At 70.2% G+C, this 57,671-nt stretch carries 49 protein-coding genes and 1 pseudogene (1 of these 50 running past the window's edge); 22 read left to right on the top strand and 28 right to left on the bottom strand.

Features of this window, described 5'->3' with window-relative positions:
• Window positions 1-311 carry the beginning of a sensor histidine kinase gene (locus ACTWQO_RS16665; protein WP_443238094.1) on the bottom strand. Its footprint begins 859 nt before the window's first position, so the window shows 311 of its 1,170 coding nt (coding positions 1-311); the start codon lies at window positions 309-311; its stop codon lies off the left edge, out of view.
• Between the two features lie 236 nt (window positions 312-547).
• On the opposite strand from ACTWQO_RS16665, the pseudogene ACTWQO_RS16660 reads away from it, so the two are divergent.
• Both ACTWQO_RS16660 and ACTWQO_RS16655 read left to right on the top strand, forming a co-directional pair.
• Window positions 548-1,444: pseudogene (locus ACTWQO_RS16660) on the top strand (AfsR/SARP family transcriptional regulator).
• A complete protein-coding gene (locus ACTWQO_RS16655) occupies window positions 1,441-2,280 on the top strand; it encodes a thioesterase II family protein (protein ID WP_443238093.1) in 840 nt (279 codons plus the stop codon). Before ACTWQO_RS16660 ends, ACTWQO_RS16655 begins: the two are co-directional and overlap by 4 nt.
• Here ACTWQO_RS16655 and ACTWQO_RS16650 read toward each other — a convergent pair.
• The gene (locus ACTWQO_RS16650; RefSeq protein WP_443238092.1) at window positions 2,189-2,797 is read right to left on the bottom strand and encodes an MFS transporter; all 609 of its coding nucleotides are present in this window, start codon (window positions 2,795-2,797) and stop codon (window positions 2,189-2,191) included. The genes ACTWQO_RS16655 and ACTWQO_RS16650 overlap by 92 nt on opposite strands.
• Window positions 2,790-4,046, bottom strand: a complete 1,257-nt coding sequence (locus ACTWQO_RS16645; RefSeq protein WP_443238091.1) for an FAD-dependent oxidoreductase — start codon at window positions 4,044-4,046, stop codon at window positions 2,790-2,792. Before ACTWQO_RS16645 ends, ACTWQO_RS16650 begins: the two co-directional genes overlap by 8 nt.
• A 121-nt stretch (window positions 4,047-4,167) precedes the next feature.
• Here ACTWQO_RS16645 and ACTWQO_RS16640 point away from each other — a divergent pair, with 121 nt between their 5' ends.
• The 12 genes from ACTWQO_RS16640 to ACTWQO_RS16585 all read left to right on the top strand — a co-directional run bounded on the left by ACTWQO_RS16640 (window position 4,168) and on the right by ACTWQO_RS16585 (window position 18,419).
• On the top strand, window positions 4,168-6,063 hold the full coding sequence (locus tag ACTWQO_RS16640) for an HAD-IIIC family phosphatase (protein WP_443238090.1): 1,896 nt from the start codon (window positions 4,168-4,170) through the stop codon (window positions 6,061-6,063).
• A complete protein-coding gene (locus ACTWQO_RS16635) occupies window positions 6,060-7,889 on the top strand; it encodes a fatty acyl-AMP ligase (RefSeq protein WP_443238089.1) in 1,830 nt (609 codons plus the stop codon). Before ACTWQO_RS16640 ends, ACTWQO_RS16635 begins: the two co-directional genes overlap by 4 nt.
• Entirely contained in the window at window positions 7,886-9,634 is a 1,749-nt protein-coding gene (locus ACTWQO_RS16630; RefSeq protein WP_443238088.1) for an acyl-CoA dehydrogenase family protein, read from the top strand. The genes ACTWQO_RS16635 and ACTWQO_RS16630 overlap by 4 nt, the downstream gene beginning before the upstream one ends.
• A gap of 188 nt (window positions 9,635-9,822) precedes the next feature.
• Window positions 9,823-11,394, top strand: a complete 1,572-nt coding sequence (locus ACTWQO_RS16625; RefSeq protein ID WP_443238087.1) for an acyl-CoA dehydrogenase — start codon at window positions 9,823-9,825, stop codon at window positions 11,392-11,394.
• A gap of 28 nt (window positions 11,395-11,422) precedes the next feature.
• Window positions 11,423-11,689, top strand: coding sequence for an acyl carrier protein (locus ACTWQO_RS16620; RefSeq protein ID WP_443238086.1), 267 nt, complete (start codon window positions 11,423-11,425; stop codon window positions 11,687-11,689).
• Window positions 11,686-13,380 carry a type I polyketide synthase gene (locus ACTWQO_RS16615; RefSeq protein WP_443238085.1) on the top strand — a complete coding sequence of 565 codons (1,695 nt, stop codon included), beginning with the start codon at window positions 11,686-11,688 and terminating at the stop codon, window positions 13,378-13,380. The genes ACTWQO_RS16620 and ACTWQO_RS16615 overlap by 4 nt, the downstream gene beginning before the upstream one ends.
• Window positions 13,381-13,392: 12 nt before the next feature.
• Window positions 13,393-14,559 carry an acyltransferase domain-containing protein gene (locus ACTWQO_RS16610; protein WP_443238207.1) on the top strand — a complete coding sequence of 389 codons (1,167 nt, stop codon included), beginning with the start codon at window positions 13,393-13,395 and terminating at the stop codon, window positions 14,557-14,559.
• A complete protein-coding gene (locus tag ACTWQO_RS16605; protein WP_443238084.1) occupies window positions 14,556-15,596 on the top strand; it encodes a 3-oxoacyl-ACP synthase III family protein in 1,041 nt (346 codons plus the stop codon). Before ACTWQO_RS16610 ends, ACTWQO_RS16605 begins: the two co-directional genes overlap by 4 nt.
• Before the next feature lie 25 nt (window positions 15,597-15,621).
• Complete coding sequence (locus ACTWQO_RS16600; RefSeq protein ID WP_443238083.1) at window positions 15,622-15,885, top strand: phosphopantetheine-binding protein; 264 nt, start codon at window positions 15,622-15,624, stop codon at window positions 15,883-15,885.
• Window positions 15,882-16,724, top strand: coding sequence for a 2-oxo acid dehydrogenase subunit E2 (locus ACTWQO_RS16595; RefSeq protein ID WP_443238082.1), 843 nt, complete (start codon window positions 15,882-15,884; stop codon window positions 16,722-16,724). Before ACTWQO_RS16600 ends, ACTWQO_RS16595 begins: the two co-directional genes overlap by 4 nt.
• Window positions 16,699-17,364 (top strand): 4'-phosphopantetheinyl transferase family protein, encoded by a 666-nt coding sequence (locus ACTWQO_RS16590; RefSeq protein WP_443238081.1) that lies wholly within the window; start codon window positions 16,699-16,701, stop codon window positions 17,362-17,364. Before ACTWQO_RS16595 ends, ACTWQO_RS16590 begins: the two co-directional genes overlap by 26 nt.
• Window positions 17,361-18,419 carry an alpha/beta hydrolase gene (locus tag ACTWQO_RS16585; protein ID WP_443238080.1) on the top strand — a complete coding sequence of 353 codons (1,059 nt, stop codon included), beginning with the start codon at window positions 17,361-17,363 and terminating at the stop codon, window positions 18,417-18,419. The genes ACTWQO_RS16590 and ACTWQO_RS16585 overlap by 4 nt, the downstream gene beginning before the upstream one ends.
• On the opposite strand, the gene ACTWQO_RS16580 is transcribed toward ACTWQO_RS16585, so the two are convergent.
• From ACTWQO_RS16580 to ACTWQO_RS16525, 12 genes are all read right to left on the bottom strand, one after another.
• Window positions 18,310-19,149 (bottom strand): AfsR/SARP family transcriptional regulator, encoded by an 840-nt coding sequence (locus tag ACTWQO_RS16580; protein ID WP_443238079.1) that lies wholly within the window; start codon window positions 19,147-19,149, stop codon window positions 18,310-18,312. The genes ACTWQO_RS16585 and ACTWQO_RS16580 overlap by 110 nt on opposite strands.
• Before the next feature lie 169 nt (window positions 19,150-19,318).
• Complete coding sequence (locus ACTWQO_RS16575) at window positions 19,319-22,174, bottom strand: DEAD/DEAH box helicase (protein WP_443238078.1); 2,856 nt, start codon at window positions 22,172-22,174, stop codon at window positions 19,319-19,321.
• A gap of 101 nt (window positions 22,175-22,275) precedes the next feature.
• Window positions 22,276-23,226, bottom strand: a complete 951-nt coding sequence (gene tatC / locus ACTWQO_RS16570) for a twin-arginine translocase subunit TatC (RefSeq protein ID WP_443238077.1) — start codon at window positions 23,224-23,226, stop codon at window positions 22,276-22,278.
• 47 nt (window positions 23,227-23,273) lie between these two features.
• A complete protein-coding gene (tatA, locus tag ACTWQO_RS16565; RefSeq protein ID WP_362943823.1) occupies window positions 23,274-23,564 on the bottom strand; it encodes a Sec-independent protein translocase subunit TatA in 291 nt (96 codons plus the stop codon).
• A 262-nt stretch (window positions 23,565-23,826) separates the two neighbouring features.
• Window positions 23,827-24,021 carry a hypothetical protein gene (locus tag ACTWQO_RS16560; RefSeq protein ID WP_301978529.1) on the bottom strand — a complete coding sequence of 65 codons (195 nt, stop codon included), beginning with the start codon at window positions 24,019-24,021 and terminating at the stop codon, window positions 23,827-23,829.
• A gap of 10 nt (window positions 24,022-24,031) precedes the next feature.
• Window positions 24,032-24,322, bottom strand: coding sequence for a hypothetical protein (locus tag ACTWQO_RS16555; protein WP_443238076.1), 291 nt, complete (start codon window positions 24,320-24,322; stop codon window positions 24,032-24,034).
• A gap of 52 nt (window positions 24,323-24,374) precedes the next feature.
• Window positions 24,375-25,415, bottom strand: coding sequence for a helix-turn-helix transcriptional regulator (locus ACTWQO_RS16550; RefSeq protein WP_443238075.1), 1,041 nt, complete (start codon window positions 25,413-25,415; stop codon window positions 24,375-24,377).
• A 19-nt stretch (window positions 25,416-25,434) separates the two neighbouring features.
• On the bottom strand, window positions 25,435-26,388 hold the full coding sequence (locus ACTWQO_RS16545) for a helix-turn-helix transcriptional regulator (RefSeq protein WP_443238074.1): 954 nt from the start codon (window positions 26,386-26,388) through the stop codon (window positions 25,435-25,437).
• A 129-nt stretch (window positions 26,389-26,517) separates the two neighbouring features.
• The gene (locus tag ACTWQO_RS16540) at window positions 26,518-26,889 is read right to left on the bottom strand and encodes an FKBP-type peptidyl-prolyl cis-trans isomerase (protein WP_030053355.1); all 372 of its coding nucleotides are present in this window, start codon (window positions 26,887-26,889) and stop codon (window positions 26,518-26,520) included.
• 61 nt (window positions 26,890-26,950) lie between these two features.
• Window positions 26,951-27,955 (bottom strand): FKBP-type peptidyl-prolyl cis-trans isomerase, encoded by a 1,005-nt coding sequence (locus ACTWQO_RS16535; protein WP_443238073.1) that lies wholly within the window; start codon window positions 27,953-27,955, stop codon window positions 26,951-26,953.
• A 128-nt stretch (window positions 27,956-28,083) separates the two neighbouring features.
• Entirely contained in the window at window positions 28,084-29,445 is a 1,362-nt protein-coding gene (gene pafA, locus ACTWQO_RS16530) for a Pup--protein ligase (RefSeq protein ID WP_028801611.1), read from the bottom strand.
• A 9-nt stretch (window positions 29,446-29,454) separates the two neighbouring features.
• A complete protein-coding gene (locus ACTWQO_RS16525) occupies window positions 29,455-30,714 on the bottom strand; it encodes an MFS transporter (protein ID WP_443238072.1) in 1,260 nt (419 codons plus the stop codon).
• Window positions 30,715-30,822: 108 nt separating this feature from the next.
• Between ACTWQO_RS16525 and ACTWQO_RS16520 the strand changes: the two genes are divergently transcribed.
• Window positions 30,823-31,842: a LacI family DNA-binding transcriptional regulator gene (locus tag ACTWQO_RS16520; RefSeq protein WP_443238071.1), complete on the top strand. Its 1,020-nt coding sequence runs from the start codon at window positions 30,823-30,825 to the stop codon at window positions 31,840-31,842.
• Between the two features lie 81 nt (window positions 31,843-31,923).
• On the opposite strand, the gene prcA is transcribed toward ACTWQO_RS16520, so the two are convergent.
• The 6 genes from prcA to arc all read right to left on the bottom strand — a co-directional run bounded on the left by prcA (window position 31,924) and on the right by arc (window position 37,898).
• Window positions 31,924-32,670 carry a proteasome subunit alpha gene (prcA, locus tag ACTWQO_RS16515; RefSeq protein WP_443238070.1) on the bottom strand — a complete coding sequence of 249 codons (747 nt, stop codon included), beginning with the start codon at window positions 32,668-32,670 and terminating at the stop codon, window positions 31,924-31,926.
• 59 nt (window positions 32,671-32,729) lie between these two features.
• On the bottom strand, window positions 32,730-33,575 hold the full coding sequence (prcB, locus tag ACTWQO_RS16510) for a proteasome subunit beta (protein ID WP_443238069.1): 846 nt from the start codon (window positions 33,573-33,575) through the stop codon (window positions 32,730-32,732).
• A complete protein-coding gene (locus ACTWQO_RS16505) occupies window positions 33,527-33,703 on the bottom strand; it encodes an endonuclease domain-containing protein (RefSeq protein ID WP_266836051.1) in 177 nt (58 codons plus the stop codon). The genes prcB and ACTWQO_RS16505 overlap by 49 nt, the downstream gene beginning before the upstream one ends.
• Window positions 33,704-34,011: 308 nt before the next feature.
• A complete protein-coding gene (locus ACTWQO_RS16500; RefSeq protein WP_301978539.1) occupies window positions 34,012-34,230 on the bottom strand; it encodes a ubiquitin-like protein Pup in 219 nt (72 codons plus the stop codon).
• Window positions 34,231-34,385: 155 nt separating this feature from the next.
• The gene (gene dop / locus ACTWQO_RS16495; RefSeq protein WP_443238068.1) at window positions 34,386-35,897 is read right to left on the bottom strand and encodes a depupylase/deamidase Dop; all 1,512 of its coding nucleotides are present in this window, start codon (window positions 35,895-35,897) and stop codon (window positions 34,386-34,388) included.
• A 234-nt stretch (window positions 35,898-36,131) separates the two neighbouring features.
• Window positions 36,132-37,898, bottom strand: coding sequence for a proteasome ATPase (gene arc, locus ACTWQO_RS16490; RefSeq protein ID WP_443238067.1), 1,767 nt, complete (start codon window positions 37,896-37,898; stop codon window positions 36,132-36,134).
• Between the two features lie 503 nt (window positions 37,899-38,401).
• On the opposite strand from arc, the gene ACTWQO_RS16485 reads away from it, so the two are divergent.
• Window positions 38,402-38,707 (top strand): ferredoxin, encoded by a 306-nt coding sequence (locus ACTWQO_RS16485; protein WP_443238066.1) that lies wholly within the window; start codon window positions 38,402-38,404, stop codon window positions 38,705-38,707.
• A gap of 53 nt (window positions 38,708-38,760) precedes the next feature.
• Here the strand turns inward: ACTWQO_RS16485 and ACTWQO_RS16480 are convergent, their stop codons facing one another.
• The 3 genes from ACTWQO_RS16480 to ACTWQO_RS16470 form a co-directional block, all read right to left on the bottom strand.
• Window positions 38,761-39,339 (bottom strand): hypothetical protein, encoded by a 579-nt coding sequence (locus ACTWQO_RS16480; protein ID WP_443238065.1) that lies wholly within the window; start codon window positions 39,337-39,339, stop codon window positions 38,761-38,763.
• A gap of 232 nt (window positions 39,340-39,571) precedes the next feature.
• Window positions 39,572-40,474, bottom strand: a complete 903-nt coding sequence (locus ACTWQO_RS16475; protein ID WP_443238064.1) for a tRNA (adenine-N1)-methyltransferase — start codon at window positions 40,472-40,474, stop codon at window positions 39,572-39,574.
• A gap of 38 nt (window positions 40,475-40,512) precedes the next feature.
• Window positions 40,513-42,027 carry a site-2 protease family protein gene (locus ACTWQO_RS16470; RefSeq protein ID WP_443238063.1) on the bottom strand — a complete coding sequence of 505 codons (1,515 nt, stop codon included), beginning with the start codon at window positions 42,025-42,027 and terminating at the stop codon, window positions 40,513-40,515.
• A gap of 174 nt (window positions 42,028-42,201) precedes the next feature.
• Between ACTWQO_RS16470 and ACTWQO_RS16465 the strand changes: the two genes are divergently transcribed.
• Window positions 42,202-43,242: a RecB family exonuclease gene (locus ACTWQO_RS16465; RefSeq protein ID WP_443238062.1), complete on the top strand. Its 1,041-nt coding sequence runs from the start codon at window positions 42,202-42,204 to the stop codon at window positions 43,240-43,242.
• 14 nt (window positions 43,243-43,256) lie between these two features.
• Window positions 43,257-43,928, top strand: coding sequence for a response regulator (locus tag ACTWQO_RS16460; protein WP_129796974.1), 672 nt, complete (start codon window positions 43,257-43,259; stop codon window positions 43,926-43,928).
• Window positions 43,929-43,997: 69 nt separating this feature from the next.
• Here ACTWQO_RS16460 and ACTWQO_RS16455 read toward each other — a convergent pair whose 3' ends face one another.
• The 4 genes from ACTWQO_RS16455 to metH form a co-directional block, all read right to left on the bottom strand.
• The gene (locus ACTWQO_RS16455; protein ID WP_443238061.1) at window positions 43,998-45,578 is read right to left on the bottom strand and encodes an ABC transporter substrate-binding protein; all 1,581 of its coding nucleotides are present in this window, start codon (window positions 45,576-45,578) and stop codon (window positions 43,998-44,000) included.
• Window positions 45,579-45,645: 67 nt separating this feature from the next.
• Window positions 45,646-47,253, bottom strand: coding sequence for an ABC transporter substrate-binding protein (locus ACTWQO_RS16450; RefSeq protein ID WP_443238060.1), 1,608 nt, complete (start codon window positions 47,251-47,253; stop codon window positions 45,646-45,648).
• A 422-nt stretch (window positions 47,254-47,675) separates the two neighbouring features.
• Window positions 47,676-48,377, bottom strand: a complete 702-nt coding sequence (locus ACTWQO_RS16445) for an HAD family hydrolase (protein ID WP_443238059.1) — start codon at window positions 48,375-48,377, stop codon at window positions 47,676-47,678.
• A 152-nt stretch (window positions 48,378-48,529) separates the two neighbouring features.
• Entirely contained in the window at window positions 48,530-52,042 is a 3,513-nt protein-coding gene (gene metH, locus ACTWQO_RS16440; protein WP_443238058.1) for a methionine synthase, read from the bottom strand.
• 307 nt (window positions 52,043-52,349) lie between these two features.
• Here metH and ACTWQO_RS16435 point away from each other — a divergent pair, with 307 nt between their 5' ends.
• The 4 genes from ACTWQO_RS16435 to ACTWQO_RS16420 all read left to right on the top strand — a co-directional run bounded on the left by ACTWQO_RS16435 (window position 52,350) and on the right by ACTWQO_RS16420 (window position 57,483).
• On the top strand, window positions 52,350-53,114 hold the full coding sequence (locus ACTWQO_RS16435; RefSeq protein ID WP_443238057.1) for an IclR family transcriptional regulator: 765 nt from the start codon (window positions 52,350-52,352) through the stop codon (window positions 53,112-53,114).
• A gap of 307 nt (window positions 53,115-53,421) precedes the next feature.
• The gene (locus ACTWQO_RS16430; protein ID WP_362943765.1) at window positions 53,422-54,216 is read left to right on the top strand and encodes an MIP/aquaporin family protein; all 795 of its coding nucleotides are present in this window, start codon (window positions 53,422-53,424) and stop codon (window positions 54,214-54,216) included.
• Window positions 54,217-54,278: 62 nt separating this feature from the next.
• Entirely contained in the window at window positions 54,279-55,820 is a 1,542-nt protein-coding gene (gene glpK, locus ACTWQO_RS16425) for a glycerol kinase GlpK (protein WP_443238056.1), read from the top strand.
• 46 nt (window positions 55,821-55,866) lie between these two features.
• On the top strand, window positions 55,867-57,483 hold the full coding sequence (locus tag ACTWQO_RS16420) for an FAD-dependent oxidoreductase (RefSeq protein WP_443238055.1): 1,617 nt from the start codon (window positions 55,867-55,869) through the stop codon (window positions 57,481-57,483).
• Window positions 57,484-57,671: the final 188 nt, after the last annotated feature.

Raw genomic sequence — 57,671 nt, 5'->3', positions numbered from 1 at the left:
GGTCCTGGCGCGACGACGGGCAGGAAAGCGAGGACGCCTTGCACGGTGAGGATCAGCCCCAGCCGGTGCCCGCGGATCCGGCGCCGTCCGGGCAGGCTGAGCAGCAGGAACAGGACGTACGTCCCGATGAGTGCGGCCACTGAGAGCGCGGCAGCGGCCGGGCCCGGGTCCTCGGCGGCGATGGCACACATGCCCAGGGGCAGGAACACGACAGGAACGATCAGGACGGCGCGCGTGGCGTGCTCCGGCGCGGTCGGTGTGGCGGTCGAGCGCTCGGACAGGCCAAGCGCCCGTTCGGCCGGTGCGGGCATCGGACTCCCCCCAGAGTCTCCCCAACTCAGGTCCAGACGGGCGGATGGTAGGCGAGGCGGAGCCCCGGCCGACAGTGCGCATCTGTAACCCCGCCGTATTACCTCATATCACCCATGTGGGGGCGTGACGGATTCACATCGCCTTCGTGCCGAGGTCACTGGTGCCCGGCGCACACCTGCTGCCACCGTCGAAAGGGCATTCCAAGCGGGGTGCGGTACCACTGGGGGGCAACGTGATGGACATCGCCTTACTCGGACCACTCGGCGCTCGGATCGGGCAGGCGTCGGTCGTCCCGAGCGCCGCAAAACCACGCAAGGTCCTGGCGCTGCTCGGCCTCGACTGCGGGCGCCCGGTGTGCGTGTCGACACTGGTGGACGAGCTGTGGGAGGACCGACCACCACGTTCGGCCGAGGCCACGCTCCACACGTACGTGAAACAGCTCCGCCGGCTCATAGCTCACGCCCTCGACCATGACGCGCCCCACAGGGGCGCGGGGAACTGCGCGACCAGCCACGACGGCGCTGCAGACGACGGACGACAGAACGCGGCACGTCTCGCCGAGCGCCGAGGTCCCAGGGACGTGCTGCGGCGCGTCCCAGGCGGCTATCTCCTCGACGTCCCCGCCGAATCGACCGACGCCGCCCGCTTCGAACGCCTCGCCATGGCAGGCCGGCGGGCCATCGAGCAGGGCGTGGACGACGAAGGCTGCGCGCTGCTCGTGCGGGCGCTCAGGCTCTGGCGAGGACCCGTACTCGCCGACGTGGAGCCGGGGTTCGTGCTGCGGGCAGAGACGCTGCGGCTGGAGGAGCTGCGGATGGCGGCCCTGGAGGAGCGCTTCGACGCGGAGCTGCGGCTCGGTCGGCACCGGGTCGTACTCGGTGAACTCGCCTCGCTCGCCTCCCGTTTCCCGCTGCACGAGGCCCTGCACGCCCAGCTGATCCTCGCCCTGCACCGCAGCGGCCGCTCCTGGCAGGCCCTGTAGACGTTCCGCGCGCTGCGCCGCACCCTCGCCGACGAGCTGGGGCTCGAACCGTCGTCCCGGCTGCGTGAGTTGCACGGGGCCGTGCTGCGCGGGGATCCAGCCCTGGACGGCGAGGGGACCTGGTTACCGCGACCGCTGGCGGCCCGGTGACGGAGTACCTGTCGCGTCCACCGCGTGCCGGCGCCGTCGGCCGGCTGCTCTGCTTCCCGTACGCGGGCGGGGGCGCCTCCGCCTACGCCCGCTGGGAGCGGGGGCTGGCCCGGCGGGGCGCCGCGGTGGACGTCCTGCCGGTACGGCTGCCCGGCCGTGAGGGCCGGATCACCGAACCCCGCCACTCCGAACTGGCCCCGCTCATCGCCGAGTTGGACGCCGAGCTCAGCCCCGTGCTGGACGCGGACGGACCGCCGGTGCTGCTGTACGGGCACAGCATGGGCGCGCTGCTCGCGTACGAGGTCGTAAGGCGTCGTCAGTCGCGCGGTGCCCGGCTGCCGAGTGCCGCGCTGCTCGCCGCGTACCGTGCCCCGCACCTGCCCCCGCCGCGTATCGGCGGCCCGGACGCGTCCGACGAGGACCTGACCCGGGAGCTGGCCGCGCTGGGCGGGCTGCCGCCGGTGCTGCTCGGGCATCCGGAGTGGCTGCTGGCGCTGCTGCCGGTGGTGCGGGACGACCTCCGGCTGTGCGCCGACGCGGAGAGGACGGCGGATCCCGTGGACGTCCCGCTGCATCTGTTCGCCGGGGAGACGGACGAGTTGGTGCCGCGTGGGGACGTCCGAGAGTGGCGGATGTGCGCGGCCCGCGGCTGGGAGCTGTGGACGGTGCCGGGCGGTCACTTCTTCCTCCGCACGCACGAGCCCGCACTGCTCGACGTGGTGGCGGGCCTGGTACGCCGGTACCTCACGCCGCCGCGTCCCGCACCGGCTGAGCCACCGCATCCCGTACGGCGGCCGGAGCCCGACCCCGCCGCCTCCGCCCCCGAAGGACCCTGATCGCCGTGACCCCACCGGCCGCGGCCAGCGGCACGTCGGCCCAGAGCGTCCAACGCCAGTGGGACGTAGGCACGTGGGCCCCCGCGACCAGCCCCGCCGTGACCCCGGCGAGCAGCACGGCACCCCACACCACCAGCAGCCGGTTCGTGTGCACCGGCACCACGAGCAGCGCGGCGGCGGTCAGCGCGGCCGCCCCCGCACCCTGCGCCGCCCGCAGCGCGAGGAAGGCCCCGGCATCCGGTACGAGCGTGCAGGCGACGGAGGCCTGCGCGAACATCCACAGCCCGATGAGCAGCATGATGAGCGGACCGGTGCGCCGGCCGAGCCGCCGGGCGGGCAGCACGAGCGCGCCGAGCCCGACGGCGTAGGCGATGACGGCCCAGGGCAGCCAGGTCGCCGACAGCCCGTTCGCGGCCTGCAGCTCGGCCCCGAGCGGGGCGACGACCGCACCGGCACCGGCGATGACGAACTGATGCAGGGCGAGGGCGGCGAGGAGCGGACGGGATGCGTCAGCCATGGACATCCTGCTGCACCTTGGCCACCCGCTCCCCCGGCTTCTGCAGCTGGAAGTACGCGCCCGCGAGAACCTTGTGGGTGAGGCGTTCGCTGTGGTCGACGGCTCGGTAGAGGGCGCGGCGCCAGGCACCGCCGAGTCGGCCGCCGAGGGAGAACAGGCGTTCCTGGCGCAGCTGGAGCGCGCGGGAGCGGGCGACGGAGGCCTCGCGGGCGCGCTGGAAGCGGTCGGTCGCGTCGCTGAGCGCGGCCGGGCCCTCGGGGAGCGCGTCCTCCAGGAGCGGCGCCAGCGTCACCGCGTCGATGATGGCGTGGTTGACGCCCTGGCCGAGGATCGGCGTGAGGGTGTGCGCCGCGTCGCCGATGAGGACGAGGCCGGGGGCCGACCAACGCGGCACCACGGTCGTGAAGATGTCGAGCATGGATGTGTCCGACCAACCACGGATGTGCTTGCGAACGGTGTCCGACAGTTCGGGTGCGAGCAGATCGAGCCGCTGGTGCAGCAGTGGCAGCCCGTGCTTACGGATCTCCTTCAGGCCACCCTTGGGAATGTTGAACCCGACGCGAACACTGTCGGGCCGGGTCGGGATGAACAGCCCGTGCTGGTCGCCCCGGATGCGCACCCGGTACGTACGGTCGTCCCAACTGTCGTACGGAAACGGCAGCTTGAGCCAGACGACGTCCCGGTCGAGCGGCATCACCCGCGCTTCCAGCCCCGACATCTCCCGCACCTTGCTGAACCGCCCGTCCGCGCCGACGGTGAGCGTCGCGTGAACGGTCGTGGCACCGTCGGGCGTGCGGGCCCGTACGCCGGTGACCTTGCCCCCGCCGTCCCGCAGCAGTTCCGTCGCTGTCGCCCCCTGGATCAGCGTGAACGAGGGGTGCTCGGCGCCGGCTTCGGCGAGCGTCGACAACAGGATGTGCTGGGGTAGCTCGACCGGGAAGGGGTGCGGGTACGGGAAGCGGTCGAAGTCGGCGTGGAGCACGGTGTGCCCGGAGTCCTCGATCTCGAACCGGTGCATCTGGACGTACGCTCCGTCGAGCCGGTCGAGGATGCCCAGCTCGTCCAGGAGCCAGACCGAGTCGGGTGACACGGACTCCCCGCGGAACGAGCGGTTGAAGTGCTTCGACGCCTCCAGCACGACGACGTCGACCCCGCGCCGCGCGAGTTCCACGGCAAGGGTGAGCCCGGCGGGCCCGCCACCCACCACACAGACCTGGGTACGCAGTTCACGCCCTGTTTCGTCGTCCATCGTCCCGCCTTCCCTGGGCCGTACGGTCGAGGCCCACCCTCGGCAGCCGCCCTTGCGCCCGCCTTGCGTGTTCGCCGCCCGCACAAGGGACCGTTAAGGCGGGGCTCGCAGGCTCCCTGGCATGACCACCGAGACGACGGCGGCGGCCGGTCCACTCGACCGGCTGCGCTTGATGCACTCCGACGGCAGCCTGGCGGCGCGCCGGCACGATCTGCCCGCGCTGCTCGACCGGCTGGCCACCGGCGACGACCCGGCGGCGCTGCGGACGGCGGGACGGCTCATCGGATCCGTCCGCGACCAGCTCGCCGGGACCGGGATCGAGACGCTCACCGTGTCGATCGACGGCAGCGGCACGCTGGACGGCCTGGTGCCTTCGCTGACCGCCGAACTGGCCCGGCACCGCCTGCTGCTCAGCCCGCTCACCGGTGACCACGGCGCCTGGGAACGGGCCCTGCTGGACGTGGACAGCCCCGTGTACGCGCCCGGCACCGCCCTCGCCCTGTGTGTGCTCGACTCCTCGGTGGTCTTCGACTCACTGCCGACGCCCTGGACGGCGAAGGACGCCATGGCAGCGGCGCGGGACTTCCTCGCGCGCCTCGACCACCTCACCGCCCACCACGCCCGTCACGGCCAGGGCACCCTCGTGCTCAACACACTCCCGCTCCTGCGCGAGCACACGCACCAGCTGGTCGACCACCGGTCGCGTGTCGAACTGGGCGCGGCATGGCGGGAGTTGAACGCGGGGGTCCTCCGGCTCGCGACCGCCCACCCCCGCACCCACACCATCGACCTGGAGCCCCTGGCGAACGCGAGCGGCCCGGTCCGCGACACCCGTCTCGCCGGATACGCCCGCGCCCGCCTCGGCGCCGACCTGCTCGCCGGATACGCCCGCGAGGTCGCCCATCTGGCCCGCACCCTGCGCGGCCGCACCAAGAAGGTCCTGGTCCTGGACGCCGACAACACCCTGTGGGACGGCGTCCTCGGCGACGCGGGCCCCGAGGGAATCGCCGCCGCGTCCACGCTCCGCGGCGAGGCCTTCGGCCGGTTCCAGCGGGTGATACGGCAGCTCGGCGCCCAGGGCGTGCTGCTCGCCGTCTGCTCCAAGAACGACCAGGAGCCCCTCGCCCATGTCCTGCGCACCCACCCCGACATGGCCCTGTCCGAGGACGACTTCACCGTCGTACGAGGGGACTGGGGCCCCAAGGACGAGGGGTTGCGGGCGATCGCCGGGCGGCTCGGGCTCGGGGTGGACAGTCTCGTCTTCGCGGACGACTCCCCGTTCGAGCGGGCGCAGGTCGCCGCCGCGCTGCCGGACGTGGCGGTCGTACCGCTGGACGACGAACCGGCCCTGCACGCCGAACGCCTCCTCGCCGACGGCTGGTTCGACGTGCCGGAGCTGACGGACACCGACCGGCAGCGCGGCGCCCAGTACCGCGGCGAGGGCGAGCGGCGGGAGCTGCTGGAGAGCGCCGAGTCGTACGAGGACTTCCTCGCGCGCCTCGAAGTGGCCGTCGACGTGGCGCCGCTGCGACCGCACGAGGTGGCCCGGGTCGCCCAACTCACCCAGCGCACCAACCAGTTCAACCTGACGACCCGGCGCATGACGGCGGACGAGGTGACCGAGGCGGCCGAGTCGGGGCTGGTCCTCACCGTCTCCGCCCGTGACCGGTTCGGCGACAACGGCCTGGTCGGGGCGGTGTTCGTGTCGTACGAGGGCGACGGCTGGCGTATCGACAACGCGCTGCTCAGCTGCCGGGTCTTCGGTCGCCGTATCGAACATGCGCTGGTGGGCGGGGTGTTGGTGCTGGCGGCCCGGGAGGCCGGGGTGGCCGCGGTGCACGGGCGGTTCCGGCCCGCCGCGAAGAACCACCGTTTCGCGGACTTCTATCGCTCGCTCGGCTTCGAACCGTACGGCCCGCCACAGGCCGACGGGACGGCCGGCTACCGGCACGCACTGCGGGACCTGCCCGCTGTGCCATGTCACATCACACTCACCGTGACAGGGGGACGGCCGTGACCAGCACACCGCTCCGCTTCGCGCCGGCGCAGGCGGACACGTTCACCCGCGTCGTCCTGGAGCGCGCCGCCGCGCACCCGGAGCGCACCGCGTTCATCTACCTCCCGGACCGCTCGGACGCCACCGACCCCGAGCACCTGACCTACGGCGACCTGGACATACAGGCGCGCAGCGTGGCGGCCTGGCTGCGGGAGCGGCGCGCGACCGGCCGCCCGGTGCTGCTGCTGCATCCGCCGGGCCCGGAGTTCCTGACGGCGTTCGCGGGCTGTCTGTACGCCGGAGCCGTCGCCGTACCGGCCCCGCTCCCCACGGACCAGGGCGAGCAACTCGCCCGCGTGGGCGGCATATTGCGCGACTCGGAAGCCGTGGCCGTACTCACCACGTCCACGTACGCGCCCCTCCTCCAGGCCTGGCTGGACTCCCTCGAACTGCCCCACGTCCACACCCTGGCCACCGACGCGGCAGGCCTCACCCACGCCCCCGACCCGGAGCAGTGGCGCCCGGCGACCGTCCGCCCGGACGATCTCGCCTTCCTCCAGTACACCTCCGGCTCGACCAGCGACCCCAAGGGCGTCATGGTCACCCATGCCAACCTGCTCGCCAACGAGGCGGCGATCCACCGCTGGAGCGGCACCAGGGAGCACATGGTCGTCGGCGGCTGGCTGCCGCACTATCACGACCTCGGGCTGATCGGTCATCTCCTCCAGCCGCTGTACGCGGGCGGCGTCGCGGTCCAGATGTCGCCGCTGTCGTTCCTGAAGCGGCCCCGGCGCTGGCTGGAGATGATCGGCACGTACCAGGTCGAGGGATCGGGCGCGCCCGACTTCGCGTTCGAGCTGTGCACCCGCCGTATCACCGACGAGCAGCTGGAACAGCTCGACCTGTCCAGCTGGCGGGTCGCCCCGAACGGCGCCGAGCCGGTACGCGCCGAAACTCTGCGGGCCTTCGCCGAGCGATTCGCCCCGGCCGGCTTCCGCGCCGAGGCGTTCACCCCGTGCTACGGCCTCGCGGAGACGACGCTGCTCGTCACGGGCGCCGACGCGGCTGCCGAACCGACCGTTCTGACCGTCGACGCCGCCGCCCTCGAACAGGGCGTCCTGGCCGAGGGCACCGACCGCACCCTGGTCTCCAGCGGCACCGTCCGCGACTGCGAGGTGCGGATCTGCGACCCGGAGACGGGTGGCGAGCTGTGGGACGGGCGGGTCGGCGAGGTGTGGGTGCGCGGGCCGAGCGTGACGGCGGGCTACTACGGCAACCAGGCGGCCACCGCTGAGTGCTTCCGCCCGGACGGCTGGGTGCGCACGGGCGACCTGGGCGTCCTGGACGGCGGCGAGTTGTACGTCACCGGCCGGATCAAGGAGGTCGTGGTCCTCGCCGGCCGCAACCTCTACCCGCACGACGTCGAGCGCGCCGCCAGGTCGGCCGATCCGTCGCTGGCAAGGGGAGCGGGCGCCGCCTTCGGCGTAACGGCGGACGGCCGAGAACACTTGGTCCTGATCCTGGAGGTGCGCCTGCAGAGGTCCAGTACAGCAGCGCCCCATAGAGGCGCGGGGAACTGCGCGACCAGCCCCAACGAACCCGCAGACGACCGACGACCCAACCCGGCACTGAACCGCGTGGCGACCGCCGTCCAGCACACCCTCGGCCGGGAGTTCGCGCTCCCCGTCGGCAGCGTCCTGCTCGTCCGCCCCGGCTCGGTTCGCCGCACGACCAGCGGAAAGGTCCGCCGCCGGGTGATGCGGGAGCTGTTCCTCAAGGGCGAGGTGACGCCGCTGTACGAGGTGCTGGACCCGGCGGTCCGGGCCATGCGGGAGGGCACGTCATGACGGAGCACTCCCCCTACCGTCTCGCCGAGGAGCTGGAGCACGCCCTCGGCGACCCCACCGACCCGCGCACCACGTTCTCGTACGCCACCTGCCTTGACCTCGACGCCCGCGAGGAGTTCCCGGACCGGATCTGCCGCGACCTCGACGCCTGGGGCCTGCCCGACTACTACGTGCCGGTCCGCCACGGCGGCCGGCTGCGGGACTACGAGCACGCCCTCCAGCTCGTCCGGACGGTCGCCCGGCGCGATCTGACGGTGGCCGTCGCGCACGGCAAGACGTATCTGGGCGCGGTGTGCGTATGGGTCGCGGGCAGTGACGAGCAGGCGGCGCGGCTCGGCGCGGACGTGCGTGCCGGGGTGCCGGTCTCGCTCGCGCTCACCGAACGGGCGCACGGCAGCGACCTGTTGGCGGGTGAGGTGACCGCGCACCGCACCGACGGCGGCTGGCGGCTGCACGGCGAGAAGTGGCTGATCAACAACGCCACCCGCGGCACGCTCCTCTCCGTCCTGGCCCGCACGGACCCGGGGGGCGGCCCCCGCGGCTTCAGCGTCCTGCTCACCGACAAACGCGAGCTGGCACCGGCCACCCATCGCTCCCTGCCCAAGGTGCCCACGCACGGCATCCGCGGCGCCGACATCTCCGGGATCGTCCTGGACGGCGCCCAGGTCGGCCCGCACGCCCTGGTGGGAGCCGAGGGCACCGGCATCGAGACGGTCCTCAAGGCCCTCCAGCTCACCCGCACCATGTGCGCCTCCCTCTCCCTCGGCGCCGCCGACCACGGCCTGCACATCGCCCTCGGCTTCGCCCGCGAACGCCGCCTGTACGGCCGTAGCCTCGCCGAACTCCCGCAGGCACGGCACGTGTTGGCGTCCGCGGCGGCAGACGTGCTCGCCCACGAGGCGCTCGCGCTCGTCGCGTCCCGCATGGTGCACACCGCCACGGACGAGCTGTCGCTGATCGCGGCGGTGACGAAGTACCTGCTGCCGACCGGCACAGAAGACGTGCTCTCCGCACTCGGCGGGGTGCTCGGGGCGCGGGCGTTCCTGGTGTCGGGACAGGGCGTCGGGCCGTACGGCATGTTCCAGAAGGTGGAGCGCGACCACCGGATCGTCGGCCTCTTCGACGGCAACACGCTGGTCAATCTGACCTCGCTGGTGCAGCAGTTCCGTTCGCTGCTACGGCATTGGAGGCGCGGCACGGCCGATCCGGGCCCGGCGCTGGCGGCCTGCGAACTGGCTGCGCTGCTCCCCGAGTTCGAGCCGGGGCGGCTGTCGCTCAAGGCACGCAGCGGCAGTTCGCTGCTGGCCGCGCTGCCCGGGCTGGTCGAGGAACTGCGGGAGCAGGCCACGCAGCACCCCGCCCTGAAATGTGCGCTGGACGCGGCGCTGCGGCTGCTGGAGGTCACCGGTCGGCTGCACGAGCGGATGGCCGACTTCACCGACGTGGTCGCCGATGTCCCGGAGGACGCCTTCGACCTGGCCCGCCGCTACTGCCTGTGCGTCACGGCCGCCGCCTGCCTCGGACTGTGGGTGTGCAACACGCGCGGCGCCGCCGACGAGGCGGGGCTGTGGCGGGACGCGGTGTGGCTGCGGGCCGTGCTGGACCGGCTGCTCGTACGGCTGGGTGAGGAGCCGGCGGACGCCGGTGACGCGTATGACGAGCTGCTGGACGAGGCGTTCTCCGCGCATGAGCGGGGCCGCCTGTTCTCGCTGCTGCGGCTCGACCTGATGCGGAGGGCCGCGTAGTGCGTGACCTGAGAGGCCCTGGCGAATTCGGCAACGGTTCTGCAGCGCCGAGCAGGGGCGCGGGGAACTGCGCGACCAGCCACAACGGTCCCGCAGACGCTCAACGGCCTATCGCACAGCGGACCTCCGAGCTCAAGCGGGCCTTCGGAGATCCCTACGACCCGGACAACCCGCTCGGCCAACGGCAGTTGTCCACATCCGACGAACGCGGCGAGCTGAGCGCACACGGCGAGGCGCTGCTCGACGGCTTCGGGCTCGGCGCCGAGTACGTACCCGTGGAGCTGGGCGGACGGCTGGCCCGACTGGACGGCCTGGTCCGGGTGCTGCGCGAGGTGTTCCGCCGGGATGTGGGCCTGGGCCTCGGGCATGGAGTCACGTCGTTCATGGCGGCGGTGAACGTCTGGGCGGCGGGCTCGCCCGAGCAGCGCGACCGGCTCGCGCGACTGCTGCTGGACGGCGGCAAGGTGTCCGTCGCCTACCACGAGCTGGCGCACGGCAACGACTTCCTGCGCATGGACTTCACCGCACGTCCGGGGCGCGGCGGTTACCGCCTGTTCGGGGCGAAGGAGGTCATCAACAATGCGGACCGGGCGCGGGCCTGGGTGCTGTTCGCCCGCACCGACCCGGCACCCGGCAGCCGCAGCCACTCGGTGCTGCTCGCGGACCCCGACGAGTTGCCGACGGACCGCTGGCAGCCGCTGCCCCGCTACCGCACGGCCGGCGTGCGCGGCTGCCGGATCTCCGGGCTCGTCTTCCGGGACTGCCCGGTGCCCGCGTCGGCCCTGGTCGGCGAGGAGGGGCGGGGCGGCGAGGTCGCGCTGCGGTCGTTCCAGGTGACGCGGAGCGCGCTGCCGGGGATGGCGATCGGGACGGCGGACAGCTGTTTGCGGACGGTGCTGCGGTTCGCGCTCGGACGGCGCCTGTACCGCCGTAACGTCGTCCAACTCCCGCACGCCGCCGCCGTATTGACGAACGCGTTCGCCGATCTGCTGCTGTGCGACAGCCTGTCGCTGGCTGCCGCACGCGCCGTGCACCTGCTGCCCGAGCAGGCCAGTGTCACCTCGGCGGCCGTGAAGTACCTGGTGCCGAAACTGCTCACGGACAGTGTGCGCGAGCTGTCGGTGGTGCTCGGCGCCCGGTTCTACGTCCGCGAGGGCGAGCACGCCGCCTTCGGCCGGCATGTACGGGATCTGCCGGTGCTGTCGCTCGGCCACGCGGGACCGACGGCGTGTCTGGCGACGCTGGTGCCGCAGCTGCGGAGGCTGGCGACCGCACCCCAACTCTCCTGCCCTGGTGGCCTGTTCATGGTCGAGGACGACGACGTCCCGGCCGGTATCCCCTTCGACCGGCTCACGCTCACCGCGACCGGTGACCCGCTCACCGCACTGCTCATGGACACGGACGCACCGGTCCAGGATCTGCTGCGGGACCTGGCCACGGAGTTGGCCGACGTCCGCCGCGCCTGCCGTGCCCTGCCACCGGCCGACCGCACCCCGCTCGCCTCCCCGGCCGCGTTCGCCCTGGCCGCACGGTATGCCGAACTGCTTGGCGCGGCTGCCGCCGTCGGTGTCTGGCGGAACGCCCGCGGCGGGTTCCTCGCGGACCCGGTGTGGCTGGGCGCGGCCCTGCACCGCTCGGCGCGCCGCCTGGGCCTGCGCGAGGGCGGGATTCCCGCGGTGTACGCGCAGCCGCTCCGGGCCGAACTGCTCCGCAGATACGAGGAGTCGCGGCCGTTCGATCTCTACGACGCCCACGCGTGACCCTGCTGCTCTCACTCTGGAGAACCCCATGTCCTTGCCCACCGTCCCCACGGAGCAGTCCCTGATCGACTGGCTCACCACCCGGGTCGGCGCCTATCTGCGGCGCGACCCGGCCGAGATCGACTCGACGGTGCCGCTCGCCGAGTACGGCCTGGACTCGGTGGCCGCGCTCAGTCTCTGCGGTGATGTGGAGGACCACTTCGGCATCCCCGTGGACCCCACGGCCGCCTGGGACTTCCCGACCGTGCGGGCGCTCGCCGGCCATCTCTGGAAAGAGCTGGAGAACGCCGGATGAGCGCGGTTGCCGTAACCGGTCTCGACTGCCGTTTCCCGGGTGCCGAGGATCCGTACCGGTTCTGGGAGTTGCTGATGCGGGGCGGCGACGGCATCAGCCGGGTGCCGCGCGAGCGCTGGGACCCCGGGGTGACGGGCGGCCCCGGCGAGGGCGGCTTCCTCGCGGACGCGGACGCCTTCGACAACGCCTTCTTCACCATCACGCCGCGCGAGGCCGCGTCCATGGATCCGCAGCAGCGGCTGATGCTGCAGTGCGCGTGGCGGGCCTTCGAGGACGCGGGCATCGCACCGCACCGGCTCGCGGGGACGGCGACGGGCGTGTTCGTCGGGGTGATGGGCAGCGAGTGGGCACAGTTGACGCTGACCGACCTGCCGGGGATCACCCCGCAGATCGGTTCCGGAAACGGCTACTGCATGATCGCCAACCGGGTCTCGTACCACCTGGACCTCAAGGGCCCGTGCCTGGCCGTCGACACGGCGTGCTCGTCGTCGCTGGTCGCGGTGCATCTGGCGGTGAACGCCCTGCTCTCCGGCGAGTGCGACCAGGCCCTCGCGGGCGGCGTCAACATCGCACTGACGCCCGCGCTCGGCCTGTTCTACGAGCGGGCGGGGCTCGCGGCACCGGACGGTCGCTGCAAGCCGTTCAGCGCGGGGGCGAACGGCATCGGGCGCGGGGAAGGCGTCGGAGCGGTCGTGCTGCGGCGGCTGGAGGACGCGCTGGCGGACGGCGATCACGTGTACGCGGTGATCCGCGGGACGGCCGTCAACCAGGACGGGCGGAGCAACGGGCTGACCGCGCCGAGCCGTTGGTCGCAGCAGGAGGTGATGGCGGCGGCGTACCGCAGGGCGGGCGTGGAACCGGGCGACGTGGTCTTCACCGAGGGGCACGGCACCGGCACCGCCCTCGGCGACATGATCGAGGCGAAGGCCCTCGCAGCCTGGCACGCAGGCCGCGCCCGCCCGATGGCCCTCGGCTCCGTCAAGGGCAACCTCGGCCACACGGAGGGCGCCGCCGGGATCGCCGGCCTCATCAAGGTCGCCCTCGCCCTGCACCACCGCACGGTCCCGGTCAGCCGCTTCGCCGCCCACGAGAACCCCGGACTCCGCCTGGCGGAGAAGGGCCTCAGGCTCCTGAAGTCACCGCTGCGACTGTCCGGTCCGGCCCTGGCGGGCCTGAGCAGTTTCGGCATGGGCGGCACGAACGCACACGCCGTCCTGGAGTCGGCGCCCTCCGTCCGTACGACGGCTTCGGCCCCGCCCGCGCTGGGCGCCCACGTCTTCACCCTCACGGCTCCGGACGCGCCCGCGCTGCGCCGCAACCTCGCCGCCCAGGCCGAGGCGATCGGCCGGCGCCAGTCACCGGTCGGGCCGTTGTGCCGGGCCTCGTATCGGGTCAAGTCGGGGCATGCGGTGCGGGCGGCGGTCGTGGTGGGGGCGGAGGAGGGCAGTTCGCGGCTGGCTGAGGCGCTGCGCGACGAACGGCCCACCGCTGCTCAGCAAGGTCCGCTCATCGCCGCCCTGTTCACCGGTCAGGGTGCCCAGTTCCCCACCATGGGCGCCCAGCTCTATCGCTCGTCCTCGCTCTACCGCCGTCACCTGGACGCGGCCGACGCGGAGCTGCTGCAGTACACCGAGACGTCCGTACGCGACCTGCTGCTGCACGGCGACTCGGCCGTGCACCGTACGCGCTAGGCGCAGCCCGCCCTGTTCGCCGTCGGTTACGCGCTGGGCGCCGCGCTCGCGGATGTCGGCGTGCGCCCCACCCTGCTGCTCGGGCACAGCGTGGGTGAGTTCGCGGCGGCGGTGCAGGCCGAGGCGCTGTCGCTGCCGGACGCGGCCCGGCTGATCGCCGCTCGGGGCGCGCTGATGGAGCAACTCCCCGACGGCGGCGGCATGCTGGCCGTCCATGCGCCCGCGGACCGGCTGCACGAGCTGGTCGAGCGAGAGCCCATGGTCGGCTTCGCCGCCTTCAACGGTCCCCGGTCGACGGTCCTTTCCGGCGACCTCGCCGCCCTGGACCGCATCGCGTCCGCCCTCGACGGCGTCCGGGTGCGTCGGCTGGAGGTCTCGCACGCCTTCCACTCACCGCTCATGCGGCCGGTCCTCGAACCGTTCCACCGCATCGCCGAGGAGACGGCCGGCGGCGTCCCGCGCACCCCGTTCTACTCGACCGTCCGCGGCAAGGTCCTGGAGTCCGAGCCGCTGGACGCCGCGTACTGGACGGAACACATCAGCGCCCCGGTCCTGTTCGCGGACGCCGCAGCTCAGCTCCTCGACGAGCGCCCCACCCACGTCGTCGAACTCGGCCCCCGCCCGGTCCTGACCGCCCTGGCCCGCCATCTCACGACCGACCATCCCCCGGTCCCGCTGCACCCGCTGCCGGGCGAGGGCGCGACCGGGACGGAGCTGGCGGCGACGGTCGCCGCCCTGTACCGGGCGGGCCTGGACGTGGACTGGCCCGCGCAGGACGAGGGACCGACGCGTCGGCTGCTCCCGTACACCTTCGCCACGGACGGACGCTTCTGGCGCGGCGGCCTGCCGACCCCGCGTCCGCCCGTAATCGAGGCGGAACCGGAGGAGGTCTCACGCACCGACTCGATCGAGATCCACGTCCTCGAAGCCGTCGCCGAACTCGGCGGCTACGACGTCTCCGCGCTCTCCCCGCACTCGCGACCCCAGGAGGACCTCGGCCTGGACTCGGTCACGTTGATCGAGTTGAAGGCGCGCGTCGAGGCCCGGCTGCCGGCGCTGGGGCCGCTGCCGGTGGAGGAGCTGCTCGGCCATCTGTCCACCCTCGGCGACCTGATCGCGTACGTCACCGCGCGCGCCGCACAAGGTGGCGTCGCCTCATCGACGGAGCCTGCCCCATGACCGTGCCCGCACCCCCCACCGGCCCCACCGTCCATGTAGCCGCCGCCGGTTCCGCGTTGCCCGGCACCCCCGTCGACAACGCCTCGCTGGCCGCGTCGCTGGGCGTCAACGAGGAGTGGATCGACCACTTCATCGGCACCCGCACCCGGCACTTCGCCCGCGATCTGAGCACCGGGGAGGTCCGCTGGGCCCTGGCCGACCTGTGCGCGGAGGCCGCCTCGCAGGCGATCGAGTGCGCCGGCACCGACCCGGCCGACATCGAGTTCATCGTGCTGGGCACGGCGACCCCGGACCATCTGATGCCGGCCACCGTCAACGAGGTGGCCGACCGCCTCGGCCTGGACCAACTCCCCACCTATCAGCTCCAGTCGGGCTGCGCGGGCGCCGTTCAGGCCCTCGCGCTCGCCCACACCTTCATCAGCAGCGGCACCCACCGCACCGGCCTCGCCATCGGCGGCGACGTCTGCACCAAACATCTCGACCTGCGCCGCGACCTCGCCTCCGCGGCCCCCGGCGACCTGGTCAACTGCGTGCTGTTCGGCGACGGCGCGGGCGCCGCCGTCATCGGCGCCGACCCCGGTGAACGGCCGGTCGCCCTGCGCCGCACCCTCAACCGCTGTACCGGGCTCGGCCGCAGCCCCGGCCAGATCATCGACTGGTTCGGGCTCGCCGACCGGCACGACCAACGCCAGGCGCTCACCGAGGACTACAAGGCGATCGAGGGCTCGGTGCCCGGCATGGCCGCGGAGATCCTCTGGGAACTCCTGGACGACCTGGGCTGGTCGGCCGAGGACCTGGACTTCCTCCTCCCACCGCAGCTGTCGGGCCGTATGACCCGGCTGATCACCGAGCAGTTGGGACTCCCCGCCGCGCGTGAGATCTCCTGCGTCGCGGACACCGGCAACAACGGCAACGCACTGCCTTTCCTCCAGCTTCAGCAGCTGATGAAGGAGATCGCGGGCGGCCAGAAGGCCCTCGCCGTCGCGGTCGAGTCAAGCAAGTGGATCAAGGCGGGGTTCGCCCTGGAAGGACTGTAGAGCCATGGAAGGACTGACTGCAGAGATGCCCACAGAGACCCGCCCGCTGCCCCTGGCCGAGTTCGCGCGCCTGGTGCGCGACGAGACCGGCCTCCCCCTCGGCACCACGCCCGCCGAGGAAACGGCCCTGCTCGACGCCGACTTCGACGAACTGCCCGAGTGGGACTCCATGTACCTGCTGAAGCTGGTGACCGCCCTGGAGCACACCCTCGGCCGCCCCGTCCCGGTCGGCCGCCTCCTCGAAGCCCGCAGCCTCCGTCAGATCCACGAGCTGGTGATCACACCATGACTACGGCCCATGCGGTACGCGACCGCCGCCACACCCTCTACTTCCTGGAGTACGCCGCCCGCCAGCGCCCGGTGTTCCTGGACACCGACGTCGACATGGGCGCCGTCCACGCCCACCGCGCCGCCGCCGAACGCCGCTACTCGACGGTGACGTACGTCCTGTACGCGGCGGGCCGTGTCCTGCACCGCCACCCCGAGGCCAACGCCGTCCTGGCGCCGCGCCGCCTGCGCGCCCCGCGCATCGTGCGCTTTCCGTCGGTCACCGGCAAGCTCGCGCTCGACGCCAAGTCGGCCGGAGGGGAGCGCGTCGTACTGTCCGCGCTGATCCCCGGCCTGGAGACGGCGACACTGGACTCGATCCAGGACCAGGTCGACCGCTACCGCTCGCCCGACGTCGCCACCCTCCCGGAGTTCGGTGGCGTACGGGCCCTCGTACGCCTCCCGGTCTGGCTGGGCCGCGCCGCCTTCGCGCACGCCCTGCGCAGCGCCCGGCGACGTCCTTCGGTCCTCGGCACGGTCTCCGTGAGTTCCCTCGGCCACCGCCCGGTGGACGGCTTCCATTCCACGGGCGGTACGGCGGTGACCCTCACCTGCGGCCGCACGACCCCCCGTCCGGTGGTCCGCGAGGACGGCACCATCGAGGCCGCGCCTGTCATGCGCCTCGGTCTCGCCTTCGACCACCGCGTCCTCGACGGCGCCGCCGCGGCGGACGTCCTCGGGGAGCTGACGGACGCGCTGGAGCACGGCAGTTGGGAGGCCACGTCCGATGCACCCCCGCGCCTTGCGCCCGTCGCCGAGTTGCGCTCCCCCTCCCGTGCCCCTGACCGCCCGGCCGGCTGAGGCCGCCGGGCTGCTCGCGCGGGGGGCGGTCGTGGCGTACGGCTCCGTGTCGGACTGGGCCGACCGGGCGCCGTCGCTACGGGGCGCGGACGCGGCCAGGCTCCGCGGGTCGGCGCATCCCGAGGTCCGGGCGCGCTTCCTGGCGGCACGGGCCCTGCTCCACCACATCATCGGGACCACGGACCTCGCCTACGACGCGGGGGGCCGCCCCAGCCTGTGCGGACCCGCGTCCCGTTACGCCGTCAGCCTCAGCCACACCGACGGCCTGGTCCTCGTGGGCCTGTGCGAGCGCACCGCCGCCCGCCTCACCATCGGCGTCGACCTGGAACGCACCGACCGGCACCTGGACGGCCCCCGCTTCCCGAGCCACATGTGCACCCCGCGCGAGCTGGCCCGCCTCGCCCGCACGCCGGCCGCCGACCGCAACGCGCTGCTGGTGCGCTGGTGGACGTCGAAGGAGGCGTACAGCAAGGCGATCGGCCGCGGACTGGCCCTGGACTTCAGGACGTTCGGCACCCGGCCCCCGCCGGGCTGGACCCTGCGCACCCACACCCTGCGCACCCACAGCCTGACCACCTCGGAGACCACCTACACGGCGGCCGTCGCGATCGGCCCCGAATCCCCGAAGGACACCCCATGAGCCTGGACCCGAACCCCGTCACCCTCCCCGGCCCGCTGGCCGAACTCAAGGAGTATGCCCGTCTGCACGCCCGCAACCAGGGCCTGTCCGCCCGTGACACCGCCCGCGTCCTGGACCGCATCGGCAACGACACCCCGGATTCCCCCGACTCCTGGACCCACGTCTGGGCCACCCGCGCCGACGAACTCGCCGCCCGCGGCCGTCTGCTGGACGCCTGCCGCCACTACACGCTGGCCCGCTTCCCGTACCCGTACGACGAACCCCGCCGCCGGGCCCAGCAGGCGGCCGTGGCGACCTTCGACCGCTGGCGGGGCACCCAGTCCGGCATCGAACGCCTCGAACTACCGCATCCGGACGGCCCGTTGACCTGCTGGGCGACCGGACTCGACCGGGACCGCCCCCTGCTGGTCGTCATGGGCGGCATCATCAGCGTCAAGGAGCAGTGGGCGCCCCTGCTGCCCCGGCTCAGCCGCATGGGTTTCGCGGCGGTCGTGGCGGAGCTGCCCGGCGTGGGCGAGAACTCCCAGCGCTACACGCCGGATTCCTGGCGCCTGCTCCCGCACCTCCTCGACACCCTGGCCCCCCGCGCCCGCACGGACGCCACCTCTCTGCTCTTCCTCAGCTTCAGCGGCCATCTCGCCCTGCGCGCAGCCGCCGCCGACGCCCGCATCCGGCGCATCCTGACGGTCGGCGCCCCGGTCTCGGCGTTCTTCACCGACGCGGACTGGTGGCAGCGCCTGCCCCGGCTGACCCGGGACACGCTGCGCCGCCTGACGGCCACCGCCGACGACACCGAACTGCGCGCCGTACTGAAAGACTTCGCCCTCACCCCGACCGTCCTGCAGGACATCGACGCCTCCGTGCGCTACGTCGCCAGCACCCGGGACGAGATCATCCCGCCCGCCGATCCCGCGCTTCTGCGCTCCGCGCTCGCCGACGTCCGGGTCAAGCAGATCGACGACGTGCACGGATCACCCGGTCATCCGGGGGCGGTACGACGCTGGCTCGCCTGGAATCTGCGGGGAAAGCCGTCCGCTGCCGCCCCGGCCGGCTGACCGGCGCCGGCCCGCCGACGACCCGCGAGTGCACGCGAGCGAGGGCGGGCCCCGGCGGCACGCCCAACTCGTCATGGAGCGACCGCCGTACGGTCCGATAGGCCCGCAGCGCGTCCGCGGTCCGCCCCGCCCGCCGCAGCGCCTCCATCAGATGACAGTGCAACTGCTCGCGCAGCGGATGCGCATGAGCCAGCTCCGTCAGCTCACCGGTCAGCTCCTCGTGCCGCCCGAGCCGCAGATCGGCCTCGATACGCAACTCCAGGGCCTCCAGCCGCAGTTCCTCCAGCCGGGCGGCAGCGGCGGCCAGCGCGGGCCCGTGCTCCACTCCCGCCACGGCGGGCCCCTGCCACAAGCCCAGCGCCTCACCGAGGATCCGCGAAACGGCCGCGAAGTCGCCGCAGCGCGCGGCGCCCCGCCCGTCCCGGTGCAACTCCTCGAACCGCTGCAGATCGAACTCACCGGGCCGAACCCGCAGCAGATAGCCGGGAGCCCGCGTCACCAGCGGCGCGTCCCCGCCCTCCGCGATCGCCTTACGCAGATGCGAGACATACACCTGCAGGGTCGTCGCCGCGGTACGCGGCGGCCCCTGCGGCCACAACTCGTCGAACAACGCGGACGCCGACACCACACTCCCCGCCCTGAGCAGCAGCACCGCAAGCACGGCCCGCTGCTTGGCCGCCGAGGGCGTACGAGGTTCGAGCCGAACAGGACCGAGAACACGGAAGCGCATAACGACAGCAGCCCCTCTCCACTCCGGGAGAGCAGCGTCCCGCAGAGGCCGGGAAACCCCACGGGAGATCCACTGGAGCGGCGCTGAAAGCGCCCCGAAGGGGCGCGGGGAACTGCGCGACCAGCCCCCACCGGCCGGCTGTGAGCAACCCTCCGCAAGCCCTACGGCGCTACCCAACCGACGAGTACGCCACAACCCCCCGCAACAACCCATCAACCGCTTTACGCGCATTCTTGGCCACCGTCGAGCCCTCCACAGGAGACGACGCTGCCGAGATCTGCCCCAGCACATCAATCACCTGCTTGCACCACCGCACAAAGTCACCCGCCGGCATCTCCGCCTCACGCAACACCTCATCGAGGCCCTTCCCGGACGCCCACATATACGCGGCCCAGGCAAAGCCGAGATCCGGCTCACGCTGACCGACACCCTCGGACTGGGTGATCCGGAACTCCTCCTCCAGCCCGTCCAGCCGCCCCCAGATCCGCACCATCTCACCGAGCGCGGCCTTCGCCTTCCCGGACGGCAGCTTGGGCGCCATCGCATCGTCCCCGACCCGCGCCTCGTACACCAACGCCGAGACGCAACCGGCGAGTTCGGCGGGACCGAGGCCCTCCCACACCCCGGCGCGCAGGCATTCACTCGCGAGCAGATCCAGCTCGCCGTACAGCCGGGCGAGCCGCTTGCCGTGCTCGGTGACCTCGTCACCGCGCAGATAGTCCAGCTCGGTCAGCAGCGCGACGATCCGGTCAAACGTACGGGCGATCGTGTTCGTGCGGCCTTCGATACGCCGCTCCAGCTGTGAGGTGTCCCGCATCAGCCGGTGATACCGCTCGGCCCAACGCGCGTGATCCTCACGGTCGTTGCACCCATGGCACGGATGCGCCCGGATCGCCGTCCGCAGCCGGGCGATCTCCCGGTCGTCGGCGGCCTGCGACCGCTTCTTGCGGTGCCGCTCCGGCGGAATGTGCCCGGCCTTGGTCCGCAGCGCGGAGGCGAGGTCGCGACGCGACTGCGGTGAGCGCGGATTGAAGGACTTCGGGATCCGCATCCGCTCCAACGCCTCGACGGGCACCGGGAAGTCCATCGACGCCAGCCTCTTGACCTGCCGCTCGGCGGTCAGCACCAGCGGGCGCGGCCCGTCGTGGTGCTCGAAGCCGCGGTGGCCGTTCGACCGCCCGGCCGGCAGTCCCGGATCCAGCACCAGTGCGAGTCCCGCGTACTTGCCGGTCGGCACGTGGATGACGTCGCCCGGCTTGAGCTTCTCCAGTGCGACGGCGGCCTCGGCGCGCCGCTCCGCCGCGCCCTGCTTGGCCAGTTCGGTCTCCCGGTCCTTCAGCTCACGTCGCAGGCGCGCATACTCCTCGAAGTCCCCGAGGTGGCAGGTCATGGAATCCTTGTAGCCCGCGAGCCCCTCCTCGTTGCGCTGCACCTGCCGCGAGATCCCCACGACCGACTTGTCGGCCTGGAACTGCGCGAAGGACGTCTCCAGCAGCTCCCGCGAGCGGTGCCGCCCGAACTGCTCGACGAGGTTGACCGCCATGTTGTACGACGGCTTGAAGCTGGACCGCAGCGGATACGTGCGCGTGCCGGCCAGTCCCGCCAGGTGGTCCGGGCTCATCCCGCGCTGCCACAGCACCACGGCATGTCCTTCGACATCGATGCCGCGGCGCCCGGCACGACCGGTCAACTGGGTGTACTCACCGGGGGTGATGTCGGCGTGCTGCTCGCCGTTCCACTTGACGAGCTTCTCCAGCACCACGGACCGGGCGGGCATGTTGATGCCCAGCGCCAGCGTCTCGGTGGCGAACACGGCCTTGACGAGGCCGCGCACGAACAGCTCCTCGACGACCTCCTTGAACGTCGGCAGCATGCCCGCGTGGTGGGCCGCGATCCCGCGCTCCAGCCCCTCCAGCCACTCGTAGTACCCGAGCACATGCAGGTCTTCGGTGGGAATGGAGGCCGTGCGCTCCTCGACCAGGGAGCGGACCCGCTCCCGTGCCTCGTCGTCGTTGAGCCGCAGCCCGGCGTACAGGCACTGCTGAACGGCGGACTCGCAGGCGGCGCGGCTGAAGATGAAGGTGATGGCGGGCAGCAGCCCCTCGGCGTCGAGCCGCTCGATGACCTCGGGCCGTCCGGGCGTCCACACCCGCGACCTGGATCTGCGCTCCCGCTCCCGATCGGCCTCCCGCATGGCCCGCCCGCGTCTGCGGTCCTGGAACGACGGCTTCGTCGCCTCCATGCGCGCGAGCCGGGTGAGGTCCGGGTTGACGGCCTTCTTGTGGCCTTCGCCCTCCTCGAACAGGTCGTACATCCGGCGTCCGGCGAGCACATGCTGGAACAGCGGCACGGGCCGGTGCTCGGAGACGATCACCTCGGTGTCACCGCGGACGGTGTCGAGCCAGTCGCCGAACTCCTCGGCGTTCGACACGGTGGCCGACAGCGACACCAGGGTCACCGACTCGGGAAGGTGAATGATCACCTCTTCCCACACGGCGCCCCGGAACCGGTCGGAGAGGTAGTGCACCTCGTCCATGACCACATATCCGAGTCCGAGGAGGGTCTGCGATCCGGCGTACAGCATGTTCCGCAGCACCTCGGTGGTCATCACGACCACCGGTGCGTCGGAGTTGACGCTGTTGTCACCGGTGAGGAGTCCGACCATGCCCGTGCCGTAACGGCGGCACAGGTCGGCGTACTTCTGGTTCGACAGCGCCTTGATCGGGGTCGTGTAGAAGCACTTCTTGCCCTGCATCAGCGCGAGGTGGACGGCGAACTCGCCCACGATCGTCTTGCCGGAGCCGGTGGGCGCGGCCACCAGCACGCCCTTCCCCGTTTCGAGCGCCTCGCAGGCCTCGATCTGGAAGGGGTCGAGGCCGAAGTCGTACATCTCGCGGAAGGAGGCGAGCGCGGTGGCCTGCTCGACAGCGCGCTTGCGCGCTGCCGCATACCGCTCGGCCGGTGAGAGGTCCTCTGTCATCGTGCTTTCGAGCGTACCGGGCCCCACTGACAACAGGACGATCAATATCCGGATCTGCGGAGTCCTGCCCTCGGGGCCTGCCGCAAACGCCGAGCGCCCCCACCACGCGTAGTGCTGGGGGCGCCCTGTGTGTTCGTGGAGTCGGCTTACGTCACGTCGTCGTATCCGTTGACCCGGTCCGTGCTGCCCGCCTGCTCAGGCAGCGCCCGGCTGGCGGAGACCGTCTCGACGTCGCCGATGTCCTCGGGGGTGAGGTCCAGGTCGGAGGCCTCGTCGTCGTCGGGGCCCAGGGCCTCGCGGCGACGCCGACGCTTGTCGTTGATCAGCGAGAAGGCGGTCGCGGCGAAGTACAGGATCCAGATCGGTCCGGCGAGCGCGAGCATCGTCAGCGGGTCGGTGCTGGGCGTCGCGAGCGCCGCGAAGACCGTGATGCCCATGATCATCGCTCGCCACCAGCCGAGCATCCGCTTGCCGGTGATCGCCCCGGTGAGGTTCAGGAAGATCAGCAGCAGGGGCAGCTCGAAGGAGAGGCCGAAGACGATCACCATGCGGGTGACCAGATCGAGCAGGTCGTCCAGTGGCAGGAGGTTGTCGGTGCTCTCCGGGGTGAACTGGAGCAGCACCTCCGCCGTGGTGGGCAGCACCGAGTAGGCGAAGTAGGCGCCGAAGAGGAAGAGCGGGGCGCCCATGCCGACGAACGCGTAGGCGTACTTCTTCTCGTGCCGGTGCAGACCCGGCGCGACGAAGGCCCACAGCTGGTACAGCCAGATCGGCGAGGCCACGACGACACCGGCCATCAGCGACACCTTCAGCGCGAGCGTGAAGGGGGTGAGCAGACCGTTGATGGTGATCTGCGCGCACGGCTCGCTGGACTTGGTGTTCGCCAGTTGCTCGAACGTCTTGCCACAGCCGACCGAGTCGAGGATCGGCTTGGTGAGGACGTTGATGATGTCGTTGTAGAAGAAGGCAGCGACGACCGTGACGGCGACGATGGCCAACAGCGCCTTCGCGAGCCGGTTGCGAAGCTCACGAAGGTGCTCCGCGAGGGGCATCCGCCCCTCGGGATCCCTCTCCTGCTTGCGGGCAGACTTCAGCAACCCACATTCCCATCTCGTGCAGCGGGCCGGTGGTCACCGGCCCTGCGTCAGCGCTTGGTCGTGTCCGTCGGCTCGGTGACCGGGCGCGAGCTGGTCACATCGCCGGGGGCGGCCTGGATGGTGCGCTGAGCGGGGGGCTGCTCGTCGGTCTGCGGCGGGGCTGCCGGGGCGGAGGCGTTGTCCTGGCCCTCGGTCTTCATCGCCTTGGCCTCGCTCTTGAGGATGCGCGCGGACTTGCCGAGCGAGCGCGCCATGTCCGGAAGCTTCTTCGCGCCGAACAGCAGGATGATGACGACGAGGATGAGAATGATCTCGGGGGCTCCGAGCCTTCCGAACATAAGTCTTTACCTTCTCACCGAGGCGGCTGGGATGGGGTGCTGTCCGACCGGTCGAACACTCATCCGATCGATCGTGTGTGACAGCGATCGTAACGCTCAGGGGTAAACGGGGGGCAATCCCTGTGCGTACTCCCGGTCAGCGACCCGAGCCTCGTTTTCCGAGCCGCGACCAGCAGCGTACCTGGCGGAACCACCAAGGTGACAGGGCGAAGCAGCCCAAAGCGCATCAGACGCAGGACTCACAGGACATCCTCAGCCGGACTCACAGCGAGTCCACAGTGCGCGCCGCGCTCAAAGACGCACGCTCCAGGTCCTCCGCGGCCCGGTTGATACGAGCCGCCGAGTCCGAAACCTGCCTGCCCAGGCGCTGTGCCTCCAGGAAGACCCGTACCGCGAGCACACCGAGGACGGCGAGACCGGCAAAACCCACAGCAACCGCGAACATCGGCCAGAACATGACGCCGAGCCTAGAGGGTCGAGTGCAGCCGCAGTGTGCTGACCCCGCCACCGGTGAGCAGCTCGACGATGCGCTCCCCCGCCGGCTTGCGCACGGACGCGCCGCAGTCGGGGCAGGTGAAGGAGTAGAAGGTGGTGCGGCTGCTTGCGCCGATGGCCAGGCGCAGGGCGCTCGCGGTGAGTTCGAAACGGCCCCGGCAGTCCGGGCAGCCGGCCCTGAACACCACGGGAGTCACGCTTCTCATGCCGGCGAACGCCGACGCCACCGACATTCCCGGCACCCCGGACGCCGACTCGCTCAAAGCACCTGCTCCTCTTCTCCTGGTCGTTCGCCTCCGGCGCGCCCCGTGCGGCTCACTCCGGCCTGTCGTACGGCCCGCCCAGCACCCCGTGCTGCCCCGGCGTCTGCGCCTCGATCCCGTCGTACGCCGCCAGCGCCTCACGGGCCGCGTGCCGGGCGCTGTCGGCCAGCTCGCGCGGTGACACGATCCGGCCCTCGCGCCCGAGCCGGAGCGCCAGGCGGCGCAGCGACGCCGGGTCGGGGGTGCGCAGAGTGATACGCAGCCCGCCGTCGGGAAGCTCATCCGCGCTGTCGTGCGGGTAGTACTCGGCGACCCAGCGCCCGCCCGGGCCGACCTCGACGACGACCTCCGGGTCCTCGGCGGCGGGCTGCACCAGCCCCTCCGACAGGTCCCGCAGCTCCACCTCGGGGGGCGCGGACGGCTCGTCCAGGATCCTGATCTCGGCGACCCGGTCGAGACGGAAGGTGCGGCGCGCCTCGGAGCGGCGGCACCAGGCCTCCACATAGGTGTGGCCGACGCTGACGAGGCGGATGGGGTCGATCTCGCGCTTGGTGACCTCGTCCCGGGCGGGTGAGTAGTAGCGGATCCACAGGCGGCGGCGCTCGGAGATCGCCCGGTCGACGTCCGCGAAGACGCCGCCCTCCGATTCGAAGGTCACCGACAGCCGGGCGCTGGCGCCGGCCGCCTCACCGGCCGCGGCCTCCACCTTGGCGGTGGCCCGCAGCAGCGCCTGCCGGTCGCTCTCCCGCAGACCGGGCAGCGTGGCGACGGCACGGGCCGCCACCAGCAGCGCGGTCGCCTCGTCGGCGGCGAGCCTGAGCGGCTCCGCCGTCTCCGCCCCGAGGGCGGCAGGGTTGTGCCACCAGATCCGCTCGCCGTCGGTGTCGATGTCGAGCAGATCACCGCCGCGGAAGCTGGTGCCGCACATGGGCAGCACATCGAGGTCGGAGACCAGCTCGTCCTCGGTGATCCCGAAAGCACGGGCGACGTCCTCGAGCCGGGCGCCGGGGCGCTCCCTCAGATACGTCACCAGGGAGAGCATCCGGCGGGTCTGGTCGATGGCGTTCACAGGTCTGATCGGTTTGCCGGCCACTGTCTTTCTCCGCTCCCCCTCAGCCCTTGGCCACGGCACGCAGCCGGTCCACCACGTCGGCGCGCAGCTCGGCCGGCTCCAGGACCACCACGTCCGGCCCGAACTCCACCAGCCACGCGTCCAGGCCGTGCCCGTACGGGATCTCCAACTCGTCCCAGCCGTCGCCCAGTTCCCGCACCGACGTGGCCTTCGCCCGCAACGGGAACCCCGCGTCCGTGCGCAGCCGGATCAGCGCGGTGCGGTCGGCGGTCTCCCCCGCCCAGCTCGCGACGGTCTCCCGGACGGTGACGACATCGGGGACCTCCACGGTGAACCGGCCGCTGCGGGTGCGCACCCGGCCGGTGATCCGGGACAGCCGGAACACCCGCTCGGCACCGCGGTCACGGTCCCAGCCCGCCAGATACCAGTGGCCGCGCCAGCACTCCAGCGCCCACGGCTCCACATGCCGGGGTTCGGGATGCGCGGCGGTGGCCTTGCGGTAGTCGAATGCGACCGGCCGGCGGTCGCGGCAGGCCAGCATCAACGGCTCGAACGCCGCCTCGTGCACCGGAATCCGCGGCTCCAGCGCACTGTGCGTCTCGTACGGGTCGATGTCCTCGAGCAGCCCGGCCGCGCGCAGCTTCTGCAGCGCGCCGCTGGCCGCGCCCGCTAGCCGCGCCTGCTGCCACACCTTGGCGGCCAGCCCCAGAGCGGCGGCCTCCTCGGCGTCGAGAGTGACGGGCGGAAGGCGGTTGCTGTCGCGGCGGGCCAGATAGCCGACCTCACCGTCGAGATTCTCCACCGTCTCGATGACCAGGCCGAGTTCGCGCAGATCATCCTTGTCCCGCTCGAACATCCGGTTGAAGGAATCGTCCGACCCGGCTTCGAGATAGGCCTCGATGGACTCACGCAGCTCGCGCTTGCTGAGCGGCCGCCGCGTCCCCAGCAGACACAGCGCCAGGTTCATCAGCCGCTCGGCCTTGGCAATGGCCATCGACGCCCTTCGCCTCCCTATGGTGCTTACGAACGACGACCGTACCGCCCAGCGGTGGCGCGGCAAAAGCCGAGGGCCCATGCCCGCGCAGGCATGGACCCCAGGTGATCGGGTGTGGTCGTACGTCGATCAGACCCCGAGGAGGTCGACCACGAAGATCAGCGTCTCACCGGGCTTGATCGCCGGGGTGGGGCTCTGGTTGCCGTAGGCGAGGTGGGCCGGGATGGTCAGCTGACGCCGGCCGCCGACCTTCATGCCCTGCACGCCCTGGTCCCAGCCCTTGATGACCCGGCCGCCGCCCAGCGGGAAACGGAAGGGCGTGCCACGGTTCCAGCTGGCGTCGAACTCCTCGCCGGTGCTGAAGGCGACACCCACGTAGTGGACGGTGACGGTCTGACCCGCCTGCGCCACTGCGCCGTCGCCCTCCCAGATGTCCTTGATCTCCAGGTCCGCCGGGGGCTCGCCGCCCGGGAAGTCGATCTCGGGCTTGTCGATGCTCACGTCTCTAGCTCCTGCTTGTCTGCGGAAAGGCGAACGGTCACAGTCTTACATCTCGGCAACGTCACATCTTCGCCAGGATGTCGACCGAGAAGACCAGCGTGGCGCCCTTCTCGATACCGCTGCCGGCCGGCGGGTTGTCGCCGTACCCCAGGTCCGGCGGGATGACGATCAGTACCCGGCTGCCGACCTTCTTGCCCGTCAGGCCCTGCGCCCAGCCCTTGACGACCTGCTGCAGCGAGAACGACGTGAGCGACTTGCGGCTGTACGTCGAGTCGAACTCCTTGCCGCCGTCCCACACCACGCCCTTGTACTGCACCAGCACGGTGTCCTGGGCGGCGACCTCGGCGCCGTCGCCCTCGATGACGTAGTTCGCCACCAGCTTCTTCGGCGCATCGGACTTGGGCACCTGAATGGAGGGCGCCTTGCCGTCCGTGTTGGCGCCCACCTTGGGCAGGTCGATGTTGTCCTGCGCGACCGTGCCGCCCTTGGCGGAGCTCTTCCCGTTGAACGTGGCCTGCACATCGACGACGAACACCAGCGTGTCGGTGCCCTTGATGCCCGCCTGCGCGTTGCCCTGCTTGCCGTACCCCCACGTCGGGGGAACCGCCATCTGCACGCGGCTCCCGGCCTTCTTGCCGGCCAGCGCATACCGCCAGCCGTCGATGATGCTGTTCGGGGCGAGTTGAATGAGCAGCGGCGTCTTGCGGTCGTAGGAGTTGTCGAAGACCTTCGCCGTGTCCCAGACCTGACCCAGGTAGTGGGCCTGGACGTAGTCGTTCTCCGCGACGGTCTGGCCGCTGCCCGCGATGAGCGTCTTCACCGCGAGGTCCTTCGACGGGTCCCCGCTGCCCTTGGCGACGGTCGGCTTCTCGCCGAACTTCGTGCCCGCCGTGATCGCCGGCAGCGGACCGTCGACAAGCTTCGGTGGCGGCGCCTGGGACGGCGCCGAGGCCGACGGTGACGCGCTGTCCGAGCCCTGGGCCGAGTCGGCCCCGTCGTCGTCGCCGCATCCGGCGAGCGTGACCAGTCCAGCGGGAACAGCGATGAGGAGTGAGCGTCGGCGCACGGTGGGGGCCTCGTAATCGGTCGATCTTGTTGATGGCGTGCGCGCAACTCTACGGCGTGAGAAGGGCGCCGTACGCAAAACGTACGGCGCCCGCGTTGCGTTCCGGCGATCAAGCCGAAACGCGATGCTCACATTCCAGCGATGAGCTTCTCCACCCGGTCGTCCACGGAACGGAACGGGTCCTTGCACAACACCGTGCGCTGTGCCTGGTCATTGAGCTTCAGGTGTACCCAGTCCACCGTGAAGTCACGGCGCTGTTCCTGAGCCCTGCGGATGAAGTCACCGCGCAGCCGCGCCCGAGTGGTCTGCGGCGGAACCGACTTGCCCTCGAAGATCTTCAAGTCATTGCAGATCCGGGCGGCTTGACCCTTTTTCTCCAGCAGGTAGTAAAGACCCCGCCTGCGATGGATGTCGTGGTAGGCGAGGTCTATCTGCGCCACGCGCGGATGCGACATGGTCATGTTGTGCTTGGCGCGGTACCGCTCGATGAGCTTGTACTTCATCACCCAGTCGATCTCGGTCCCGATCCGGTCGAGGTCCTCGGCCTCGATCGCGTCCAGGGTGCGGCCCCACAGCTCCAGGACCTGCTCCACGGTGCCGGTACGGATCCCCCGGCGCTCGCAGAAGTCCACGGCCTTCTCGTAGTACTCGCGCTGCACTTCCAGCGCCGAGGCCTCACGCCCGCTGGCCAGACGCACTTTGCGCCGGCCCGTGATGTCATGGCTGACCTCGCGGATCGCCCGGATCGGGTTCTCCAGGGTCAGGTCCCGCATCACCGTGCCCGCCTCGATCATGCGCAGCACCAGGTCGGTCGCGCCGACCTTCAGCAGCATGGTCGTCTCGGACATGTTCGAGTCGCCCACGATGACATGCAGGCGGCGGTAGCGCTCGGCGTCCGCGTGCGGTTCGTCGCGGGTGTTGATGATGGGCCGGGAACGCGTCGTCGCCGAGGACACGCCCTCCCAGATGTGCTCGGCCCGCTGGCTGACGCAGTACACGGCGCCACGCGGGGTCTGCAACACCTTGCCCGCACCGCACAGCAGCTGGCGGGTGACAAGGAACGGAATGAGAATGTCCGCGAGCCGGGAGAACTCCCCGTGCCGCGCCACCAGATAGTTCTCGTGGCAGCCGTAGGAGTTGCCTGCCGAGTCGGTGTTGTTCTTGAAGAGGTAGACGTCGCCCGCGATTCCTTCCTCGTGCAGGCGTCGTTCGGCGTCCACCAGGAGTCCTTCGAGAATGCGCTCGCCGGCCTTGTCGTGGGTGACCAGCTCGGTCACGTTGTCACATTCGGGTGTCGCGTATTCCGGATGTGAGCCCACGTCGAGATAGAGGCGGGCGCCGTTTCGCAGAAAGACATTGCTGCTGCGGCCCCATGACACGACACGGCGGAAGAGGTACCGCGCCACCTCGTCGGGAGACAGGCGCCGCTGTCCCCTGAACGTACACGTGACGCCGTACTCGTTCTCCAGCCCGAAAATGCGGCGGTCCATGAGTGAACATTACGCCCGATCCCCTGAGCTGAAACGGGGTTCGACCGCACGGTTGCGATCATTTTCCGATGCGGCCGCCACCACGGCCCGCCCACCGGGCGCCGCCAGCACCCGCACCGTGACCAGCACAACCAGCAGCGACACCCCACCCGCGGCACCCGGCACGGCAAAGCCCCACAGCGCCCCACCGCCCTCGACGACCGGACCCGTGAGGCCCGTTCCGACCGACGCCCCCACCGTGAACGTCGTCACCAGCCACGAGAACGCCTCCGTGACCGTCCCCCTCGGCGCATGCCGGTCCACGAGCACGAACGCACACGCGATGCACGGCGCGAGGAACACCCCGGACAGCACGCTGAGCAACGTCATGGCGACCGCGCCCGGCATGAACATCAGCGGCAGATAACACACCGCCAGAAGAGCCACCAGCCCACACAGTCGCCGCGCCGGTTCACCGGTCCACTGCCGCGCCCCGTACGCGGTGCCGCCGACCAGCGCACCCAGCCCCAGCCCCGCCATCAGCCAGCCGTACACCGCGTCACCGCCGTTGTCGTCCGCGTACGACACGGCCGCCACCGTGATGGAACCCAGCGCGATACCGACGAACAGAAACGCACCCAGCAGCGCCAGCAGTCCGGGCGAACGCAACGCACCCAGCCAGTGCGCCTCACGCGGCGCCGAACGCCACGCACGCGAAGGCGGCGACACGACCACGGACAGCGCTCCGAGGACCCCGATGACGTTCACCACCAGCAGCGCTGTCTGCGCCGACCACAGCGCCACACACACGGTCACCAGCAACGGGCCCACGGTGAACATGACTTCCTGCGCGACCGCGTCCATGGCGTACGCCGTGTGCACCTGGCCCTCCTTACGGAGGACACTCGGCCACAGCGCCCGCAGACCGCCCTCCAGAGGCGGCGTGAAGAGCCCGGCAGCCGCCACGGCCGCATAGGCGAGCGGCAGCGGGTCGGTGCCCGTGAACGCGAACACCGCCATCGCCAGCGCCGACAGCACCGCGGCCGGCAGCTGTATGCGCGGCTGCCCGTACAGGTCCACCAGCCGCCCCAGCACCGGCTGCCCCACCGCGTTCGCGACCCCGTACACGGCCGCCAGCGCCCCCGCGAGGCTGTACGTGCCGCCCTCCGCGCGCACGAACAGCACGATCGCGATCGCGCAGGTCGCGTTCGGCAGCCGGCCCACGAGCGTGCCGACGAGCAGCCGGGTGGCATGCCTCGCCCTGAGGATCTCCAGGTATCCCACGGCCATGTCCCGCCCTTCCGCTCGCCGAACCCATTGAAGTGTTACGTATAACGCCCCCAGTCATACGTACCATGTGCGCTGTCCACCAGTCCAGACGAAAGAGCAGGTCGCACGGTGGCACAAGGCAGCACCCGCCCCACCAGCCGCGACGTCGCCCAGGCCGCCGGAGTCTCCCAGGCCGCCGTCTCCCTCGTCCTCGGCGACAAATGGCGCGGCCGGGTCTCGGAAACCACCGCCGAGCGCGTACGACAAGCCGCACGGGACCTCGGCTACCGCCCCAACCTCGCCGCCCGCAACCTCCGCCTCGGCCACACCCGCACCGTCCTGCTCGTGGTCCCCGCACTGACGACCGAATTCTTCGCCGGCGTCTACACCGGAGCAGCCCGCATCGCCGCCGAACATGGCTTCGGCGTCGTCCTCTACCCCTCCCCCGAAGGCATCGGCCCCGCCCGCGACCCCTTCGCCTCCGCCCAGGCCGCCCTCGACGGCGTCATCGCCTCCTCCATGGCCGCCGACGCCCTCACCGCCATCCGCGGCGACCAACTCCCCCTCGTCATGCTCGACAGCGACCCGCACGGCAGCCTCGGCGCCGCCACCGTCAACCTCGACATCACCGACGGCGTGCGCCAGGTCGCCGAACACCTCCTCGGCCTCGGCCACCGCCGCTTCCTCCACCTCGCGGCAGACATCCCCTCCTGGACCTTCGAAGTACGCGCACGCGAACTGGCCGCACGAGTCGGCGAGGTCCCCGGCACATCCGTACGCACGGCCCACGCACCCATCTCCATCGACGGCGCGCGCAGCGCCGCCGAGACCGCGCTCTCCGCCCCCAGCGCCCCCCGGCCCACCGCACTGGTCTGCGACGACGACAAACTCGCCGCCGGCGCCTACAAAGCCGTACGCCGCCTCGGCCTGCGCATCCCCGACGACATCTCCGTCACCGGCCTCGACGACCTCGCCCTCGCCACCGCCATCGACCCCGAGCTGACGACCGTACGCCTGGACGCGGAACTGTTCGGCGAACGCGGCATGCAGGCGCTGCTGGCGGTCCTGGACGGCCGCACACCGGACGCGGGCGACATCCCCGTCGAACTCGTCGTCCGAGGCTCCACAGCGCCGCCCAGCGCCCGCTGACACGCCTGTGCCCCGTCCGCGCGAAAGCGGCCGGGGCACACAAGGCAAGGCAGGGCGAGCAGCGGGCCTACATCGGTTGACCTACTCCTCGTCCTCGGAGCTCTCGGCCTCCGCCGCGGTCTCCGCACCATCCGCCTCCAGCAGCCGGCCCAGCTGTGGACCCGTGATCCGCTTGAACTTCCGCGCCTGCGGGCGCGTACGGTCCAGCACCGCGACCTCCAGCCGCTCCGCGGGAATCTCGCGCTGCGTACCGTTGGTGTCCCGGGACAGCGCCTGCACGGCCAGCTTCAGCGCCTCCGCCAGAGTCATACCGTCCTGGTGACGCTGATCGAGATAACTACTGATCTGCTCCGCGTTACCGCCGACCGCGACCGAACCATGCTCGTCCACGATCGAACCGTCATGCGGCAACCGGTAAATCTGATCGCCCTCCGGCGTCTCCCCCACCTCGGCGACGACCAACTCCACCTCGTACGGCTTCTCGGCCGCACTGGAGAAGATCGTGCCCAGCGTCTGGGCGTACACGTTCGCCAGGCCACGAGCGGTCACGTCATCACGGTCATAGGTGTAACCACGCAGGTCGGCGTACCGGACGCCGCCGATCCTGAGGTTCTCGTACTCGTTGTACTTACCGGCCGCCGCGAAGCCGATCCGGTCATAGATCTCGCTGAACTTGTGCAGCGCGCGGGACGGATTCTCCCCGATGAACACGATGCCATCGGCATACTGCAACACGACCAGGCTGCGGCCACGCGCGATGCCCTTCCGGGCGAACTCCGCACGGTCGGTCATCGCCTGCTGAGGTGAGACATAGAACGGCGTCGACACCGGCTACCCATCCCTTTCTGTCGAAGTCACTGGATCACCTTGCAACAAGAGGCCGCCGTCTACAGCAGCGCGGCCCGCGGGCCGTCCGGCTGCTCCAGACGCCGCTCCAGAATCGAGCGGGCGATCTCGGAGGACTCGTCCTCCGTCAGCCGACGGAAGCCGTCCTCGGTGATCACGGTGACGATCGGGTAGATCCGGCGCGCTACATCGGGACCACCGGTCGCCGAGTCGTCGTCTGCCGCGTCGTACAGGGCCTGTACCACAAGGGTCGTGGCCTCGCCCTCGGTCAGATCGCTCCGGAAGAGCTTCTTCATGGCGCCACGCGCAAAGATCGAACCCGAACCGGTGGCAGCGAAGCCGTGCTCCTCGGAACGGCCGCCAGTGACGTCGTACGAGAAGATCCGCCCCTTGCCGCGATCCACGTCGTAACCAGCGAAGAGCGGCACCACAGCCAGCCCCTGCATGGCCATACCGAGGTTGGACCGGATCATGGTCGACAGGCGGTTCGCCTTGCCCTCCAGCGAGAGCTGCGCGCCTTCGACCTTCTCGAAGTGCTCCAGCTCCAGCTGGAACAGCTTGACCATCTCGACGGCGAGGCCGGCCGTACCGGCGATACCCACGGCCGAGTACTCATCCGCCGGGAACACCTTCTCGATGTCCCGCTGCGCGATGACGTTACCCATGGTGGCCCGACGGTCACCGGCGAGCACCACGCCCCCGGGGAACGAGGCGGCGACGATCGTCGTGCCGTGCGGCGCCTCGATCACGCCCTGCGTGGGTGGCAGTTGCCGGTTACCGGGCAGGATGTCCGGCTGATGCTCGGACAGAAAGTCCATGAAGGACGACGACCCAGGCGTCAGGAAGGCAGCCGGTAGACGCCCGGTGCTACGAGTGTTGGCTTCCACGAGGATCCTTCCAAGTAAGCGGCAGCCCGACGAACTGCGTCGGGATCATCTCCCAACTTGCCGATGGCCGAATTGCAGTTGAAGCACAGTACGCCACGGACCCTACCCGTCTCGTGGCAGTGATCCACATGTACGGCCGGAGCTTTCAGGTAGATCACACAGAGCCCGACAGGCCGTCCGAAGCAACCGCGTGCCGTTCGCTCCTGGGCTTGACCTCGTCACACCCCCAGCAGTGTTTGTGCCCCTCGGGCACATCCACTCGACGGACCCTCTTGCCCTGAGCCTCCCGGCCCCGCCTGTAGGCCCCTGCCCCGCATTCGCGGCAGCGGCCCTGAAGCCCGTCCAGCCTCGACCGGCTAGCCGCGAATGCGGTGGTAGGAAGCGTCCGCTGGCATACCGAGCACCTCTTCTCGGCACCCAAATCGGACACTAACGGTCACTCCCCACCTTTCTGAACAAATGACCGCACAAAGTCCTCGGCGTTCTCTTCGAGCACATCATCGATTTCATCGAGGACGGAGTCCACGTCATCGCTCAGCTTCTCTTGACGCTCCTTGAGATCTTCCGAAGCTTGCGACTCTGCCGCCTGCTCCTCGACCTCCTCGGTGGAGCGCGTTGCCTTCTGCTGGCCGCCGCCGGTGTCCTTGGTCGCCATAACCCTCACCCCGCTCGGTTCGACGTTCTTGATCAGACCCTACAAGCAGGGTCCGACATCGGCCCCGCAGTTCCCTCAACGTCCGGGGACCACCTCGATGATTCCCGGACGCCGGGATTTCCACCCTGCCGGGCCGTTTCTGCCCCGGTGTTCGTTCAGCCGCCGGAGAGGACCCTGACCAGGTCTTCTGCCGTGCGGCAACGGTCCAGGAGTTCCTTGACGTGATTACGCGTTCCGCGAAGCGGTTCCAGGGTTGGGACGCGTTGCAACGAGTCCCGCCCGGGAAGGTCGAAGATCACGGAGTCCCAGGAGGCCGCGGCGACGTCGTCCGCGTACTGCTCCAGGCATCGGCCGCGGAAGTACGCCCGGGTGTCCTCCGGCGGCTTGGTACGGGCCCGCTCGATGTCCGGCTCGTCCAGGAGGCGCTTCATGCGGCCACGGGCGACGAGGCGGTTGTAGAGGCCCTTCTCCTCTCGTACGTCGGCGTACTGGAGGTCGACCAGATGCAGCCTCGCGGCGTCCCAGTCCAGGTTGTCACGGCGCCGGTAGCCCTCCATGAGTTCTCGCTTGGCGACCCAGTCGAGTTCGCCGGCGAGGCTCATGGGGTCGTTCTCGAGCCGGTTGAGGGTGTCTTCCCAGCGGCCGAGGACGTCCTTGGTCTGGTCGTCGGCGTCGGCGCCGTAGCGCTCCTCCACGTATTTGCGGGAGAGCTCGTAGTACTCCATTTGCAGCTGGACCGCGGTGAGCGTGCGGCCGCTGCGGAGCGTGACCAGGCGCTTGAGGGTGGGGTCGTGGGAGACCTGGTGGAGGGTGCGGACGGGCTGGTCGACGGCGAGGTCCACGGCGATGAAGCCGTCCTCGATCATCGACAGCACCAAGGATGTCGTGCCGAGCTTCAGGTACGTGGAGATCTCGGCGAGGTTCGCGTCGCCGATGATCACGTGGAGTCGGCGGTATTTTTCCGCGTCCGCGTGGGGCTCGTCGCGGGTGTTGATGATCGGGCGCTTCAGAGTCGTCTCCAGGCCTACCTCGACTTCGAAGTAGTCCGCCCGCTGGCTGAGCTGAAAGCCGTGTTCGTGTCCGTCCTGGCCGATGCCGACGCGGCCCGCTCCGGCGAAGACCTGACGGGAGACGAAGAAGGGCGTGAGGTGGCGCACGATGTCCGAGAAGGGGGTTTCCCGCTTCATCAGGTAGTTCTCGTGGGTGCCGTAGGAGGCGCCTTTGTTGTCGGTGTTGTTCTTGTACAGGTGAATGGGCTGGGCGCCGGGGAGCTGGGCGGCTCGTTCCGCGGCTTCGGCCATGATGCGTTCGCCGGCCTTGTCCCAGAGGACGGCGTCCCGGGGGTTGGTGACCTCGGGGGCGCTGTATTCGGGGTGTGCGTGGTCGACGTAGAGGCGTGCGCCGTTGGTGAGGATGACGTTGGCCAGGCCGATGTCCTCGTCGGTGAGCTGGCTGGCGTCGGCGGCCTCGCGGGCGAGGTCGAAGCCTCGCGCGTCCCGCAGCGGGTTCTCCTCCTCGAAGTCCCATCGGGCCCGCCGGGCCCGGTGCATCGCCGCCGCGTAGGCGTTGACGATCTGGGATGAGGTGAGCATGGCATTGGCGTTGGGGTGGCCGGGGACGGAGATCCCGTACTCCGTCTCGATGCCCATTACTCGCCGTACGGTCATGCGGCCCTCCTTGCCCGGCGGCGTCCTCGGTCGGGGACGCTGCTCAAGTACCGCTGGCGCTCCGGTGCGTGTGCGGTGCCCGTCCCCGCACTGCGCGACTCGGCGGTACGGAAGAGCCTAGAACGCCTTTGCGCTGGTGGGGAGATCATTTGCGTCATTGCCTTGCTCCAGCCGTGGCCTGAAAAGCAGTCGGCTGCGGGTACCCGGTGAGGGCACCCGCAGCCGCCCTGTCTTTTACAGGTACTGACCGGTGTTCGCCACCGTGTCGATGGAGCGTCCGGTGTCGGCGCCCTGCTTTCCGGTGATGAGGGTACGGATGTAGACGATCCGTTCGCCCTTCTTTCCGGAGATTCGGGCCCAGTCGTCCGGGTTGGTGGTGTTGGGCAGGTCTTCGTTCTCCTTGAACTCGTCCACGCAGGCCTGGAGGAGGTGGGCGACGCGGAGGCCCTTCTGCTTGTGCTCGAGGAAGTCCTTGATCGCCATCTTCTTGGCGCGTCCGACGATGTTTTCGATCATGGCGCCGGAGTTGAAGTCCTTGAAGTAGAGGACTTCCTTGTCTCCGTTGGCGTAGGTGACCTCGAGGAAGCGGTTTTCCTCGGTTTCGGCGTACATCTGCTCGACCGCGGTCTGGATCATGCCCTGGACCGTCGAGGACTTGTCGCCGCCGTGCTCGCCGACGTCCTCGGGGTGCAGCGGGAGGCGTTCGGTGAGGTACTTGGCGAAGATGTCCTTGGCGGCTTCGGCGTCCGGACGCTCGATCTTGATCTTCACATCGAGGCGGCCGGGGCGCAGGATCGCGGGGTCGATCATGTCCTCGCGGTTGGAGGCGCCGATGACCACGACGTTCTGCAGGCCTTCTACACCGTCGATCTCGGCGAGCAGCTGGGGGACGATGGTGTTTTCCACGTCCGAGCTGACGCCGGAGCCGCGGGTGCGGAAGAGGGATTCCATCTCGTCGAAGAAGACGATGACGGGGGTGCCCTCGCTGGCCTTCTCACGGGCACGCTGGAAGACGAGGCGGATCTGCCGCTCGGTCTCGCCGACGTACTTGTTGAGGAGCTCGGGGCCCTTGATGTTGAGGAAGAAGCTCTTGCCGGTGGCCTGGCCGGTGACTTCGGCGACCTTCTTGGCCAGCGAATTGGCGACGGCCTTGGCGATGAGTGTCTTGCCGCATCCGGGGGGCCCGTACAGCAGGACGCCCTTGGGCGGCCGCAGTTCGTGCTCCTTGAACAGGTCGGGGTAGAGGTAAGGGAGCTCGACGGCGTCGCGGATCATCTCGATCTGGCCGCCCAGACCGCCGATCTGGTCGTAGCCGATGTCGGGAACCTCTTCGAGGACGAGTTCCTCGACCTCGCTCTTCGGAACGATCTCGTAGACGTAGCCGGACCGGGGTTCGAGGAGCAGGGCGTCGCCGGGACGGATGTTGACGTCCAGCAGCGGCTCGGCGAGCCGTACGACCCGTTCCTCGTCGGTGTGCCCGAGTACCAGGGCGCGTTCGCCGTCCTCGAGGATTTCCTTGAGGGTGACGATGTCACCGACGCGCTCGTACGTCATGGCTTCGACCACGTTGAGCGCTTCGTTGAGCATGACTTCCTGGCCGCGCCTGAGGTCGTCGAGTTCGACGCTCGGGCTGACGTTCACGCGGAGTTTGCGGCCGCCGGTGAAGATGTCGGCGGTGCCGTCCTCGTTCGCCGTGAGGAAGACTCCGAAGCCGGCCGGCGGCTGTGCGAGCCGGTCGACTTCTTCCTTGAGGGCCACGATCTGGTCGCGGGCCTCACGGAGCGTGTTGGCGAGCCGCTCGTTCTGTGCGGACACGCCGGCCAGATTGGTCTGCAGCTCGACGATCCGCTCTTCGAGAATCCTCGTGTGCCGCGGAGAGTCGGCGAGCTTGCGTCGCAGGACGGCGATCTCCTGCTCAAGGTAGGCAATCTGCCCGGCCGGGTCGTCGGACCCTCGTCCCGGGCGGATGCCGCGGTTCATGTCGTCGTCGTGGGCTGCCACGGTCCTCACCTCCTCCAAGGGGAGCTGGACGCTTCCAGACCCTACCTGGGTGGGTGTCGATTGAAACCCCTAGATCACAAAGACTGTCAAGGTGTGTCGTCGGTCACCCTGCGCTCTCCCTCACGCCGTGTGGATACCCAGTCAACGTGATTCAGAAGCGGCCTGTTCCAAGGGTGGAGTGGTCAAAATCCTCCGCGCCGGGCGCGAGTTGCCCCGGTCGTCGGTCGTCGGAGGGCTTGCGGCGCCTGGGCGGTGCGGTGCTGCGGCGGTCGCGTCGGGTCTGGGTGCGGGTCGGCGGCGGTGTCGCGGGCGTTGACTCAGCGTGGCGATGGCGGGTGTCTGGAGTCACATGGGAGACGGCTCGGAGAGATCGTGTTCGCCCTGAGAGATCGGGGTCTGGGGCGGCTGTCGAGCGGGGCTGGACCTCGCCTGGACCGAGGTCGTACTTCGGGCGGAGGTAGGGTCGAAGGGTCCAACACCGGGCGCAGGAGACGGCGGGAGAGATGAGCGTGCAGCAGGAGGCCGGGGTCGACAGTGAGGCTCTGGAGGTCTGGATCGACCAGGATCTCTGTACCGGCGACGGTATCTGCGCCCAGTATGCGCCTGAGGTGTTCGAGTTGGACATCGACGGTCTGGCCTATGTGAAGGGCTCGGGCGACGAGCTGCTGCAGGCCAAGGGCGCCACAACACCCGTACCGCTGCCGCTTCTCACGGATGTGGTCGACTCGGCGCGGGAGTGTCCGGGCGAGTGCATCCATGTGCGTCGGGTGACGGACCGGGTGGAGGTCTTCGGTCCCGGCGCGGAGTGACGGCGCGGGTGCGTTGCGTCACCGGCGTGTGATGGTCCGGGCTTCCGCGGGGTTCAGACGCTGCGGGCTGCGGAGGGCTTGGAGCGCTCGAACGTCCCGTTCTTCCACTGCCATTTCGCGCTGTCCTTGACGTCGGGGCAGCAACGGGGCACGTCGGACGACGAGTAGCCGAGCAGGGTGCCGAGGACGGCGCCGTCCTGTACGGCGATGTCGCTGACGATGGTGCGGTCCTTGGGGTCGACGAGCGTGGCCACGACGCGCGGCTTGCCGGTGTCGGCGGCGGTGGTGAGGACGTACAGGCCGTCGGGCGGGGTGCCCATGGGGGCGTCGCAGTGCACGACGGCAATGGTTTCGGGGCTGCCGTCGCCGTCGAGGTCTCCGGAGGCCTTCTTCACCACGACGGCCTTGACGGGGCCGCATTCGATCGGGAAGTCGACGTCGGCGGGGTCGGGCGCGGGTGCGGTCGCCTGGGCGGTCTTGGAGTCCCGGCCGGCGGCCTGGGCGGCGGTGGCCGCGTCGGGCTGGAGGATCGAGGAGAGGGCGACGACGCCGGCGAGGGCGGTCGCGGTGGCGAGCCAGTGGATCGGGCGGGTGTGCGTGTGCGCGAGTTCCGGGACGGCGGATTGCTGCACTAGGAGTGTCTCCTGTGAGGGCTGTGCCGGTGGGGGTGGCCAGCATGGTGCCACACGTCACAGTGCGGGGGAACGGCGGGGGTGGGCAGATGTTGTGCCGTTGGCCGTCTGTTGTGCTCTTGGCCGCCGCGTCCTGTCCCGGTGTCAACGGAAAGGCGTCGTGGCCGAGTTCCGGGGTGTTCCCGGGAACTCGGCCACGTTGTCTGCACGTTGATTGCGGCACAGGGCCGCCCTAGCGCCCGGCGCCTCCGTCGGCGTTGGGGCCGGCGTAGTCCTCGCCGTAGGCGCCCTTGGCGGGGCGGCGGCGGCGCATGGGGGGCTCGACGCCGTCGGCGAGGCGGCGGGCGGTGAGCAGGAAGCCGGTGTGGCCGATCATGCGGTGGTCGGGGCGGACGGCGAGGCCCTCGACGTGCCAGTTGCGGATCATCGTCTCCCAGGATGTCGGCTCGTTGAAGCAGCCGATCTCGCGGATGGACTCGACGGTCCGGGCTAGCTGGGTGGTGGTGGCGACGTAGCAGCAGAGGATGCCGCCGGGGACGAGGGCCTTGGAGACGGCTTCCAGGCATTCCCAGGGGGCGAGCATGTCGAGGATGACGCGGTCGACGTCGGTGTCGCTGAGGTTGTCCTGGAGGTCGCCGACGGTGAGCTGCCAGGCGGGGTGGGGGCCGCCGAAGTAGCGCTCCACGTTCTGCCGGGCGATGTCGGCGAAGTCCTCGCGGCGCTCGTAGCTGTGCAGCATGCCCTGGTCGCCGATAGCGCGCAGCAGGAAGCTGCTGAGCGAGCCGGAGCCCACGCCCGCTTCCACGACGCGTGCGCCGGGGAAGATGTCGGCGAAGGACAGGATCTGCCCCGCGTCCTTGGGGTAGACCACGGCGGCGCCGCGGGGCATGGACAGGACGTAGTCGGGGAGCAGGGGGCGCAGCGCGAGGTAGGCGACGTTCCCGGTGGTGCGGACGACGCTGCCTTCGGGAGCACCGATCAGTTCGTCGTGCGGGAAGGAACCCTTGTGGGTGTGGAAGTTCTTCCCGGCTTCGAGCGTGAACGTGTAGTGACGGCCCTTGGGATCGGTCAGCTGTACCTGGTCCCCGACCTTGAAGGGCCCGCGTCGGCGGGCGGCACCGGTCGGTTCGGACATGTGACCAGCCTACCGGCGTTTATCGGGGTCGCCGACCACTAGGAGGGCCGGGCCATGGCCTTCACGAAGGCGCGCTCCACGTCGGCGGCGGACAGGACGCCGTAGATCTCGCCGGTTTCCTCGACGACGAGGTATTCGGTGGCGGGGGTGGCGCGCAGGGCGTCCAGGAGGTCTTCGCCGGCCAGTTCGGCGGAAACGCGCATGCCGTCGGTGAGGTCCTGGGCGAGGCCGCTGACGGCGACCCAGGGGCGGCGGTGTTCGGGGACGCCGACGATGGCGGCCTCGCGGACGAGGGAGAGGGGCTGGCCGTCGGGGTCGACGACGACGAGGGCGCGGGCCCCGGCCTCGTTGGCGCGGCGCAGGGCCTCGGAGAGGGGGGTGTCCGTCTCGACGGGGACGGCGCGGCGGGTGAGGTTGCGGGCGCGCAGCTCGGGGAGGTGTTCGCGCAGGCGGGCCATGCGCAGGCTGTTGCCGGCGCCGGTCCAGATGATCGCGGCGAGGATCGCGGCGAGCAGGGCGTCCATGACGGTGTCCATGCCGACGTTGTCCACGGCGTCGCGGCCGAGTGCGCCGGACTGGGTGAGCAGGGGCAGGCCGATCAGGACGGAGACGGCGAGGGCGCGGCCGACCCAGGCGGCGGCGATGGTGCCGCTCATGGGTTTGCCGGTGATCTTCCAGATGACGGCGCGGAGCATGCGGCCGCCGTCGAGGGGCAGGCCCGGGAGCAGGTTGAAGGCGGCGACGATGAGGTTGGAGATCATCAGGCCGGCCAGCAGGACGCCGGGGACGGTGCCGGGCTCGACGGGTTGCAGGGCCAGGTAGAAGAGGCCCGCGAGGACGAGGGAGAGCAGCGGGCCGACGAAGGCGAGGACGAATTCGCGGCCGGGGGTCTCGGCCTCCTTCTCGATCTCGGAGACGCCGCCGAAGAACTGGAGCTGGATGCGGCGGACCGGGAGCTTGAAGCGGAGGGCGGCGACGGTGTGGGCGAGTTCGTGGACGAGTACGGAGGCGTAGAAGGCGACCGCGAAGAAGAGGGAGACGAGGTAGCGGGCGGCGCCGAGTTCGGGCAGCACGCGGTCGAGCTGGCCGCCGAACACCCAGGTGATCAGCGCGGCGACGAGGAACCAGCTGGGCGCGACGTAGACGGGCACCCCGAAGGGGCGTCCCATCAGCAGTCCGCCTCTGGGATCGCGGGGGCGCGGGGGCTGGGGGCCTTTGGTGGCGTCGGTGTGCGCGAAGGGACGGTCGTCGTGGTCCTGGGCGGTGGGCGAGGCGTGGTGCGCCGGGCTTGCGGCCGGGCGCTCGCCGCTGGAGGGCGGCGTTCCGGGTTGCGCGTCGCCGCCGGGAGCCGCATCCGCGGACCGGCTGTCCTGGTCGTCCGTGGCGGCGCTGTCCGAGGGTGTTGTGGCGTCCAAGTGCCGTGCCTCCGTGGCCCGTTCGTCGGCCGGGTCGGGGCGTGCGGGGTCCGTGGCCGGGGTCGTACGACCCCGGTGGCGCTCGGTCGGCTCCTCGTTGCCGGACCGCGGCTGCCCGCTCCCGCCGCTCTCGTCCACGGTGTCCCCTCGTTCGCAGCGTCTCCCGCGCCTGCCGGGCGGAAGGTCTCGGGTCGATGGTATGCGGCCGTCGGGACGCGTTCCGCCCCGGCACCCCCTGTGTTTGCACTGCCGTCGCAGCGGTCACGACCGTGACCGGGTCACTGTCAGTGGCGAGCCGTATGGTCTGTGGTCATGGAGACGAGCACCGAGGGCGCGGCGGAGGCCCACAGCGGCGGTAGGACGGCGGCGGCCGAGGCGGCGGCCGTGGCCATACCGCATGCGCGACCGCAGGCCGAGCCACCCGTCCCCGCGCCTGCCGAGCCCGCGGTGCAGCCGGCCGGGTCGCCCTCGGGGGCGCCCGCCTCCCCGCCGCTGCGCCAGGCCGCACCCCCGGTCTCCCTCTCCCCTTCGCGCGCCAGTGACTTCATGCAGTGCCCGCTGCTGTACCGGCTGCGGGTGATCGACCGGCTGCCCGAGAAGCCGAGTGAGGCGGCGACGCGGGGCACCTTGGTGCACGCGGTGCTGGAGCGGCTGTTCGACGCCCCGGCCGCGGAGCGTACGGCGCCGCGGGCGAAGTCGCTGGTGCCGGGGCAGTGGGAGCGGCTGCGGGAGAGCCGGCCGGAGGTGCTGGAGCTGTTCGCGGACGATCCGGAGGGCGCGCGGCTGGCGCGCTGGCTGGGTGAGGCGGAGCAGCTGGTGGAGCGCTGGTTCACGCTGGAGGATCCGACGCGGCTGGAGCCGGCCGAGCGGGAGCTGTTCGTCGAGGCGGAGCTGGATTCGGGGCTCAGGCTGCGCGGGATCATCGACCGGGTGGATGTGGCGCCGACGGGCGAGGTGCGGATCGTCGACTACAAGACGGGCAAGGCGCCCCGGCCCGAGTACGCCGAAGGTGCGCTGTTCCAAATGAAGTTCTACGCGCTGGTGGTGTGGCGGCTGAAGAAGGTCGTGCCGCGGCGGCTGCAGCTGGTCTATCTCGGCAGCGGTGATGTGCTGACGTACGACCCGGTCCTCGCCGATCTGGAGCGGGTGGAGCGCAAGCTGCTGGCGCTGTGGGAGGCGATCCGGCTGGCGACGGAGACGGGGGACTGGCGGCCGCGGCCGACGAAGCTGTGCGGCTGGTGCGACCACCAGGCGGTTTGCCCGGAATTCGGGGGTACTCCCCCGCCCTATCCGCTGCCGGTCAGGGCGGCCGAGTCGGGCGGCACCGAGCAGGGCAGAATGGGGCCGGACTAGCGAAGGAGACTTACGTGGCCATCCGCGTCCTACTGGTCGACGACCAGCCGCTGCTGCGTACCGGCTTCCGGATGATTCTGGAGGCCGAGCAGGACATCGCGGTCGTCGGCGAGGCCGGAGACGGCCTCCAGGCGCTCGACCAGGTGCGGGCCCTGCAGCCCGATGTGGTTCTGATGGACATCCGTATGCCGCGGATGGACGGTGTGGAGGCGACCCGGCAGATCACCGGGCCGGGGCGGGACGGACCGGCCAAGGTGCTGGTGCTGACCACCTTCGACCTCGACGAGTATGTGGTGGAGGCGCTGAAGGCGGGGGCCAGCGGGTTTCTGCTGAAGGACGCCCCGGCCAATGAGCTGGTGCAGGCGATCCGGGTGGTCGCGGCGGGCGAGGCGATGCTCGCGCCGAGCATCACGCGCCGGCTGCTCGACAAGTACGCCACGCATCTGCCCTCCGGCGACGAGCCCGTTCCGGACACGCTGAACACGCTCACCGAGCGTGAGGTGGAGGTGCTGAAGCTGGTGGCGCGCGGGCTGTCGAACGCGGAGATCGCGGCGGACCTGTTCGTCAGCGAGACCACGGTCAAGACGCATGTGGGGCACGTCCTGACCAAGCTGGGGCTGCGTGACCGGGTGCAGGCCGCGGTGTATGCGTACGAGAGCGGGCTGGTGCGCCCGGGAGCGCAGTAGCCGGGTGTCCTACGACGCCGAGGGCGCCCCTTCGCCGGAAGGGGCGCCCTCGGCGTTCGTGCCGTCAGGTCAGTCCTTGTTGAGTTCCCAGAACCGGAACACGGTCGAGGCGTCGAGGCAGTACTCGAGGCCGTAGACGTTGTCGCGGGTGACGGCGTACTGCTTGCCCTGCCACAGCGGCAGCACGGGCACGTCGTCGGCGACGATGTCCTGGAGCCGGCCGTAGTCGGAGTTGGTCGCGGCGCGGTCGCTCTCGGACGCGGTGCGCGGGATGAGCGTGCCGGTGATCGTGCTGTTGGTGTAGTTGTTGCTCAGCACGTTGCCCTCGCCGAAGAAGGGGCCGGTGAAGTTGTCGGCGTCCGGGTAGTCCGGAACCCAGCCCTTCACGTACACGCCGTACTTGCCGTCGGCGATGTCCTGCTCGTACTGGTCGAACGCCACGGACTGGACGTCGGCGTCGAACAGGCCGCTGGCGTTGAGCTGGGCGGCGATCGCCTTGAGCTCGTCGTCGGTGGCGGGGCCGTAGCGGGACGGGGTCGACCACAGGGTCAGCTTGACCTTGTCGGTGATGCCGTCGGCGCTCAGGGCCGCGGCTGCCTTGGCCTTGGAGGGCTTGGCGCCGTAGGTGTCGAAGAAGGCCGTGTTGTGGCCGGCGATACCGGCCGGGATGATCGAGTACAGCGGGGTCGCGGTGTCCTTGTAGACGTCCTTCATCAGGGCGTCGCGGTCGAGCAGGTAGGCGATGGCCTTGCGAACGCCGAGCTTTCCGGTGACCGGGTCGTCCATGTTGAAGACCAGGTGCTGGACCTCGGCGCTGTTGCCGTCGACGATCTCGACGCCCGAGCCGGGGTCGGCCTTCTCGATGTCGGCGATGTCGCTCGCGGCGAGGCCTCGGTAGGCGATGTCGACCTTCTTGTCGAGCAGGGCCGTCTTCAGCGCGGTCTGGTCGCCGTGGAAGAACTTGAGGGTGACCCCGGAGTTCTGGACCTCGGCGGTGCCCTTGTAGTGCTCGTTGACCGAGAAGACGGCCTCGTCGTCGCTGAAGGAGTCGAGCTTGTACGGGCCGGAGCCGACCGCCTCGCCGTCCTTGCGCAGGCCGCTCGCCTCGTACGACGTGTGGTCGACGATGGAGCCGGCGCCGGAGGCGATCTTGCTCGGGAAGGTGGCGTCCGCGGTGTTGAGGCGGAAGACGACCGTCTTCTCGTCCGGCGTCTCGACCTTCTCGAGCATGGGGAACATGATCGCGGGGCCGGCCTCGTCGTTGATCTTCAGCATGCGGTCGAAGGAGAACTTCACGTCCTCCGAGGTGAGCGCGTTACCGTTGCTGAACTTCAGGCCGTCCTTCAGCGTGCACTGGTAGACCCTGGTCGAGGTGTCCGTGAAGGCACACTCCTCGGCGGCCTCCGGCTGCGGTTCGGTGGCTCCCTTGGGGAAGCTCAGCAGCGACTGGAAGACGTTGTTGAACAACAGCCAGGATCCGGGGTCGTAGCCGGAGGCGGGGTCGGTGGCCAGGACGTCGTCGGACATCCCCATGACCACGGAGGAGCCTCCGCTCCCCGAGTCCCCGGTTTCCGTTCCGCATCCGGTCAGCAGTCCGGAGGCCAGTCCCGCCACGATCGGCAGGACCGGCCACTGGTTACGCATATTCACGTGCAGGTGCCTTGTCGTCGGTTCCGAATTGCGGGGCCGTCGTCCACGGCCCCGGGCACGGGAGTGGTCAGCCGCTGACTCCGCGGCCGAGCTCCCACAGCTGAAGCGTGGAGGAGGAGTTGAGGGCGTAGGCGGTGCCCGTGATGTCGTCGCGGGCGGCGACGTACTGCTTGCCCTGCCACAGCGGCAGCACGGGCACGTCGTCGGCGACGATGTCCTGAATCTCCGTCAGGCTCTTCACGGCGGACAGCCGGTCGGCCTCCCGGCGCGACTGAGGGATCAGCGCGCTGCGGATCTGGCTGTTGTCGTACGGCGAGCCGAGGAAGTTGTCCTTGTCCAGGAAGGGCGCGAGGTAGTTGTCGGCGTCCGGGAAGTCCGGGAACCATCCCATGCCGTAGACGTCGTACTCGCCCTTCTGCTCGGCCGGGCGGAAGGTCTCCCAGAGGGCGCCCTCGATCTGGACGTCGAACAGGCCGCTGGCGTTCAGCTGCTTCTGGAGCAGCTCGAACTCCTCCTTGGTGGCCGAGCCGTAGTGGTCGGTCGTGTAGTGGAGGGTCAGCTTCACCGGGGTGGTGATGTCGGCCTTGGTCAGCATGGCCTTGGCCTTGGCCACGTTCGGGTCGCCGTACTTGTTGAAGAACGCGTTGGAGTGGCCGGTGATGGTGGCCGGGACCAGCGAGTAGAGCGGCTCCGCCTGGTCGCCGTACACCTTGGCGACCAGTGCGGCGCGGTCGATGATCTGGGCCATCGCCTGGCGCACGGCCTTGGTCTTCACCGTCGGGGCGTCGGTGTTGAAGGCGAGATAGCGGATTTCCAGGCCGGGCATCTCGACGATGTCCTCGTCGGTGCCGGCGGCGGCGCCCGAGAGCTTCGTTATCTGCTTGGGCGACATGGTGCGCGTCATCAGGTCGATGTCACCGTCGTCGAGCGCGGTGCCCATCTCGCCGGCGTCGCCGAAGGAGCGCAGTTCGACCTTGTCGTTGTTCACCTTCAACGTCCCCTTGTAGTTGGGGTTCTTGGTGAACACGGCCTTGACCAGCTCGTCGTTCTTGACCTCGGACTGGAAGGTGTACGGGCCGGAGCCGTCGACCGCGAAGCCGTCGCGCAGCTTGTTCTTCTCGTAGTCGTCGGGGTTGACGATGCCGGCGACCGGCGTCGACAGCTTGAACGGGAAGGTGGCGTCGGCGGTCTTGAGGTGGAAGATCACCTCGCGGTCGCCCTGCGTCTCGACGGTGTCGATGGTGGACAGCAGCGCGAACACACCGCTGTCGGCCTGGATCGACAGAGCGCGGTCGATGGAGTACTTCACATCGGCCGCAGTGACGGGGTCACCGCCCGCGAACTTGAGGCCGTCGCGGAGTGTGCAGACGTAGCGCTCGTTGCCGGTGTCGGTGAAGCCGCACTTCTCGGCGGCCTCCGGCACCGGTTCGCCCTCGCCGCGGGGCTGGATCATCAGCGTCTGCACGGTCTGACGCAGGACGTTCCAGGTGCCGACGTCGTAGGCGTACGCCGGGTCGAGGGGCGCGGGGGCTTCCGTCGAGGCGCTGAACCGGTCGGTGGTGCCGACGACGATCGCGTCACCGCCGCCGCTGCCGCTGCCCGTCCCGCCGCAGGCTGCGAGCACCGGCGCGAGCAGGCCGATGACGGCCGGCAGCGCCAAAGTCTTACGGTTCATGCTCGAGTTTCTCCAGAGCTGTGAGTCCGTGTACCCGGCATGCAGGGGTGTCGCAGCGGGGCACGGGGGTAGAGGTGATGTTCTCGCGACGAGATTAGTCGGCACCTGCGCAAGGGTTGGCCGCACCCGGAGTTGAGGCCCCATCACGCAGTGGAACGGGGTGTGGACGCACCGAAAAACCGACCGGGGAAGGATTCGTGCAGCATCCCCTCAATCGGGACACAAGGTCCCGACCCAGCTGCCGAATTGGGGGCGAGCAGCACAAGACGAGCACTCTGTCGACCCGCTGGGGAGTGGTGAACGTCACATCCCCAACGGTCGGTGCGAGGGCCGGAATTCAGCCATCCAGCGCCGCGTGAATTCTTTTACCGACGCACGCATGGAATTACCGCGCTATCCAGCCCCGCACGCTCGGTGAATGCCTAGCCCATTTCCGTCATCAGGCCCTGCAGAAATGCCAGGTCGACCACTTCCAGCGAGGTCACGACGGTGCGCCGGGCGGCCGGGGCGATGGGCGCCACCGAGGGCACGGCCACCACCTGGCAGCCGGCGGCCTCGGCCGCGGCCACACCGGTCGCGGTGTCCTCGATGACCGCGCATCTGGCCGGATCCACGCCGAGCCCGGCCGCCGCGAACAAGTACGGCTCCGGATCCGGCTTGGTGCGCCGCACCTCGTCCCCGGCGACCGTCAGGGCGAAGTGGTGGGCGCCGAGCGAGGAGAGCACCCGGTCGATGATGCGCCGGTGCGAGGCGGAGACCAGGGCGGTGGGGATCTCGTACGCCGACAACTCGCCCAGCAGCCGGGCGGCACCCGGCATCAGCGGCAGGGCGCGGTCGATACGGTCCTCGAAGCCCTGGTTGAGCAGGACGCTGAGCTCGGCGAGGGTGATGTCGGCGCCGGTGGCCTCGATCAGGAACCCCGCACTGCGGCTCATCGGGCCGCCGACCACGACATGGCGCCAGGAGTCGTCGAGGGCGTGGCCGAGACCGGCGAAGATCTCGACCTCGACGTCCCACCAGAAGCCCTCGGTGTCCACCAAGGTGCCGTCCATGTCGAGGAGCACGGCCTGAAGTGCCGACCCTTCGGCCGTTCGGGTTCCGAGCGCGGGGACCGTGCTGGTCATCCGGCCTACCTCCTTGAGGGACGATCAGGCCGGTTCCCGGAAAGGGAACCGGCCTGCGGTGGACCGACCAGTGTACGACTTCTTCGATCAGCGTGCCCGATCGTCCTTGAGGACGGCTGAACCCGCAGGTCAGCGGGTACGGCGCCGCCCGGTCACCGGGCGTTGAAGTACTTCGCCTCCGGGTGGTGGATCACGATGGCGTCCGTGGACTGCTCCGGGTGCAACTGGAACTCCTCGGAGAGCTGGACGCCGATGCGCTCCGGCTCAAGGAGTTCGGCGATCTTGGCGCGGTCCTCCAGGTCGGGGCAGGCGCCGTAGCCGAGGGAGAAGCGGGCGCCCCGGTACTTCAGGCTGAACATGTCCTCGATCTCGGCCGGGTCCTCACCGGCGAAGCCCAGCTCGGACCGCACGCGCGCGTGCCAGTACTCGGCGAGCGCCTCGGCCAACTGCACGGACAGACCGTGCAGTTCGAGGTAGTCGCGGTAGGAGTCGGACGCGAACAGCTTCGCGGTCTCCTCGCCGATCCGCGAGCCCACGGTGACGACCTGGAGGCCTACGACGTCGGTCTCGCCGGACTCCTCCGGGCGGAAGAAGTCCGCCAGGCACAGGTGCCGGCCGCGGCGCTGGCGCGGGAAGGTGAAGCGGGTGCGCTCGTTGCCGTCGTCGTCCAGGAGGATCAGGTCGTCGTCCTTGGACACGCACGGGAAGTAGCCGTAGACGACGGCCGCTTCCAGCAGGTTCTCGGTCTGCAGCTTGTCCAGCAGGCCACGCAGGCGCGGGCGGCCCTCGGTCTCGACGAGTTCCTGGTACGACGGCCCGTCCCCGGTGCGGGTCTCCTTCAGGCCCCACTGGCCCTTGAAGAGAGCGCCCTCGTCCAGCCAGGAGGCGTACTCCTTGAGCTGGATGCCCTTGATGACGCGGGTGCCCCAGAACGGCGGCGTGGGCACGGGGTTGTCGGTGGCGACGTCGGAGCGGACGTGTCCCTCCTCCGGGCGCTCCTCGACCTGGACGGTGGCCGCCCGCACCCGGCGCTGCTTCAGCTCGGGCAGCTTCGCGCCGGGCACGCCCCGCTTGACGCCGATGAGGGCGTCCATGAGGCGCAGGCCCTCGAACGCGTCGCGGGCGTAGCGGACTTCGCCCTCGTAGATCTCGTGCAGGTCCTGCTCGACGTAGGCGCGGGTCAGGGCCGCGCCGCCGAGGATGACCGGGAAATCGGCCGCCATCTTGCGCTGGTTGAGCTCCTCCAGGTTCTCCTTCATGATCACCGTGGACTTGACCAGGAGACCGGACATGCCGATGACATCGGCCCGGTGCTCCTCGGCGGCCTCCAGGATCGCGGAGACGGGCTGCTTGATGCCCAGATTGACCACGGTGTAGCCGTTGTTGGACAGGATGATGTCGACGAGGTTCTTGCCGATGTCGTGCACGTCGCCGCGCACGGTCGCCAGCACGATGGTGCCCTTGCCCTCGTCGTCCGTCTTCTCCATGTGCGGCTCGAGGTAGGCCACCGCCGTCTTCATCACCTCGGCGGACTGCAGCACGAACGGCAACTGCATCTGACCGGAGCCGAACAGCTCACCGACGACCTTCATGCCGTCCAGCAGCGTCTCGTTGACGATGTCCAGGGCCGGGCGCTCCTGGAGTGCGTCGTCCAGGTCCTGTTCGAGGCCGTTCTTCTCGCCGTCGATGATGCGTCGCTTGAGGCGCTCGTTCAGCGGCAGGGCGGCCAGTTCCTCGGCACGACCCGCCTTCAGGGACTTGGTGGTGGCGCCCTCGAACAGGGCCATCAGCTTCTGCAGCGGGTCGTAGCCCTCGGCACGGCGGTCGTAGATGAGGTCGAGAGCCGTCTGGACCTCTTCCTCGGTGAAGCGGGCGATGGGCAGGATCTTCGACGCGTGCACGATCGCCGAGTCCAGGCCCGCCTTCACGCACTCGTCCAGGAAGACGGAGTTCAGAAGCATGCGGGCGGCCGGGTTCAGGCCGAAGGAGATGTTCGACAGGCCCAGCGTGGTCTGCACGTCCGGGTGGCGGCGCTTGAGCTCGCGGATCGCCTCGATGGTGGCGATGCCGTCCTTACGGGACTCCTCCTGACCGGTGCAGATGGTGAAGGTCAGGGTGTCGATGAGGATGTCCGACTCGTGGATGCCCCAGTTGCCGGTCAGATCGTCGATCAGCCGCTCGGCGATCGCGACCTTGTGCTCCGGGGTACGGGCCTGGCCCTCCTCGTCGATGGTCAGCGCGATCAGCGCGGCGCCGTGCTCCTGGGCCAGCTTGGTCACCTTGGCGAAGCGGGACTCGGGGCCGTCGCCGTCCTCGTAGTTCACCGAGTTGATCACCGCGCGCCCGCCGAGCTTCTCCAGCCCGGCCCGGATCACGTCCACCTCGGTGGAGTCCAGCACGATCGGCAGCGTGGACGCGGTGGCGAACCGGCCCGCGAGTTCCTCCATGTCGGCGACGCCGTCCCGGCCGACGTAGTCCACACACAGGTCCAGCATGTGGGCGCCCTCGCGGATCTGCTCGCGGGCCATCTCCACGCAGTCGTCCCAGCGGGCCTCCAGCATGGCCTCGCGGAACTTCTTCGAGCCGTTGGCGTTGGTGCGCTCGCCGATGGCCATGTACGCGGTGTCCTGGCGGAACGGCACCGTCTGGTACAGGGAGGCGGCGCCCGGCTCGGGACGCGGGTTCCGCTCGCTCGGGGTGAGGTCCCGCACCCGTTCCACGACCTGGCGCAGATGCTCCGGCGTCGTACCGCAGCAGCCGCCGATCAGGGACAGGCCGTAGTCGCGGACGAAGTTCTCCTGCGCGTCCGCGAGGCCCTCGGCGTCCAGCGGGAAGTGCGCGCCGTCCTTGGTGAGGATCGGCAGGCCGGCGTTCGGCATGCACAGCAGCGGGATGCGGGAGTGCCGGGTGAGGTAGCGCAGGTGCTCGCTCATCTCGGCGGGGCCGGTGGAGCAGTTCAGGCCGATCATGTCGATGCCGAGCGGCTCCAGCGCGGTGAGCGCGGCTCCGATCTCGGAGCCCAGCAGCATCGTGCCGGTCGTCTCGAAGGCCATCGACACCAGCAGGGGCACGTCGGCGCCGGTCGCCTCCAGGGCCCGGCGGGCGCCCAGCACGGAGGCCTTGGTCTGCAGCAGGTCCTGGGTGGTCTCGACGATCAGCGCGTCGGCGCCGCCGGCCAGCAGGCCCTCGGCGTTGGCCTGGTAGCCGTCGCGGATCGTGCCGTATGCGACGTGGCCGAGGGTGGGCAGCTTGGTGCCCGGGCCGACCGAGCCCAGCACCCAGCGGGGGCGGCCGTCGCGGGCGGCGTACTCGTCGGCGGTCTCGCGGGCGATACGGGCGCCCGCCTCCGACAGCTCATGCACCCGGTCGGCGATGTCGTACTCCGCCGCGGCCGTGTGGTTGGCGCCGAACGTGTTCGTCTCGACGCAGTCGACGCCCACCGCGAAGTACGCGTCATGGACGGAGCGGACGATGTCGGGACGGGTGACGTTCAGGATCTCGTTACAGCCCTCGAGGTTCTCGAAGTCCTCGAGGGTGGGGTCCTGCGCCTGCAGCATGGTGCCCATCGCACCGTCGGCGACCACCACACGGGTGGCGAGTGCCTGACGGAGCGCGGACACACGGGTCCGGCTGTCGGCGGAAGGGGTCAGCGGCGACGAGGCCATGAAAGGGCTCCCTTTGGTGCGACGGCTGTCGGCTTTGCGCAACCCGTGGGACGTTCCACAGTAGGCGCACGGCAGCCAGCGTAGCCGGGTCCATGGCGGGATGGTCATACGGTCCACGGGACGGACGCGAATGACGAGCAGGACCCCAGCGGGATACGCGTACGGGGTACGGCGCGGAACAGTGCCGCGACGGGTTCTCGCAGACCATTGGCGAGGGGTCGGCATGGACCGGTAGTGTTCGACATTGCCGAACGGCGGCAGCGGACGTCGCGGGTCGACGGTCGAAGGGGACGGAGGCAGGACGGCGATGGCACGGAACATCCAGTCGCTCGAACGGGCGGCCGCGATGCTGCGGCTGCTCGCGGGCGGCGAGCGACGGCTCGGTCTGTCGGACATCGCCTCATCCCTGGGCCTCGCCAAGGGCACCGCCCACGGCATCCTGCGCACCCTCCAGCAGGAGGGCTTCGTCGAGCAGGACGACGCTTCCGGGCGCTACCAGCTGGGCGCCGAGCTGCTGCGCCTGGGCACCACCTACCTGGACGTGCACGAACTGCGGGCCCGCGCCCTGGTGTGGGCGGACGACCTGGCCCGCTCCAGCGGCGAGAGCGTCTATCTGGGCGTGCTGCACCAGCACGGCGTGCTGATCGTGCACCACGTCTTCCGGCCCGACGACAGCCGGCAGGTCCTGGAGATCGGCGCGATGCAGCCGTTGCACTCCACGGCCCTGGGCAAGGTCCTGTCGGCCTACGACCCGGTCGCGCACAGCGAGGTGCTGGAGGCCGACCGCAAGGCCTTCACGGACCGGACGGTGTGCGAGCTCGACAGCTTCGAGCAGATCCTCGACGTGACACGCGCGCGTGGCTATGCGGCGGACGTCGAGGAGACCTGGGAGGGCGTCGCCTCCATCGCCGCCCCCATCCACGACCGGCGGCGCATGCCGGTCGGCGCGGTCGGTGTCACCGGCGCCGTGGAGCGGCTGTGCCGGGACGGCGAGGTGCGGCCCGAGCTGATCGCGGCGGTGCGGGACTGCGCCCGCGCGGTCTCCCGGGATCTGGGCGCCGGGCGGTTCTGAGCGCCGTAGGCACAACCAGTCCGTCCCACAAGTTCATCCAGCAAACCGGGGCACCATCGGGCGCTCCGGTTGTTGTCATGCCTTGTGAGGCGTTGTCATGGTTTGGCAAGGCGTTTGATCGATAGCTCACCGCGATCAATAACGATCGTGTTTTCGATAACAGAACCCTTGACGCACCTGTAACGCCAGGGCAAGACTCCCGTCCATCGGTCGACATTGTCGAACACCGACCGGCAATAGGCGTTACAGTGTGATGACGCCAAGGGCCGGCAGCTCTCCCCCTGGACGAAGGACAAAGGAGTCGCGGGTGTCCAGCTCCGACATCTTCATCGGCGAGACCATCGGTACCGCCATACTCATCCTGCTGGGCGGTGGCGTCTGCGCCGCCGTCACGCTCAAGGCCTCCAAGGCCCGTAACGCCGGCTGGCTCGCCATCACCTTCGGGTGGGGTTTCGCCGTACTGACCGCCGTGTACACCTCCGCGCCGCTCTCCGGCGCCCACCTCAACCCGGCCGTGACCCTGGCGCTCGCGATCAAGGACGACGACTGGAGCAACGTTCCGACCTACTGGGGCGGACAGCTGCTCGGCGCGATGATCGGCGCGGCGCTGGTGTGGGTCGCCTACTACGGCCAGTTCCACGCGCACCTCACCGACAAGGAGATCGTCGGCGGTCCGGGCGCGCAGGCCACCACCGCCAAGGCCGTCGAGGCCCGCGAAAAGGGCGCAGGACCGGTCCTGGGCATCTTCTCCACCGGCCCGGAGATCCGGGTCGTCTGGCAGAACCTCGCCACGGAGATCATCGGCACCGTCGTGCTGGTGCTGGCCATCCTCACCCAGGGCCTCAACGCCGACGGTGACGGCCTCGGCACACTGGGCGCCCTGATCACCGCCCTGGTGGTCGTCTCGATCGGTCTGTCCCTCGGCGGCCCGACCGGCTACGCGATCAACCCGGCCCGTGACCTCGGCCCGCGTATCACGCACGCCCTGCTGCCCCTGCCCAACAAGGGCGGCTCCGACTGGGGTTACGCCTGGATCCCGGTGGTCGGTCCGCTGATCGGCGGCGCCATCGCGGCAGGCATCTACAACGTCGCTTTCGCTTAGAGCACGATTCAGCCATCGCGCCGTACAGACAGCCCCTCCCTACGGAACCCCAGGAGCACACCGTGACCGACGCGCACACCGCCGGGCCGTTCATCGCCGCCATCGACCAGGGCACCACCTCCAGCCGCTGCATCGTCTTCGACCGGGACGGCCGTATCGTCTCCGTCGACCAGAAGGAGCACGAGCAGATCTTCCCGAAGCCGGGCTGGGTGGAGCACAACGCCACCGAGATCTGGACCAACGTCCAGGAGGTCGTCGCCGGAGCCGTCGAGAAGGCCGGCATCACCCGCGACGACATCAAGGCCATCGGCATCACCAACCAGCGCGAGACGACCGTGCTGTGGGACAAGAACACCGGTGAGCCCGTCCACAACGCCATCGTCTGGCAGGACACCCGTACCGACGCGCTCTGCAAGGAGCTCGGCCGCAACGTCGGCCAGGACCGCTTCCGCCGTGAGACCGGCCTCCCCCTCGCCTCCTACTTCGCCGGGCCCAAGGCCCGCTGGCTGCTCGACAACGTCGAGGGTCTGAAGGAGCGCGCCGAGGCGGGCGACATCCTCTTCGGCACCATGGACAGCTGGGTCATCTGGAACCTGACCGGCGGTGTGGACGGCGGCCATCACGTCACCGACGTCACCAACGCCTCCCGCACCATGCTGATGAACCTCCACACCATGGAGTGGGACGAGAAGATCGCCGAGTCCATCGGTGTGCCGCTGCAGATCCTCCCCGAGATCCGCTCCTCCTCCGAGGTCTACGGCGAGATCAAGGGCGGCAAGCTGGGCGACCTGCTCGGCGGCATCCCGGTCGCGTCCGCGCTCGGCGACCAGCAGGCGGCCCTGTTCGGCCAGACCTGTTTCTCCGAGGGCGAGGTCAAGTCGACCTACGGCACCGGCACCTTCATGGTGATGAACACCGGCGACAAGATCATCAACTCGTACGCGGGCCTGCTGACCACCGTCGGCTACAAGATCGGTGAGCAGCCGACGGTCTACGCCCTCGAGGGCTCGATCGCCGTCACCGGTTCGCTGGTGCAGTGGATGCGTGACCAGATGGGCCTGATCTCCACCGCCGCCGAGATCGAGACGCTCGCGCTCTCGGTCGAGGACAACGGCGGCGCCTACTTCGTGCCGGCCTTCTCCGGCCTGTTCGCCCCGCACTGGCGTTCCGACGCCCGCGGTGTGATCGCCGGTCTGACCCGGTACGTCACCAAGGCGCACCTCGCGCGCGCCGTCCTGGAGGCCACCGCCTGGCAGACCCGGGAGATCGCCGACGCCATGGTCAAGGACTCCGGCGACGAGCTGGTGGCCCTCAAGGTCGACGGCGGTATGACCTCCAACAACCTGCTGATGCAGACCCTCTCGGACTTCCTGGACGCCCCCGTGGTGCGCCCGATGGTCGCCGAGACCACCTGCCTCGGCGCCGCCTACGCCGCCGGTCTCGCCGTCGGCTTCTGGTCCAGCACCGACGAGCTGCGCGCCAACTGGCGGCGGGCCGCCGAGTGGACCCCCCGCATGGACGCGGACACCCGCGACCGTGAGTACAAGAGCTGGCTCAAGGCCGTCGAGCGGACCATGGGCTGGATCGAGGACGACGAGAACTGACGACAGCCGCCAGCTCTCGAACTCTGATGAGGAGTAAGAACCCGAAATGACCAGTCAGTCCACCCTGCAGTCCGTGCCTGCCCTTGGTACGCGCCCGGCCTCCGGCTCGAACCCGAGCCGCGCCGAGACCCGGGAGCAGCTCGCCAGAGCGTCGTACGACCTTCTCGTGATCGGCGGCGGCATCCTGGGCATCTCCACCGCCTGGCACGCCGCGCAGGCCGGGCTCAGGGTGGCGCTGGTCGACGCCGGCGACTTCGCCGGTGCCACCTCCTCCGCCTCCTCCAAGCTGCTCCACGGCGGTCTGCGTTATCTGCAGACCGGCGCGGTGAGGCTGGTGGCGGAGAACCACTTCGAGCGCCGTGCGGTCTCCCGCCAGGTGGCCCCCCACCTGGCGAACCCGCTCACCTTCTACCTCCCCGTGTACAAGGGGGGCCCGCACGGCGCGGCCAAGCTGGGCGCGGGCGTGTTCGCGTACTCGGCGCTCTCCGCCTTCGGCGACGGCGTCGGCCATCTGCTCTCCCCCGCCAAGGCCCAGCAGGACGTGCCGGAGCTGCGCACCGAGAACCTCAAGGCCGTGGCCGTGTACGGCGACGACCAGATGAACGACGCCCGCATGGCGCTGATGACGGTCCGCGCGGCCACCGAGGCGGGCGCGGTCGTCCTGAATCACGCCGAGGTGACCGGGCTGCGCTTCACCAAGGGCCGGGTGACGGGCGCGGAGCTGAAGGACCGCACGACCGGCGTCGAGTTCGGGGTCGACGCCCGTCTCGTGCTCAACGCGACCGGCCCCTGGGTCGACCACCTGCGCAAGATGGAGGACCCGAACGCGGCGCCGTCCATCCGGCTGTCGAAGGGCGCACACCTGGTCCTGAAGCGGACCTCGCCCTGGAAGGCAGCGCTCGCGACCCCGATCGACAAGTACCGGATCACCTTCGCCCTCCCCTGGGAGGACATGCTGCTGCTCGGCACGACGGACGAGGAGTTCGAGGGCGACCCGGCGGACGTCTCCGTCAACGACAAGGACATAGCCCAGATCCTCGACGAGGCCGCGTTCTCGATCCGCGACCAGCAACTCGACCGCGACCTGATCACCTACGCCTTCGCGGGTCTGCGGGTGCTGCCGGGCGGCCCCGGCGACACGGCCAAGGCCAAGCGCGAGACCGTCGTGACCGAGGGCCGGGGCGGCATGCTGTCGGTCGCGGGCGGCAAGTGGACGACGTTCCGGCACATCGGCCGTACGGTCATGAAGAAGCTGGAGGCGCTTCCGGGGCACCCGCTCGGCGACGACTTCGAGCCGATCGCCTCCCTGCCGAAGAAGCTGCCGCTGCCCGGCGTTGCCAACCCGCGTGCGATAGCGCACCGGCTCCTGGTGGACCGGCCGGCGCCGGGCCCGCGGATGGGTGCGGACACGGCGAAGCACCTGGCGACGCACTACGGTTCCCTGGCCTTCGACATCGCCCGTCTGGCGAACGAGAACCCCGAGCTGGGCGAACGGGTGCACCCGGACGCGCCGGAGATCTGGGCGCAGGTCGTGTACGCGCGGGACAACGAGTGGGCGGAGACGACGGACGACGTGCTGCGGCGCCGTACGACGTTGACGATCCGAGGGCTGGCCACGGACGACGTCCGGGCGAAGGTTCAGGACCTGCTCGACAAGAAGTAGGCGTTACGACGTAGGCGTCAAGAAGTAGGCGCTACGACACGGAAGGGGCGGCTCCACGCCGATGGACACTGTTGGCGAATGGCCCTGAGTGCGTGACGTCGGTCTGTGCCACCGAGTTGGTGGTGCAGACCGACGTTGCGTGTGAGGGGGCCGAGGGTGTCGTTGCGTCCGGGGGTGTTGGGGGAGGT

The organism is Streptomyces sp. 4N124 (assembly GCF_052245395.1).
Lineage (GTDB): Bacteria > Actinomycetota > Actinomycetes > Streptomycetales > Streptomycetaceae > Streptomyces.
The sequence above is the reverse complement of the archived record's forward strand: the minus strand, read 5'-3'. Positions and strand labels throughout refer to the sequence as shown.

Bases quoted from the DNA above. Each gene is read 5' to 3' on its own strand.
- ACTWQO_RS16650 (WP_443238092.1), bottom strand. From the start codon at position 2,797: ATGGCTGACGCATCCCGTCCGCTCCTCGCCGCCCTCGCCCTGCATCAG.
- ACTWQO_RS16645 (WP_443238091.1), bottom strand. From the start codon at position 4,046: ATGGACGACGAAACAGGGCGTGAACTGCGTACCCAGGTCTGTGTGGTG.
- ACTWQO_RS16640 (WP_443238090.1), top strand. From the start codon at position 4,168: ATGACCACCGAGACGACGGCGGCGGCCGGTCCACTCGACCGGCTGCGC.
- ACTWQO_RS16630 (WP_443238088.1), top strand. From the start codon at position 7,886: ATGACGGAGCACTCCCCCTACCGTCTCGCCGAGGAGCTGGAGCACGCC.
- ACTWQO_RS16620 (WP_443238086.1), top strand. From the start codon at position 11,423: ATGTCCTTGCCCACCGTCCCCACGGAGCAGTCCCTGATCGACTGGCTC.
- ACTWQO_RS16615 (WP_443238085.1), top strand. From the start codon at position 11,686: ATGAGCGCGGTTGCCGTAACCGGTCTCGACTGCCGTTTCCCGGGTGCC.
- ACTWQO_RS16605 (WP_443238084.1), top strand. From the start codon at position 14,556: ATGACCGTGCCCGCACCCCCCACCGGCCCCACCGTCCATGTAGCCGCC.
- ACTWQO_RS16600 (WP_443238083.1), top strand. From the start codon at position 15,622: ATGCCCACAGAGACCCGCCCGCTGCCCCTGGCCGAGTTCGCGCGCCTG.
- ACTWQO_RS16595 (WP_443238082.1), top strand. From the start codon at position 15,882: ATGACTACGGCCCATGCGGTACGCGACCGCCGCCACACCCTCTACTTC.
- ACTWQO_RS16585 (WP_443238080.1), top strand. From the start codon at position 17,361: ATGAGCCTGGACCCGAACCCCGTCACCCTCCCCGGCCCGCTGGCCGAA.
- ACTWQO_RS16580 (WP_443238079.1), bottom strand. From the start codon at position 19,149: ATGCGCTTCCGTGTTCTCGGTCCTGTTCGGCTCGAACCTCGTACGCCC.
- tatA (WP_362943823.1), bottom strand. From the start codon at position 23,564: ATGTTCGGAAGGCTCGGAGCCCCCGAGATCATTCTCATCCTCGTCGTC.
- ACTWQO_RS16560 (WP_301978529.1), bottom strand. From the start codon at position 24,021: ATGTTCTGGCCGATGTTCGCGGTTGCTGTGGGTTTTGCCGGTCTCGCC.
- ACTWQO_RS16545 (WP_443238074.1), bottom strand. From the start codon at position 26,388: ATGGCCATTGCCAAGGCCGAGCGGCTGATGAACCTGGCGCTGTGTCTG.
- pafA (WP_028801611.1), bottom strand. From the start codon at position 29,445: ATGGACCGCCGCATTTTCGGGCTGGAGAACGAGTACGGCGTCACGTGT.
- ACTWQO_RS16525 (WP_443238072.1), bottom strand. From the start codon at position 30,714: ATGGCCGTGGGATACCTGGAGATCCTCAGGGCGAGGCATGCCACCCGG.
- ACTWQO_RS16500 (WP_301978539.1), bottom strand. From the start codon at position 34,230: ATGGCGACCAAGGACACCGGCGGCGGCCAGCAGAAGGCAACGCGCTCC.
- dop (WP_443238068.1), bottom strand. From the start codon at position 35,897: ATGACCGTACGGCGAGTAATGGGCATCGAGACGGAGTACGGGATCTCC.
- ACTWQO_RS16485 (WP_443238066.1), top strand. From the start codon at position 38,402: ATGAGCGTGCAGCAGGAGGCCGGGGTCGACAGTGAGGCTCTGGAGGTC.
- ACTWQO_RS16475 (WP_443238064.1), bottom strand. From the start codon at position 40,474: ATGTCCGAACCGACCGGTGCCGCCCGCCGACGCGGGCCCTTCAAGGTC.
- ACTWQO_RS16465 (WP_443238062.1), top strand. From the start codon at position 42,202: ATGGAGACGAGCACCGAGGGCGCGGCGGAGGCCCACAGCGGCGGTAGG.
- ACTWQO_RS16450 (WP_443238060.1), bottom strand. From the start codon at position 47,253: ATGAACCGTAAGACTTTGGCGCTGCCGGCCGTCATCGGCCTGCTCGCG.
- ACTWQO_RS16445 (WP_443238059.1), bottom strand. From the start codon at position 48,377: ATGACCAGCACGGTCCCCGCGCTCGGAACCCGAACGGCCGAAGGGTCG.
- metH (WP_443238058.1), bottom strand. From the start codon at position 52,042: ATGGCCTCGTCGCCGCTGACCCCTTCCGCCGACAGCCGGACCCGTGTG.
- ACTWQO_RS16435 (WP_443238057.1), top strand. From the start codon at position 52,350: ATGGCACGGAACATCCAGTCGCTCGAACGGGCGGCCGCGATGCTGCGG.
- ACTWQO_RS16420 (WP_443238055.1), top strand. From the start codon at position 55,867: ATGACCAGTCAGTCCACCCTGCAGTCCGTGCCTGCCCTTGGTACGCGC.